The 41,221-nt window shown below is 62.1% G+C and carries 37 protein-coding genes, 2 tRNA genes, 2 rRNA genes and 6 pseudogenes (2 of these 47 only partly in view); 18 read left to right on the top strand and 29 right to left on the bottom strand.

Translation table 11 applies throughout. The features are described from left to right. From H2O14_RS12140 to H2O14_RS12170, 7 genes are all read right to left on the bottom strand, one after another. Window positions 1-1,290 carry the 5' portion of a type II and III secretion system protein family protein gene (locus tag H2O14_RS12140; protein ID WP_182829354.1) on the bottom strand. The gene continues 216 nt to the left of window position 1, outside the view, so only the first 1,290 of its 1,506 coding nucleotides appear in the window; it begins with the start codon at window positions 1,288-1,290; the stop codon falls past the left edge of the window. A gap of 47 nt (window positions 1,291-1,337) precedes the next feature. After that, complete coding sequence (gene cpaB, locus H2O14_RS12145; protein ID WP_182827856.1) at window positions 1,338-2,162, bottom strand: Flp pilus assembly protein CpaB; 825 nt, start codon at window positions 2,160-2,162, stop codon at window positions 1,338-1,340. Between the two features lie 202 nt (window positions 2,163-2,364). Beyond that, window positions 2,365-2,535 (bottom strand): Flp family type IVb pilin, encoded by a 171-nt coding sequence (locus tag H2O14_RS12150; protein ID WP_182827857.1) that lies wholly within the window; start codon window positions 2,533-2,535, stop codon window positions 2,365-2,367. Between the two features lie 587 nt (window positions 2,536-3,122). After that, a complete protein-coding gene (locus tag H2O14_RS12155; protein WP_182827858.1) occupies window positions 3,123-3,638 on the bottom strand; it encodes a prepilin peptidase in 516 nt (171 codons plus the stop codon). Between the two features lie 33 nt (window positions 3,639-3,671). Then, window positions 3,672-3,854, bottom strand: coding sequence for a Flp family type IVb pilin (locus tag H2O14_RS12160; protein WP_182827859.1), 183 nt, complete (start codon window positions 3,852-3,854; stop codon window positions 3,672-3,674). A gap of 142 nt (window positions 3,855-3,996) precedes the next feature. Then, window positions 3,997-4,167, bottom strand: coding sequence for a Flp family type IVb pilin (locus H2O14_RS12165; protein ID WP_182827860.1), 171 nt, complete (start codon window positions 4,165-4,167; stop codon window positions 3,997-3,999). 159 nt (window positions 4,168-4,326) lie between these two features. Then, entirely contained in the window at window positions 4,327-4,581 is a 255-nt protein-coding gene (locus tag H2O14_RS12170) for a hypothetical protein (protein ID WP_182829475.1), read from the bottom strand. On the opposite strand from H2O14_RS12170, the pseudogene H2O14_RS12175 reads away from it, so the two are divergent. The 6 genes and pseudogenes from H2O14_RS12175 (at window position 4,474) to H2O14_RS12200 (ending at window position 8,883) form a co-directional block, all read left to right on the top strand. Next, window positions 4,474-4,874 (top strand): annotated as a pseudogene (locus H2O14_RS12175) (pilus assembly protein N-terminal domain-containing protein). The gene H2O14_RS12170 and the pseudogene H2O14_RS12175 sit on opposite strands and share 108 nt — an antisense overlap. Window positions 4,875-4,986: 112 nt before the next feature. Beyond that, on the top strand, window positions 4,987-5,598 hold the full coding sequence (locus H2O14_RS12180) for a TadE/TadG family type IV pilus assembly protein (protein ID WP_182827861.1): 612 nt from the start codon (window positions 4,987-4,989) through the stop codon (window positions 5,596-5,598). A gap of 216 nt (window positions 5,599-5,814) precedes the next feature. After that, window positions 5,815-6,186, top strand: a complete 372-nt coding sequence (locus tag H2O14_RS12185; RefSeq protein WP_182827862.1) for a hypothetical protein — start codon at window positions 5,815-5,817, stop codon at window positions 6,184-6,186. A gap of 74 nt (window positions 6,187-6,260) precedes the next feature. Beyond that, complete coding sequence (locus H2O14_RS12190) at window positions 6,261-7,493, top strand: phosphopentomutase (protein WP_182827863.1); 1,233 nt, start codon at window positions 6,261-6,263, stop codon at window positions 7,491-7,493. Between the two features lie 125 nt (window positions 7,494-7,618). Further along, the gene (upp, locus tag H2O14_RS12195) at window positions 7,619-8,248 is read left to right on the top strand and encodes a uracil phosphoribosyltransferase (RefSeq protein WP_137155219.1); all 630 of its coding nucleotides are present in this window, start codon (window positions 7,619-7,621) and stop codon (window positions 8,246-8,248) included. Between the two features lie 131 nt (window positions 8,249-8,379). Next, window positions 8,380-8,883 carry a TIGR02281 family clan AA aspartic protease gene (locus H2O14_RS12200; RefSeq protein WP_182827864.1) on the top strand — a complete coding sequence of 168 codons (504 nt, stop codon included), beginning with the start codon at window positions 8,380-8,382 and terminating at the stop codon, window positions 8,881-8,883. Here H2O14_RS12200 and deoA read toward each other — a convergent pair. The 5 genes and pseudogenes from deoA to H2O14_RS12225 form a co-directional block, all read right to left on the bottom strand. Further along, window positions 8,876-10,186, bottom strand: a pseudogene (deoA, locus tag H2O14_RS12205) (thymidine phosphorylase). The gene H2O14_RS12200 and the pseudogene deoA overlap by 8 nt on opposite strands. Window positions 10,187-10,200: 14 nt before the next feature. Then, window positions 10,201-10,596: a cytidine deaminase gene (locus tag H2O14_RS12210; protein ID WP_182827865.1), complete on the bottom strand. Its 396-nt coding sequence runs from the start codon at window positions 10,594-10,596 to the stop codon at window positions 10,201-10,203. 1 nt (window position 10,597) lies between these two features. Continuing rightward, window positions 10,598-11,570 (bottom strand): annotated as a pseudogene (locus H2O14_RS12215) (ABC transporter permease). Window positions 11,571-11,572: 2 nt separating this feature from the next. Further along, complete coding sequence (locus tag H2O14_RS12220) at window positions 11,573-12,706, bottom strand: ABC transporter permease (RefSeq protein WP_182827866.1); 1,134 nt, start codon at window positions 12,704-12,706, stop codon at window positions 11,573-11,575. Then, a pseudogene (locus tag H2O14_RS12225) lies at window positions 12,703-14,240 on the bottom strand (ABC transporter ATP-binding protein). The gene H2O14_RS12220 and the pseudogene H2O14_RS12225 overlap by 4 nt, the downstream one beginning before the upstream one ends. A gap of 113 nt (window positions 14,241-14,353) precedes the next feature. Between H2O14_RS12225 and H2O14_RS12230 the strand changes: the two are divergent. Continuing rightward, window positions 14,354-14,569: a SlyX family protein gene (locus H2O14_RS12230; RefSeq protein ID WP_182827867.1), complete on the top strand. Its 216-nt coding sequence runs from the start codon at window positions 14,354-14,356 to the stop codon at window positions 14,567-14,569. Between the two features lie 89 nt (window positions 14,570-14,658). On the opposite strand, the gene H2O14_RS12235 is transcribed toward H2O14_RS12230, so the two are convergent. The 3 genes from H2O14_RS12235 to H2O14_RS12245 form a co-directional block, all read right to left on the bottom strand. Continuing rightward, window positions 14,659-15,615, bottom strand: a complete 957-nt coding sequence (locus H2O14_RS12235) for a BMP family ABC transporter substrate-binding protein (RefSeq protein WP_312858596.1) — start codon at window positions 15,613-15,615, stop codon at window positions 14,659-14,661. 263 nt (window positions 15,616-15,878) lie between these two features. Continuing rightward, entirely contained in the window at window positions 15,879-16,526 is a 648-nt protein-coding gene (msrA, locus tag H2O14_RS12240) for a peptide-methionine (S)-S-oxide reductase MsrA (protein WP_182827868.1), read from the bottom strand. Between the two features lie 73 nt (window positions 16,527-16,599). Beyond that, a complete protein-coding gene (locus H2O14_RS12245; protein ID WP_182827869.1) occupies window positions 16,600-16,980 on the bottom strand; it encodes a hypothetical protein in 381 nt (126 codons plus the stop codon). Between the two features lie 209 nt (window positions 16,981-17,189). On the opposite strand from H2O14_RS12245, the gene H2O14_RS12250 reads away from it, so the two are divergent. The 3 genes from H2O14_RS12250 (at window position 17,190) to H2O14_RS12260 (ending at window position 19,130) form a co-directional block, all read left to right on the top strand. Next, a tRNA-Ser gene (locus tag H2O14_RS12250) sits at window positions 17,190-17,279 on the top strand. Between the two features lie 111 nt (window positions 17,280-17,390). Then, window positions 17,391-17,981, top strand: coding sequence for an IMPACT family protein (locus tag H2O14_RS12255; protein ID WP_182827870.1), 591 nt, complete (start codon window positions 17,391-17,393; stop codon window positions 17,979-17,981). Between the two features lie 72 nt (window positions 17,982-18,053). Next, window positions 18,054-19,130, top strand: a complete 1,077-nt coding sequence (locus tag H2O14_RS12260; protein ID WP_182827871.1) for an AbrB family transcriptional regulator — start codon at window positions 18,054-18,056, stop codon at window positions 19,128-19,130. A gap of 29 nt (window positions 19,131-19,159) precedes the next feature. On the opposite strand, the gene H2O14_RS12265 is transcribed toward H2O14_RS12260, so the two are convergent. The 7 genes from H2O14_RS12265 to H2O14_RS12295 form a co-directional block, all read right to left on the bottom strand. After that, window positions 19,160-21,163, bottom strand: a complete 2,004-nt coding sequence (locus H2O14_RS12265; protein WP_182827872.1) for an aldo/keto reductase — start codon at window positions 21,161-21,163, stop codon at window positions 19,160-19,162. An 80-nt stretch (window positions 21,164-21,243) separates the two neighbouring features. Further along, window positions 21,244-22,332: an ABC transporter ATP-binding protein gene (locus H2O14_RS12270; protein WP_182827873.1), complete on the bottom strand. Its 1,089-nt coding sequence runs from the start codon at window positions 22,330-22,332 to the stop codon at window positions 21,244-21,246. Between the two features lie 10 nt (window positions 22,333-22,342). Continuing rightward, the gene (locus tag H2O14_RS12275; protein ID WP_182827874.1) at window positions 22,343-24,589 is read right to left on the bottom strand and encodes a glycoside hydrolase family 2 protein; all 2,247 of its coding nucleotides are present in this window, start codon (window positions 24,587-24,589) and stop codon (window positions 22,343-22,345) included. A gap of 9 nt (window positions 24,590-24,598) precedes the next feature. Then, a complete protein-coding gene (locus tag H2O14_RS12280) occupies window positions 24,599-25,423 on the bottom strand; it encodes a carbohydrate ABC transporter permease (RefSeq protein WP_182827875.1) in 825 nt (274 codons plus the stop codon). Next, window positions 25,420-26,319: a carbohydrate ABC transporter permease gene (locus tag H2O14_RS12285; protein ID WP_182827876.1), complete on the bottom strand. Its 900-nt coding sequence runs from the start codon at window positions 26,317-26,319 to the stop codon at window positions 25,420-25,422. The genes H2O14_RS12280 and H2O14_RS12285 overlap by 4 nt, the downstream gene beginning before the upstream one ends. Before the next feature lie 122 nt (window positions 26,320-26,441). Continuing rightward, entirely contained in the window at window positions 26,442-27,710 is a 1,269-nt protein-coding gene (locus H2O14_RS12290) for an ABC transporter substrate-binding protein (protein ID WP_210275443.1), read from the bottom strand. A gap of 123 nt (window positions 27,711-27,833) precedes the next feature. Continuing rightward, window positions 27,834-28,916: a LacI family DNA-binding transcriptional regulator gene (locus H2O14_RS12295; RefSeq protein ID WP_182827877.1), complete on the bottom strand. Its 1,083-nt coding sequence runs from the start codon at window positions 28,914-28,916 to the stop codon at window positions 27,834-27,836. A gap of 310 nt (window positions 28,917-29,226) precedes the next feature. Between H2O14_RS12295 and H2O14_RS12300 the strand changes: the two genes are divergently transcribed. Next, entirely contained in the window at window positions 29,227-30,462 is a 1,236-nt protein-coding gene (locus H2O14_RS12300; protein WP_312858597.1) for an MFS transporter, read from the top strand. 92 nt (window positions 30,463-30,554) lie between these two features. On the opposite strand, the gene H2O14_RS12305 is transcribed toward H2O14_RS12300, so the two are convergent. From H2O14_RS12305 to H2O14_RS12315, 3 genes and pseudogenes are all read right to left on the bottom strand, one after another. Then, on the bottom strand, window positions 30,555-30,989 hold the full coding sequence (locus H2O14_RS12305) for a GNAT family N-acetyltransferase (RefSeq protein ID WP_182827878.1): 435 nt from the start codon (window positions 30,987-30,989) through the stop codon (window positions 30,555-30,557). A gap of 9 nt (window positions 30,990-30,998) precedes the next feature. Next, window positions 30,999-31,354: pseudogene (locus H2O14_RS12310) on the bottom strand (hypothetical protein). 147 nt (window positions 31,355-31,501) lie between these two features. Next, window positions 31,502-32,283, bottom strand: a pseudogene (locus H2O14_RS12315) (helix-turn-helix transcriptional regulator). Window positions 32,284-32,401: 118 nt separating this feature from the next. Between H2O14_RS12315 and H2O14_RS12320 the strand changes: the two are divergent. The 7 genes from H2O14_RS12320 to H2O14_RS12350 all read left to right on the top strand — a co-directional run bounded on the left by H2O14_RS12320 (window position 32,402) and on the right by H2O14_RS12350 (window position 38,779). Next, window positions 32,402-33,541 (top strand): ABC transporter ATP-binding protein, encoded by a 1,140-nt coding sequence (locus H2O14_RS12320; protein ID WP_182827880.1) that lies wholly within the window; start codon window positions 32,402-32,404, stop codon window positions 33,539-33,541. Window positions 33,542-33,564: 23 nt separating this feature from the next. Next, on the top strand, window positions 33,565-34,719 hold the full coding sequence (locus tag H2O14_RS12325; RefSeq protein WP_182827881.1) for a PotD/PotF family extracellular solute-binding protein: 1,155 nt from the start codon (window positions 33,565-33,567) through the stop codon (window positions 34,717-34,719). 15 nt (window positions 34,720-34,734) lie between these two features. Continuing rightward, on the top strand, window positions 34,735-35,601 hold the full coding sequence (locus tag H2O14_RS12330; RefSeq protein WP_182827882.1) for an ABC transporter permease: 867 nt from the start codon (window positions 34,735-34,737) through the stop codon (window positions 35,599-35,601). Next, on the top strand, window positions 35,601-36,425 hold the full coding sequence (locus H2O14_RS12335) for an ABC transporter permease (RefSeq protein ID WP_182827883.1): 825 nt from the start codon (window positions 35,601-35,603) through the stop codon (window positions 36,423-36,425). The genes H2O14_RS12330 and H2O14_RS12335 overlap by 1 nt, the downstream gene beginning before the upstream one ends. Before the next feature lies 1 nt (window position 36,426). After that, window positions 36,427-37,188, top strand: coding sequence for an SDR family NAD(P)-dependent oxidoreductase (locus H2O14_RS12340; protein ID WP_182827884.1), 762 nt, complete (start codon window positions 36,427-36,429; stop codon window positions 37,186-37,188). A 62-nt stretch (window positions 37,189-37,250) separates the two neighbouring features. Further along, window positions 37,251-37,532, top strand: a complete 282-nt coding sequence (locus H2O14_RS12345; RefSeq protein ID WP_182827885.1) for a hypothetical protein — start codon at window positions 37,251-37,253, stop codon at window positions 37,530-37,532. 38 nt (window positions 37,533-37,570) lie between these two features. Then, on the top strand, window positions 37,571-38,779 hold the full coding sequence (locus tag H2O14_RS12350) for a TIGR03862 family flavoprotein (RefSeq protein ID WP_182827886.1): 1,209 nt from the start codon (window positions 37,571-37,573) through the stop codon (window positions 38,777-38,779). Here H2O14_RS12350 and H2O14_RS12355 read toward each other — a convergent pair. The 4 genes from H2O14_RS12355 to H2O14_RS12370 all read right to left on the bottom strand — a co-directional run. Further along, window positions 38,773-38,955 (bottom strand): hypothetical protein, encoded by a 183-nt coding sequence (locus tag H2O14_RS12355; protein WP_182827887.1) that lies wholly within the window; start codon window positions 38,953-38,955, stop codon window positions 38,773-38,775. The two genes, H2O14_RS12350 and H2O14_RS12355, sit on opposite strands and share 7 nt — an antisense overlap. 189 nt (window positions 38,956-39,144) lie before the next feature. Next, a tRNA-Met gene (locus H2O14_RS12360) sits at window positions 39,145-39,221 on the bottom strand. A gap of 160 nt (window positions 39,222-39,381) precedes the next feature. Next, window positions 39,382-39,496, bottom strand: a 5S ribosomal RNA gene (gene rrf, locus H2O14_RS12365). 234 nt (window positions 39,497-39,730) lie between these two features. Continuing rightward, window positions 39,731-41,221, bottom strand: a 23S ribosomal RNA gene (locus H2O14_RS12370) (it continues 1,306 nt past the right edge of the window).

Consider the following 41,221-nt stretch of genomic DNA (forward strand, 5'->3'; position numbering starts at 1 on the left):
ATCGCGCGAGCGGAACAGCGTGCCCAGGATCGGGATCTGCGCGAGGGCCGGGTTGCCGGACATGGCCTGGCGGACTTCGTCGCGCACGAGGCCGCCGATGACGATGGAGCCGCCGGACGGAAGTTCCACGGTGGTCGACGCCTCGCGCTTGCGAATGCCGAGATAGGTCAAGCCGGGAACGTTCTCGCGCGTCGCCATGGAGGCCGCCCCCTCGAAAGTCGGTTCGGACACTTCGGTTTCGACCTTGAGCGAAATGCGGCCGGGCGACAAAACGACCGGCTTGAAGTTCAGGCGGATGCCGTATTCGACGGACGAATATTCGCGCGACACGCCGCCGTCTTCGTCGATGTCCTGGCTGGAGGCGATGCGGAAGTCGCCGCCGACATAGAATCTCGCCGCTTCGCCCGAGATCGCGGTCAGGCTCGGCTCGGCGAGCGTGCGCATGACGCCGGCCTGCTCCATGGCGTTGACATAGGTCGAAAGATCCAGGGCGCCGATGGAGCCCGTGGCGCTCGCGGCCGCGCGCCAGTTGATGGAGCCGCCGAGATTGGTCGGGTTCTGGAAGCTGATGCCGCCATTGTCGCCGGAGATCGAGGTGTTGAAGCCCAACTGCTTGACGACGCTGCGGCTGACCTCGGCCACCGTGACCTTCAACGTCACCTGGTCCTCGGCCTCAATGGTCAACATGTTGACGATCTGCGATTTCTGGCGCGATTCGTTGAACAGGGCGACGGAGGAATCGCCGGTCGCCGAGGTCGAACTGGCGGAAATGTTGCGCGTGGTCGCTTCACCGCCCGTCACGAAGATCTGCGCGAGCCGTTCCGCCTGGGCGGCGTCCTGAGGCGTGCGCACGGTGCCGGAGAGAACGATGTTGTCGGAGATGATTTCGACCTGGATGTCGGAATCGGGCAGGAAGCGCTTGAGCTGCGTCTGCAATGTGGAGATGTCGCGTTCGATCTCGAGATCGATCGTCACCAGTTCCTCGCCGCCTGCGCCGAAAATGAAGACATTGGTCTGGCCGACGGTCTTACCGAACATATAGAGGCGCGTGGACGTGCGGGTGACGGCGTCCGCGATGGAGGGATCGGCCACGAGAATGTCGTGTGCGTCGACGGGCAAATCGATGACGATCGCCTTGTTGAGGCCGAGCTTCAGGCTTTTGGTCACCCCGGGACCGACCTGAGAGATCTTGTAGATCGATTGCGTCGCGGCGAGCGCGTCCGGCATCGACAGGTAAGGGGCGCCGGGAATGCCTGCGAAGCCGAGCGAGAAGCTCAGCATGGCGGTCATCGGCAGAAGGATTTTCTTGTTTGTGACGCTCACGGTTCCGCTCCCGATCAATGGCTGTCGTTTTCAGGGACTTGGCTGGTGCTGAGCTTCTGGATCACACCCGACTTGATCACCTGGACGGAGCCCTCGCCCGCCTCGCCCGAAAGAAGATGTTTTGCGACGACGGAATCGGGCTCCTGCGCATCGGCGACGGAGCGGAGAGCGAGCGTCAGTCGATCGGCCATCTGCTGGGCCACGGCGATGACCTTGGCCTGATCCGGGGTCAGCTCGAGGGTGGCGGTGGTGCCGACCACCGTCTTCTGGCCCTCTTCCTTTTCCTGGATTTCCTGGTCGATGGCCAGGACGCGGATGTTGCTGAGGATGGTCTCGGTGTCATAGGCGCCCTCGTCGGACTTCTTGACCATGATCACGTCGACGCGGTCGTTTGGCAGAATGAAACCGCCGGCGCTGGTCGACACCGAGATTTCCGTGCCGACGGCGCGTTTGCCCGAGGGCAGCAGCGACGACATGACGGCGCCCGCGGGATCTGCGATCTTTTCCGGCCTGATCGGTTCACCCTCGAAGATCGGCATGCGGACGATGGCGCCGTTGAGCTCCTTCAGCGCATCCGGCCGCTTTTCGACGGTGATGAAGCCTTCGACGACGCCGTTTTGCGGCCAGCCGACCCATTTCATCGATTCTTCGTTGAGCCGCGCGCCGATCGGCAGATTGGCCGAGGCGACCAACACGTCGACGACCGGCTCCTTCTGGATCACGGTTTCGGACTGCATCTGGACGACAGTCTCACCGCGCCTCAAATTCATGGCCATGAAAGCGGCCGCGCCGGCCGCGACGACGGCGACAGTGAGAATGATCAAACGGGCGGGTTTCATTCCGAGGTCCCTGCGAATGGATGAATTTCCAACCGCAGAATGATCAGGAATTGGTGTAATTATAGTTAACGAAAAGGTTACGAAGACGGTAAACGAAAGGTTTCCGCTGAGGAGCCGTCAAAAAGACGGCGGAATAATCCCCATGGAAAAGCCCGCCTGAGGGGGCGGGCTCTTCGGATCGCGATCGACGTGATCGGAAGGATCAGGTCACGTTCAGCTTGGTCGACAGCGTGTTGAACTGGGTGTTCAGCTTGTTGCCGAGCGTGGTCGCGCCGGTGATGAGGGCGACGGAGATCAGCGCGGCGATCAGGCCGTATTCGATTGCGGTGGCGCCAGACTCGTCATTCATGAAGCGAGAAAAAATCGAGGACATCATTGTCTCCTGTGGGGTGAACTTCAGCACTTCCGTCAACTGTTTCCGTCGATCGGATGAGCACACCCTAGCCGTCAGCTGATTGCGACCGCCTTAACAGACTAGGTTAAAATATACTTTCGTGAGCCATGCTATTTCTTGTGGTGAATCATTTGAAAAAAGCCCCGGTAAAATTCGAGCTTTCTGTTTTTCGCAAACACCATAGTTCGACCCACTGGATTTCACGGCTTTGCAATCGGCTTCTCTTGGCGGGAAGCGCTGTGCTGGAACGCCACCGGCGCCGAGCGGTACGACGGAGGACCGCCCTGTGTCCGAATGCGAAACAGTCTGGACGTTTACAAATGGGACTCGGCGCGCGAATTTAACACATTGCAACAGAGAGAGAGAGAGAGAGAGAGAGAGAGCCGGCGGATCGAGCCGGTCATGGAGACCACGTCATGCGCCGAAATCCGTGGCTCAACCACGGCGGTCGCGACCCGCCTGAAGAACGAGGAACCACGCATGTCTCGCCGAACACTAGAAGCGGAAACGGCGACAGAACAGCCTGAAAGTAAGGAAGGGCCTCGTGATCGAGCCAGCCCCGGCGATCAACCCGGAAAAATGCCAACAATGCTCTGGAACATCGGCGACTGCGGGAACGTCGCGAAGGCTGCAGCGCCGATCGCGATGCCGTAGGGGACCTTGTTGGCCTGCATCATCGTGGCGGGCACCGGCAGACCCGAGGCGATAATCAAATTCGAGTTGGCGCGCAGCAGCAGGACGACGACCGATAAAACACCGCCAAACAGACCGACATAGGCGAAGTAATTTACGGCGGCGGCAGTCCAGCCATACCAGATCGCGCTGGCGGCAAGGATTTTTGCATCGCCCCCGCCCATGACACGGAGTGCGAACAGCGCAAACCCGGCCACAAACACGGTGAGGCCCGTCAGCAGATGCCATCCGAAATCGACGACCGACAGCCCTGAAAACGGCGCGATGAGAAGAAAGGATGCGACCAGAATAACCGAGAGACGGTTGGGAATGGTCATCGACAGAAAGTCGTTCGTCGCGGCCATCGCCATGCAGAGCGGAAATATTACTAGGACCGCAGCTGTCAGCATGGCGTCTTTCCTTTTCCGTGTGAAAGAAGAGCGTTATTGACCCGCCCAGGCATTTTCAATCGTGTTGCTGATGCCGTAGAACTGGCCGTTCAGCCGATTGCTGAAGGCGCCGAAACCACCCAGAAGCGCAACGCTGATGATGGCGGCGATCAAGCCATATTCCACCGCGGTCGCGCCGGACCTATCGGTAAGGAAACTCTCGATCAGCTTTGTCATGCGCTTCCCTTCCCGACGTCCAACGAACTGTCGCGACCCTAGAGCAGCTTGATTACGTTTTCTTTAATCCGGCCGCCGCGCACAGTTTGCGCGGACGACACAAAGAACCGACAGCTACATGCCTTGGCCGGCACAACTGCCGTTAGGTCACGTTCAACTTGGTCGACAGCGTGTTGAACTGGGTGTTCAGCGAGTTTCCGAGTGCAGTGGCGCCGGTGATGAGTGCGACGGAAATGAGCGCGGCGATGAGGCCATATTCAATAGCGGTGGCGCCGGAATCATCCGCCATGAACTTGTTGAGCAGACGGGACATAGTAACCCTCCATAACTGTGCCAGAAATCCGTCGCCCCTTTGGCGACGGAGGCGCAAGATAAGCCTATATTCTTGATTTCTGCTTTAGATGTTTGGTTAACACTACGCCGGAGATCGTAGCAATTACGTATAAAGACACGGTTGCCCGCATGATCATCTTCAGGATCGATCATTTCCGGCATAATTGCGCATCGCTGTGTGAATTGGGCCGGGCTGCTTTTGTTGAGACCCGCCGCCGTCCGTTAAGCGGCCATTTACCCTTTCGCCGCATAATTTCTGAAAATCGCTCCTTGATCGGATCTGCCCATGCGTCTGCCGACCTTCTTCGTCTTGCTCGGATCTTGCCTCGCCGCGGGCTTCGGCGCGTCGGTTGCGCATGCCGATGACGCTTTCATGCAGGTCTTCCTCAATCATGCGAAGGTCCTGAAGCTGGATCGCCCGGTCGCCAAGGTCATCGTCGGCAATGCGGCGGTCGCCGATGCGACGGTGGCGGACGCCAAGACGATCGTGCTCACCGGAAAGGCATTCGGCACCACCAACCTCGTGTGCTCGATGCGGCGGGCGACGCCATGCTCGACGAGAGGATTCTGGTGTCGATCGATGAGGACAATACGCTCAGGCTGTTCCGGCAGACCGAGCGCACCGTTTATTCCTGCACGCCGGCCTGCGAGCAGCATCAGGCTTTGAACGGGGCCGGGATCAACTGATCCTTTCGAATCTCTCAAACAGATCGCTAAAATTTGGCGAGGCCGGAAAACCCGGATTTAAGTCGGAACGCCTATCGTGACACGACGTTCATGACGACGATAAAGGGCTCCGATGCTGGGAGACAGGTTTCTGAAGAAGGCGCGGCGCGTCTTTGGCGGATTTCGACGCGCCTCGGACGGCGCCGCGGCGATCGAATTCGCCATTCTCATCCTGCCGTTCGCCATTCTGGTGTTTGCGATCTTCGAGACGTTCACCGCCTTTGCGGGTGAAACGCTCGTCAACAACGCCGTCGACACGATGGCGCGCAGGATCCGCACCGGCGAGATCACATTCGGCCAGGGCAAATCGACCGACATGACCGAAGCGGAATTCCGCCAGGCGTTCTGCGATGAAATCGCCGTCTTTCATATGTGCGACGACGCCGAAGCCGCCACCCCCGCGAAGCTCTATATCGATGTTCGGCAATTTGCGTCTTACTCCGCCATGCCGCTCGACGTGCCCAAAATTTCGAGCGCGGCCTATTCGGATCTCGACACCAGCGACTTCGCCTTCTCTCCCGGCGGGGCCGACAGCAAGAACATGTTGCGCGCCTATTATCGCTGGAGCGTGATGACCGATCTCGTCCGCCCCTATGTCGCCAATCTCAAGCCATCGGGCGAGGCCAGGCCCACCCAGTTCCTCATCGTCGCCACGTCGGTTTTCGAGAACGAAGATTATGAATGAGCGCTTGCGAAACCTCCTGCGTCATCGTTTCCTGAACCTTCGCCGCATGGTCGGCGACCGGTCCGGCGCCAGCGCCATCGAATTCGCCTTCCTGATGCCGGTGCTGATCGCCCTTTATCTCTCTCCTCCTACGAAATCACGACGGCCTACACCGCCTCTACCAAGGCGCTGAAGGCGGCAAGCACGGTGGCCGATGCGGTGGCGCGGCAAAACACGGTGAGTAAATCTTCGCTCGCAGACATGATGGATGCCGTCCGGGCGACGCTGGCGCCGGACAGCGCCGAGGGTGTGGGGCTCAAGATCAGCGGCGTCTCGGTCGACAGCGCCGGCAACGCGCGCGTTCTGTGGTCGTGGAGCCAGGACGGCGATGCGCCTTATGTGAAAGGCAGCGAGGTGGATGCGCCGGACGATCTCAAGACGCCATCGAGCTTTTTGATCCGGGCCGAAGTGTCTGCCCCGCACGAGATCCTGCTTTACATGACCAGCGCGGGTTCCTTCGACCGATCGACGAGGAGCATCACCCTGCATCGCGAATTCTACTTCAAGCAGCGCCTGGGCGACGAAATTCCCTGCAGCGACTGCTCCTGACAAGCGGTCGACTTGCCAAGGGCGGCTGCGCCGCTTAACTGTCGCGTGACTATTCTCATCCGCACAGGATCCGCATGGCCCGCGTCTTTCTCTTCGTGCTCGACTCCTTCGGCATCGGAAACGCGCCGGACGCAGAACGATATGGCGATCTCGGGGCGGATACGCTCGGCCATATCGCCGAATTCTGCGCGGCGGGGGCAGCCGATCGCGCGGGACTTCGCGAAGGCCCGTTGATGCTTCCGCATATGACCAGCCTCGGCCTCCTGCACGCCTATGTCGCCGCCAATGGCGTGTTGCCGGCCGGCATGCGCCATGCGCCGCGGCTGCTCGGCGCCTTCGCCGCCGCCCAGGAAACGTCGAAGGGCAAGGATACGCCCTCGGGCCATTGGGAGATCGCCGGCGCGCCCGTCATGTTCGACTGGGGTTATTTCCCGAGCCAGGGCGACGCCTTTTCGCCCGATCTCGTCGCGCAGATCTGCCAGGCGGCGGACCTGCCCGGCATTCTCGGCAATTGCCACGCTTCGGGCACCGACATCATCGCGCGTCTCGGCGAGGAGCATATGCGGACGGGAAAGCCGATCTGCTACACCTCTTCGGATTCGGTGTTTCAGATCGCCGCCCATGAACAGACATTCGGGCTCGACCGTCTGCTGGCGTTGTCGGAAATCGTGCGCGGCATTCTCGATCCGCTCAATATCGGCCGCGTCATCGCCCGGCCCTTCCTCGGCGACAGCGCCGAGACCTTCGAGCGGACCGGCAATCGACGCGATTTCTCCGTCCTGCCGCCGGAAGCGACGTTGCTCGATCGACTGACCGCGGCCGGCCGCTCGGTTCACGCGGTTGGCAAGATCGGCGACATCTTCGCCCATCAGGGCGTGTCGACCCTGACCAAGGCGAACGGTAACATGGCGCTCTTCGACGCTTCGCTGGACGTGATGGACAAAGCCGAAGACGGCGATCTCGTCTTCACCAATTTCGTCGATTTCGACATGCTCTACGGCCATCGCCGCGATGTCGCCGGCTATGCGGCGGCGCTCGAGGCCTTCGACGACAGGCTGCCGGATTTCGCCGCGCGCATGAAGCAGGGCGACGTCGCCATCCTCACTGCCGATCACGGCTGCGATCCGACCTGGCGCGGCGCGGATCATACGCGCGAGCAGGTCCCGGCGCTGATGTTCGGCCCCTCGGTGCGGCCCGTCTCGCACGGCGTGCGCAGAAGCTTCGCCGATATCGGCGAGACGGTGGCGCAGATTCTCGGCGTCGAGGCCGGCCCGCATGGGGCGGGATTCTGGTCCCCTGCGGGCTGAAACGCCTGATTTCCGCCTCTTTGATGGGGATGACAGGGCAAAGGCGAAATGGGCGCTTGCGGGGCCGCCGCCATCGTGGAAAAACTCGGTCGACAGCAGACAAGAACAAGAAAAGGCATCCCGACATGGACGGCGTGACAGTCATCAATCATCCGCTCGTGCAGCACAAGCTCACGATCATGCGCAAGAAGGAAACCTCGACCGCCGGCTTCCGCCGCCTGCTGCGCGAGATCTCCACCCTGCTCTGCTATGAAGTCACCCGCGACCTCGAGATCACCTATGAAGAGATCGAAACGCCGCTCGTGCCGATGACCGCGCCGATCCTCGAAGGCAAGAAGCTGGTTTTCGCCTCGATCCTGCGCGCCGGCAACGGCCTGCTCGAAGGCATGCTGGACCTCGTGCCCTCGGCCCGCGTGTCGCATATTGGCGTCTATCGCGACCATGAAACGCTGAAACCGGTCGAATATTACTTCAAGGCGCCGGAAGACATCAACGAGCGGCTGGTGATCGTGGTCGACCCGATGCTCGCCACCGGCAATTCGTCGATCGCCGCGATCGACAAGCTCAAGGAGCGCGGCGCGACCAATATCCGTTTCCTGTGTCTGCTGGCGGCGCCGGAAGGCATCAAGAACTTCCACGCCTTCCATCCGGATGTGCCGGTCTACACCGCCTCGATCGACAGTCATCTCAACGAGAAGGGCTATATCGTTCCCGGTCTCGGCGACGCCGGCGACCGCATGTACGGAACGAAGTGACCGGGTTTCTTAAATCGGATTTAACGCTTTTCTCGAAAAAGCCTGGAAGGCGCCGTTCGGCGCCTTTGTTTTTACATATCTCTTAGCAAATCCGCACTAGCGTCATTCTCCTGTATGCATGGGAGAATTCTATGATCGGGCGCGCGCTCCTCATCTGGTCCTCGGTGATCGTGGTGGCCGTCAACGTGCCGGCGATGGTCGATCCGGCCAAGAAACACGCCTCGGACGGCGAGACCGCGCCGATCGGCGCGTCCGCCGCTCCGTCGCGCAGCTATGTGCTGAAATCCAACGACTCCGGTCATTTCGAGGGTCGATTTCGGCTGAACGGCAAGCCGCTGGACGCAATGATCGACACCGGCGCGACCTTCGTCACCATCAACGAGGCAGACGCCCGCAATCTCGGTTATGGCGGCAACGAACTGAATTTCCGCTATCAGGTCGACACCGCCAACGGTCCCGCCAAGGCGGCGCGCATCCAGTTGCGCTCGGTTGAAATCGGCACGGTGCAGGTGCGCAATGTCGATGCGCTGGTGCTGAGGGGCCGCAAGCTCGCCTCGCCGCTGATCGGCATGAGCTTCATGCGCAAGCTCGATTCCTACTCCGCCGACAATAGCGAAATGCGACTGGTCAACTGATCCGCTTGATCAGGACGGTCCGAGCCGGAGCCGGCTCGTCGGCGATCGTCACGCAATCGAGAAATGCGGAAGCCCCCTCGCCGCCGCCGCGTCGTCGGCGGCATGAACAACAGCGAGCGGCTCGCCGGCGACGATCTTTCTTCCAATCGGCGCGATATCCGTAAAGCCGGTGCGGTGGTCGACGGCGTCTTCCGGCCGCAGACGCCCGCCGCCGAGTCCGATCACCGCCAGGCCGACCTCTCGGGTGCGATAGAAGGCGACGAAGCCGGAATTCGGGGCTGGGATCGGGCGGACAACCGGCGCTTTCGGCAGACGGGCGCGCCAGGACGTGGTGAAATCGACCGGCCCGCCCTGGGCATGCGCCATGCGGCCAAAGACCTCCATCGCCCGACCGGAGGACAGGGCCGCTTCCGCCGTCCGTTCGGCCTCGACGAGACCTTCCACAAGGCCGGCATTGACCAGCATTTCCGCCGCAAACGCCATGACGACCTGATGGATGCGCGTCCCTGACTTGCCGCCTTCGAGAAACTCCATGGCATGGGCGACTTCGACGGCGTTGCCGGCGCAATCGGCGAGCGGCTCGTTCATGTCGGTGATCAGCGCAGAGGTCTTAACGCCCGCGCCATTGGCGACATCGACGATCGAGCGCGCCAACGTTTCGGCTTCTTCCATGCTCTGCATGAAGGCGCCGTTGCCGGTCTTCACGTCCATGACCAGGGATTGCAGGCCGGCCGCCAGCTTCTTTGATAGGATGGAGCCGGTGATCAGCGGCACGGAATCCACCGTGGCGGTGACGTCGCGGATGGCGTAGAGGCGTTTGTCGGCGGGCGCGCATCTGACCGGTCTGGCCGACGATGGCGCAGCCCACATTCCGCACGATCGCGGAAAAGCGCTCCTTGTCGGGAAAGATGTCGTAGCCCGGAATCGATTCCAGCTTGTCGAGCGTGCCGCCGGTATGGCCGAGGCCGCGCCCGGAGATCATCGGCACGGCGAGCCCGCAGGCAGCCACGATCGGCGCCAGCATCAGCGAGACATTGTCGCCGACGCCGCCGGTCGAATGCTTGTCGCCGATCGGCCGGTCGAGATCCGGCCAGGTCATGACGTCGCCGGAATCCCGCATCGCCAGCGTCAGCGCCACGGTCTCCTCGGCGCTCATGCCGGAGAACCATACGGCCATGGCGAAGGCCGCCACCTGTCCCTCCGAGATCTCGTTGCGCGAAAGCGCGCTGACGAAATCGTAGATGACGGCGGGCGGCAAAGTCTCGCCATTCCGCTTGGCGCGGATCACTTCCTGCGGGATCATGCGGGCGTTCTCCTTCAGCCGATGACGTCGGTGTCGAAGCTGAACGGGAGAAGCTCGTCCATCGTCATCGTCTTCTTCACGCCAGTCTCGTCACAGAGATAGATGCGCGTGTCGCGATCGGCGAATTCGGCGATTTTCTGGCGACAACCGCCGCAGGGCGGGCACAGCGCCATCTTCTCGGCGATCACGGCGATCTCGACGATCTTCTTGGCGCCGCCCATCACCATGGCGCCGATCGCCGTGCATTCGGCGCACCAGCCCTGCGGAAAGGCGAGGTTCTCTATATTGGCGCCCTTGTAGATGACGCCGTCCTCGGCGCGGATCGCCGCGCCGACGGGGAATTTGGAATAGGGCGCATAGCATTTGCCCATGGCGTCTTTCGCCGCTTCGAAAAGCTGGTCCAGCGACATCTCAGCGCTCCTTCACATAGGGGACGCCGGCCGCCTTGGGCGGCATGGCCTTGCCGATGAAGCCCGCGAGCAGCACGACGGTGAGGATATAGGGCAGCGCCGTCCAGAGCTGCACGGGGATCTCTCCGATCAACGGCACCGGCTGGCCCTGCATGGCGATGGACAGCGACTCCAGGAATCCGAACAGCAGGCAGGTGAGCAGGATGTTCTTCGGCTTCCAGTTGGCGAAGACCAGCGCCGCGAGCGCGATGAAGCCCTTGCCGGCCGACATGCCTTTGGTGAAACCGCCGCTGACGGCCATCGACAGAAACGCGCCGGCGAGGCCGACGAAGACGCCGCCCAGCAGCACCGCCATGTAGCGCAGTCGCGCCACGGAGATGCCGGCCGTATCCACCGCGCCCGGATTTTCGCCCACGGCGCGCAGGCGCAGGCCGAAGCGGGTCCGATAGAGGATCCACCAGGTCAACGGGATCATCGCGAAGGCGAAATAAGTGAGCAGGTGGTGGCCCGACAGGATGCGCTCGTAGAAGACGCCGATGACCGGAATCTGACCGATCTCGGCGGCGAGCGGCAATTGCACCGTCTGCAGTTTTGCGTCGCCCGAGAGCGAGGGGCGTGCGGCCTGCCATGTTGAACCAGGCCTGGCCGATGATCACCGTCGCGCCCATGGCGACAAAGTTGATCGCCGTTCCCGAGACGACCTGATTGCCGCGCTGGGAGATCGAGGCGTAGCCATGCACGGCCGAAAACGCCACCGCGCAGAGGATGGCCGAGGCGATGCCGAGCACGGCCGAGCCGGTGACCGCGGCGCCGGATGCGCCGGCGAAGGCGGCCGCCAGCAGCTTACCTTCGAGGCCGATATCGACGACGCCGGAGCGTTCGGCATAGAGGCCGGCCAGCGCGGTCAGGATCAACGGCACGGACATGCGGATCGTGCCCTGGAGAACAGAGACCCACCAATCGATATTTTCCATGATCAGCCTCCAGCAACTTCAGTGGTGGGCGCGCCGCCGCGGCGCATACGGGCGAAGGTCATCGTCACGGCGGGGCGGAACAGATGCTCCAGCGCGCCGGCGAACAGGATGACCAGACCCTGGATGATGACGATCATGTCGCGCGAGATGTTGGGCATTTCGAAGGCGATCTCGGCGCCGCCCTGATAGAGCATGCCGAACAGGATCGAGGCGAGAATGATGCCGACCGGATGCGACCGGCCCATCAGCGCCACGGCGATGCCGACGAAGCCGGCGCCGGCGACGAATTCCTGCTGGATGCGGAACTGGTCGCCCATGATCGAATTGATCGCGAGCAATCCGGCCAGCGCGCCCGAAATCAGCATGGTGACGATGATGATCTTCTTCTCGGAGATGCCGGCGTAACGCGCCGCGCCGGCGCTGTGGCCGAGCGTGCGCATTTCATAGCCGAGTCGCGTGCGCCAGATCAGCAGCCAGACCAGGTAACAGGCGAGAAGCGCCAGCAGGAAGCTGAGGTTGAACGGCGAATTGCGATTGTCGAGGCCGAATATCGCCAGCAGCCAATCGAGCTTCGGCAATTGCCCGCCGGCCTCGAAGGTGCGCGACTGGATCGCCATAGAGCCGAAGGGCTTGAAGACGTTGATCAGCATCCACAGCATCAGGCTGTTGGCCATATAGTTGAACATGATCGTGGTGATGACGATGTGGCTGCCGCGATAGGCCTGCAGCCAGGCCGGCACCAACGACCAGAGCGCGCCGGTAGCGATGCTGCCGACGATGGCGAGCGGGAACACTACATACCAGGGAAGCGTGGAATCGAACATCAGGCAGGCGGCAGCCACGCCGATGCCGCCGATATAGGCCTGGCCCTCGACGCCGATATTGAACAGGCCGGCATGGGCCGCGACCGCCACGGCGAGACCCGCAAAGATGAAGTTGGTGGCGTAGAACAGCGTGTAGCCGACACCTTCGCCGGAGCCGAAGGCGCCGGTGATCATCAGTTCGGCGGCGCGCAGCGGATTTTCGCCGACGAACAGCACGACGAGGCCCGAAATCAGGAAGGCCGCGATGAGATTGAGCAGCGGGATCAGGCCATATTCGGCCCAATTCGGCAGCTTGGCAAAGGGCGCGCTCATTCGGCTGCCTCCTTCTCTTGTCTTCCACGCCCGCCATCAGCAGGCCGATTTCCCCTTCCGGCGCATCCGGGCTGCGTTCGCCCACGACGCGGCCGGCGAACATCACCAGGATGCGGTCCGACAGCGAGCGGATCTCGTCGAGTTCGACCGAGACCAGCAGGATGGCCTTGCCGGCGTCGCGCATTTCGATGATGCGGCGATGGATGAATTCGATCGCGCCGACATCGACGCCGCGCGTCGGCTGGCCGATGACCAGCACGTCGGGATTCTGCTCCATCTCGCGCGCCAGCACGATCTTCTGCTGGTTGCCGCCCGAGAAATTGGCGGTCTTGAGACGTGGATTGGGCGGACGGATGTCGTATTGGGCAATCTTGGCCTCGGCGTCCTTGCGGATCGCATCGACATCGAGCAGCCAGCCCTTGGTGTATTGCGGCGCGTTGTGATAGCCGAGAATGGCGTTTTCCGCCTCCTCGAACTTCAGCACCAGACCGGTGTGATGGCGGTCTTCCGACACATGCGCGAGACCGCGGCGACGCAGGTCGGCCGGGTCGCCATGGCCCGTCACGTCGACCGGCTTGCCGTTGAGTTCGACCCTGCCGGTCAGCGCGCGGCGCATGCCGGCGATAGCTTCCATGAGCTCCGACTGGCCGTTGCCGGCGACCCCGGCGATGCCGACGATTTCGCCGGCGCGCACATCGAAGGAGACGTCGTCGACCATGGTCACGCCGCGGCTGTCCCTGACGGTGAGATTGCGCACCGACAGCTTGACGCCCGAGGGATTGGCCTCGCCTTTTTCCACGCGCAGCAGAACCCGGCGGCCGACCATCAGTTCTGCGAGTTCCTCCACCGTCGTCTCTGCGGTCGTGCGGGTCGCGACGATCTCGCCGCGCCGCATCACCGACACTTCGTCGGTGATCGCCATGATCTCGCGCAGCTTGTGGGTGATCAGCAGGATCGTCTTTCCCTGTTCCTTGAGCTGGGCGAGGATCCGGAACAGGTGATCGGCCTCGGCCGGCGTCAACACGCCCGTCGGTTCGTCGAGAATGAGGATTTCGGCGCCGCGGAACAGGGCTTTGAGGATCTCGACGCGCTGCTGGATGCCGACCGGCAATTCCTCGATCGTGGCGTCGGGGTCGACCTCCATCTCATATTCCTGCTCGAGCCGCTTCAGCTCGGCGCGCGCCTTGGCGATGCCCTTGTTGAGAATAGGCGAATCCTCGGCGCCGAGCATGATGTTCTCGAGCACGGTGAAATTTTCCACCAGCATGAAATGCTGGTGGACCATGCCGATGCCGGCGGAAATCGCCGCGTTCGGATCCTTGATATGGGCCTTCTGGCCGTTGATGTGGATTTCGCCCCTGTCGGCCTGGTAGAAGCCGTAGAGGATCGACATCAATGTGGATTTGCCGGCGCCGTTTTCCCCGATGATGCCGTGGATGGCGCCCTTGCGGACCTTGAGGTCGATGTTCTTGTTGGCGTGGACGGGGCCGAAACTCTTGTCGATGCCCTTGAGTTCAATTGCAAGTTCGCTCATGACAGCCCATATCGGAACGGCCGGCCAACAGGGCGCGGCTTTCTGGACGGATAGTGTTGAGGTTTGGGACGCCTGTCCAGCGGCTTTCGCCAGCCAGCGACGGAGAAAACGCCATGAGCGACGAAGACCTTTCGGCCCGCGTGACGCTGCTCGAGGAAACAATCGCGCATCAGAGCCGCATGATCGAGGATCTGTCCGGACAGATCGCCGGGCAGTGGAAAATCATCGACCAGCTTCAATTCCGCGTGGAACGGCTCACCGAGCAGTTCCGCGCGCTCGAGGACGCCGCGCTCGAAGCGCCGGGCATCGCCAAGCCACCCCATTATTGATTGTTCGCCCCGTTCATCCGCAGGGTTTTCTTCCCAAAAAAGAACCGCCCTGGCTTACGCCAGGACGGGTCTCTCATGCGTTCAGCCGATCAATAGGGGCACTTCTCGTCGGACATGTAATCGTGCACCTGAACGGCGCCCGAGATGATGTCCGCCTTGGCCTTGTCGAGGGCGGCGGTCATTTCGGCGGTGATGAGCGGCTTGTTGTTGTCGTCCATCGCGGCGCCGACGCCGTCTTCCTTGAGGCCGAGGTTCTGAATGTCGGCGACGAACTTGTCGGTCTTCACATCGTTGAACGAATTGTAGACGGCGACGTCGACGCGCTTCAGCATCGAGGTGAGAACCTTGCCCGGCTGCATGCCGTTCTGGTTGGAGTCGACGCCGATGCCGAGCTTGCCGGCTTCCGCGGCGGCCTGGAGAACGCCGACGCCGGTTCCGCCGGCGGCGTGGTAGACCACGTCCGCGCCCTGGGCGATCTGCGACTTGGCGATTTCGCCGCCCTTGACCGGGTCGTTCCAGGCGCTCGGATCAGAGCCGGTATAGGCCTGGAACACTTCGGCGTCCTTGTTGACCGACTTAACGCCGCCGACATAGCCGCAGGCGAATTTGTGGATCAGCGGAATGTCCATGCCGCCGACGAAGCCGACCTTGCCGGACTTCGCGGCCATGCCGGCGAGCACGCCGACGAGGTAGGAGCCTTCCTGTTCCTTGAAGACGATCGACTTCACGTTCGGCTTGCCGGTCACGACCATGTCGATGATGGCGAATTTGGTGTCGGGATATTCGCCCGCGACCTTTTCGAGGGCTGCGGCCCAGGAGAAACCGGCCACGACGATCGGGTTGTTGCCGTCGCCGGCGAACTTGCGCAGCGCCTGTTCGCGCTGGGCGTCGTTGGCGATTTCGAATTCGCGATAGGCGATGCCGGTGTCGGCCTTGAACTTTTCTGCGCCGTTATAGGCGGCTTCGTTGAACGACTTGTCGAACTTGCCGCCCAGATCGTAGATGATCGCCGGCTTCACATCGGCGGCAAAAGCGGATGCGGCCATCGACGCCGTCGCCATCAGTGTCAAAAGGATTTTTTCATTGTTCTTTCCCTGTTGCCTCACAGTTTTGCGGAATTAGCCGGAGACCCCTCTAACGGCTCTCAACTAACGGCCCTGCCTCTTTCCCTCTCGAGGACGAGCGCGGGGCATCCTTGCATGGCTAGGGGAAAAATTCACCAAAAATTTTTCAGTTGGTAAAAATCGGGCCACCCCACCGTTTTCATAAACGAAAACAGTGGGGTGGCCCCTTTAGGAACGGATCTATGCTAGGCGATGCAGGCGACGCCCGTGCCCTTCAATCCACAATAACCGCCGGGATTCTTGGCGAGATATTGCTGGTGATAGTCTTCGGCGAAATAGAAGGGGCCGGCGTCCATGATCTCGGTGGTGATGCGCGTCTTGCGGCCGGCGCGGTCGAGCGAGGCCTGATAGGCGTCGCGCATCGCCTCGGCGACCCGCTTCTGTTCGTCGGTATAGACATAGATCGCCGAGCGATAGGTCGTGCCGATGTCGTTGCCCTGACGCATGCCCTGGGTCGGGTCATGCTCCTCGAAGAACAGTTTCAACAGGCTTTCGAGCGTCACGATCCTGGGATCATAGACGACCAGCACCACTTCCGTATGACCGGTCAGCCCGGTCGTGGTTTCCTGATAAGTCGGATTGCGGGTGAAGCCGCCGGAATAGCCGACCGCGGTCACATGAACGCCCGGCGTCTTCCAGAACAGGCGTTCGGCGCCCCAGAAGCAGCCGAGGCCCAGCAGGATCTGTTCGGTCCCTTCCGGATAGGGGCCTTTGAGCGGCCGCCCATTGACGAAATGCGTCTCGGCCGTCGGCAACTCCGTTTCGCGCCCCGGCAGGGCGTGTGCTGGATCGGGCATCACGGTCTTCTTGTTGAACATGTCGATCAGGAACATGATCTATCCTTTCCTTGTTCGAAACATCGAAAGCGGCGCCAGCGCCGGCAGTCGCCACGTCTCGGCGCGCCGATCAGCCGAACCGGCGGCGGGCCGGCAGTTTCGCAGCCGCGACGGGGCTGCGATAGGCGGCGAGATAGAGAATCAGCGACATGCAGAGGAACACCGCGAAGGCGGGCTGGGTCAAAATCCAGGCGATCACGTCGTCCCAGATGAAATCGGACAGATGCGACTGCACATAAAGCTCGGCTTCCAGCACCACATCGGGATAAAGCCCGAACAGGGCGTTGCCGAGCGATGTGATCACCACGCCATTGGCCGCGACCGACTGGATGGCGTCGACGACGCCCGCGAACACCGCGCAGGCGAGCAACACCATACTGACGAATCGCAACACCAGCAGCATGCCGCCACCCGGTCCTTTCTGCACGAGGCCGCGGCGCGCCCGGGCCATCTCTCTGGAGACGCTATACGCGTCAAGCCCAAGAAAGTAGCGGTGCGCCCCCGACTTTCAATGCCGCCGGGCCATTGCCTTCATTTTCCGCATCAAAATTCTGTCATGAAGGGTTGATTATCGCCACAGCATCGGTATAGATCGCGCCCGAACGACGCGCCGGACAAAACCGGTCCATATCAAGCGCTTCGCGACGCCCCCGGGGTGAAGGACAGGTGGCCGAGCGGTTGAAGGCGCACGCCTGGAACGCGTGTGTACGTGAAAGCGTACCGAGGGTTCGAATCCCTCTCTGTCCGCCATTTCCTACTCTGCTTCCCCTCATGCACCCGACCGCAGCGCAATGCGCTTTTTCCTTTGGCGGCGGCGGCGGTTGTTTCTATGACGGGGCGAGACTGACTTCGGGATCCGCCATGCAGACCATCACGGCCGTTGCGCGCCATGCCATCGAGATTAAGAAGAGCCGATTTCTCGTCGCAGCCGCGCCCGTTTCGGATGAGGCCGTGGCCCGGGCGTTCATCGCATCCGAGAGCGATGCATCGGCCAACCACAATTGCTGGGCTTATCGAATCGGCCAGATCTACCGGTTCAGCGACGACGGCGAACCTTCGGGCACGGCGGGAAAACCGATCCTTCAGGCGATCGACGGGCAGGACTTGGATGGCGTGGCGGTGGTGGTGACGCGCTTCTTCGGCGGCGTGCTGCTCGGCTCAGGCGGATTGATGCGGGCCTATGGCGGCTCGGCGGCGGAGTGCCTGCGAACGGTGGAGAAAATCCGGCTCACGCCGCAGGTGGAAACCGGGCTGCGTCTCGTCTTTTCAGATCACGGATTGATAAAATCGCGGCTGGAGCGCATAGAGGGCGCAACCGTCCTGTCGGAGGAATTCGGCGCTGAGGGCGTGTTTGTTCGGTGCCTATTGCCCGCCGATCAGGCGGACGCGCTCATCCGAATGCTCGTGGATCTCACCAGCGGACGGCTGTCTTTGGACAAGGCGGACGACTGAGCCAGGCGCATAGCGCAGAAATTAGCCGACGAATTACTATCCGTGATCCGTCGTCCTATAGAAGGAATCGACATGCCGCCTTTGTCCAAACCGAACGTGATGCGGGGCTGGCTGCTTCTCTTTCTGATTTCTTCGGCGCTGGTGGTCGGGCTTGAAATCTTCCATCTGCCGGCGGCGTTGCTGTTGGGCCCGATGATCGCCGCAATCATTCTGGCCGCAGCCGGACGCGCTGTGTCCGTGCCGAACCAGGCGACGTTTTTCGCGCAGGGCGTGATCGGCTGCCTGATGGCTAAGGCCATCCCTCTGGAACTGCTGATCGAGATCGGCCGCGCCTGGCCGATCTTCCTGTGCGGCGTCGTGTCGGTGATCGCCGTTTCCGTCGGCTTCGGCTGGCTGCTGGCCCGCATGCAGGTGCTGCCGGGCTCCACCGCGATCTGGGGTTCGGTGCCCGGCGCGGCTTCGGCCATGACCATCATGTCGGAAAGCTTCGGCGCCGACATGCGGCTCGTCGCCATCATGCAATATATGCGCGTTCTCTGCGTGGCGCTGGCCGCGGCATTGGTGTCCAGGATGTTCATCGGCGAAACGGGGACGGCGCAATCGGTCGTCTGGTTTCCGCCGATCGACTGGCTGCCGCTCGGCCAGACCGCGGTGCTGATCGCGGTCTCCGCCGTCATCGTCGCCATCACGAAGATCCCGGCCGGGATGATGCTGGTTCCGATGGCCCTCGGCGCGCTTCTGCAGGATCTCGGGCTGATGCGGATCGAATTGCCGCCGTGGCTGCTGGCGGGAAGCTATGCGGTCGTGGGCTGGGGCATCGGCGGGCGCTTCACGCGCGCAATTCTCGTCTATGCGCTGAAGGCGCTGCCGCGCGTCATCGCCGCGATCCTGGCGCTGATCCTGATCTGCGGCGGTTTCGCTTATGTGCTGGTGCAGGTCGCAGGCGTCGATCCTCTGACGGCCTATCTCGCCACCAGCCCCGGCGGCGCCGACACCGTGGCGATCATCTCCGCTTCGAGCGATGTCGACGTGTCCTTCGTCATGGCCATGCAACTCGCCCGCTTCCTGTTCATTCTGGTCACCGGGCCGGCGTTGGCGCGGCTGGTGGTGAAATGGTCGGGTCTGGACAGGCCGGCTGGGCCGGCCTGAGACGGCTGGGCCGGCCTGATCCTGCCCGCTTACGCTTCCAGCCAGCGCACCTCGTCCGGCGTCAGCGCGATGTCCAGCGCCGAAAGACTGTCTTCCAACTCACTGAGCGTGCGCGGCCCGATCAGCGGAATGACCGGGAAAGGCTGAGCCAGGACATAGGCGAGCGCGATGTGGATCGGGCTGCGGCCCTTTTTCGCGGCGAGTTCATAGGCGCGGTCGCGACGAATGAAATTCTGCTCCGAATACCAGCAGCGGACGATTTCCTCGTCGTCGAACCGGTCGCGGCCGGCGCGATCGGTGAAGAAACCGCGGCCCTGGCTCGACCAGGCGAAATTCGGCGTCTGCGTCTTCACGAGCCAGTCTTTCCACTCGTCATTCGAGGCGGCGACGCAGCCTGCCCAGATCGGATCGATCATTTCGGCCAGCGAAAAGTTGTTCGACAGTGCGGCAGGCGCGCGCTTGCCGGACTTTTTGGCGTAGGCGATCGCCGCATCCATGCGCTCGCGCGTCCAGTTGGAGCCGCCGAAAATGCCGCGGATCCGGCCTGCGCTGGCTTCCGCATCCATGGCGTCGACGAATTCATCCACCGGCACATCCGGATTGTCGCGATGCATGAAATAGACGTCGACATAGTCCGTCTTGAGTCGATCGAGCGACGCGGTCAGTTGCTTGCCGATCTGGTCGGGATAGCAGAGCGGCGAATGCACGCCCTTGCCGATCAGCACGATCTCCTCGCGGTCGACGTCCCGGCTCGTATGCCAGTCGCCGAAAACCGCTTCGGTCGCGCCATTGCCATAGATATAGGCGGTGTCGAAGAGATTGCCGCCCGCCTCATAGAAGCCGTCGAGCGTCAGCGAGGCCGAAGCGAAATCCGGAAAGAATTCGAAGCCCAGCGCCACCGTCGACGCCTGTTTGGCGAGGCCGGGAATGGCGCGCCAGGGTACCTTATGGCCCGCCTTCACGACATCGCCCGCGATGTTCCTGGTCCTGAGCGCCGGCGTCTCCAGCTCGTATTTGAGCCCCACCGAGGCGCGCCAGGCGTCCATGGCGCGGAGATTGCCGAGCGAATCGGCCCAGCCCATGCCCGGCGCCGGGAATTCGCGTTCGCCGGCGCGGATCGCGTCTGCGGCCGCATCGGCCTCGAAGGAATAGAGCCAACGTTCTTCGGCGCATTCGATGGTCTCATGCGACCCGTCCTTGCGGAAGAGTTCTATTTTGCCGACGCCGCCCTTGTGGCCGGCGGCGAACCAGAAATCGGCGACCTCCAGCCGGCCCTCCGAGCCGATCACGCGCAGGACATTGTCCTGAGTGGCCATGATCGAGCAGGAAACTTCGGCGACGAGGTCGTTGGGGAATTTCAAGACGGCCGAGGCCCATTCGTCGACGCCGGTTTCGCCGAGACGGGCGGCGCCCGTGACCTTGACCGGATCGAGGAAGGGTCTGCCCTCCACTGCGCCGGCGATCAGTCGCGCCATCGAGACGGGATAACCGCCGACATCGAGAATGCCGCCGCCGGCCGAGGCCTGCGAGAACAGCCGATGGTCTGGCCGAACGCCGCCCATGTCGAAGCCGAAGCTCGACTTGATCAGCCTGACCTGACCGATCACCCCGGAGCGGATGAGGTCGATCAGCTTGGCCGTCTGCGGATGCAGCCGATACATATAGGCTTCGCCGGCGAAGACGCCGGCCTTTCGCGCCTCGTGATAGACGGCGTCGGCGTCGAAGGCGGTCAGCGCCAAGGGTTTCTCGACCAGCACATGCTTGCCGGCGCGGATCGCCTTGATCGCCCATTCGGGATGGGAGGGATGCGGCGTGGCGATATAGACGGCCTCGACCTCGGGATCGTCGATCAGCGCCTGGTAACCCGAGACGATGCGCGCGCCGGGGAATCCCTCGCTGAGGCCCGGTTTGTCGGGATTGCGCGTGCCGATGGCCGCGATGCGGCCGGTGCGCGAATGGGCGACGCCTTCGGCGAAGGTGCGCGCTATCGTGCCGGGGCCGATGATGCCCCAGCTCAGTCTGTCTTCCGTCATGATCGTGCTCCTCCCGATCGAGACCCGCCGGCGTGCAATCGCCGTCAAAGGTCCAGCCCAGTCGGGGAGACCGGGCAAGATTAACGCAGCCGTTGGCCCGCGCTGTCGAATAGAAACGCTTGCCTTGCCGATACGCCGACCGTCATCGTGTCCGCCGCCCGGCTGTCACGGCTCTCTTCATGCTCAATGATGATCTGCTCGCCCGGCTTGAGATGGGCGTAAATATAACTTGTGTGTCCGAGATGTTCGGTGACGTCGACGGTGACGGTCAGTTGCGCATCGCCGTCGCCCGCCTTCAGGAAATGTTCGGGACGCAGGCCGAGCGTGACCTTGTCGCCCTGCTTGAGCGCGGCGGCGATCGGCAGGGTCACCTGCGTCTCCGGCTGGTCGTCGAGCCCCACCGTGATCCGGCCGCCGTCAGCCGAGATCACATGGGCCGCCAGGAAATTCATCTTCGGCGAGCCGATGAAACCGGCGACGAAGACATTGTCGGGATCGTCATAGAGCGCGAGCGGCGCTCCCACCTGCTCCACCTTGCCCGCGCGCAGCACGACGATCTTGTCGGCCAGCGTCATCGCCTCGACCTGGTCATGCGTGACATAGATGATGGTGGCGTTGAGCTCCTTGTGCAGGCGTGCGATCTCGACGCGCATATGCACGCGCAGTTCCGCGTCCAGGTTGGACAGCGGCTCGTCGAACAGGAAGACGTCCGGATTGCGCACGATGGCGCGGCCGATCGCCACGCGTTGGCGCTGGCCGCCCGAGAGCGCCTTGGGCTTGCGGTCCATCAGGGCGTCGAGTTCGAGGATCTTGGCGGCTGCAGCGACCCGACGATCGATCTCGTCCTTGGCCATGCCGGCGAAACGGAGCGCGAAACCCATGTTCTCGCGCACCGTCATATGCGGATAGAGCGCATAGGTCTGAAACACCATGGCGATGCCGCGCTTGGAAGGATCGACGTCGTTCATTTCGACGCCGCCGATCTTCAAGCTGCCCGAGGTGATGTCCTCGAGGCCAGCGATCATGCGCAGAAGCGTGGACTTGCCGCAGCCCGACGGGCCGACGACGAAGACCACGAATTCCCCGGACCTGATGTCCAGATCCACGCCCTTGATCACATCAAGCGATCCGAAGGTCTTGCGGATCTGGGTGAGCGACACATCTGCCATGGTTTCAGCCTCAGCTTACGGTGAAGGTGACCGTCTGCTCGCCGAACGGACGGCAGCGGGCGGTCAGGGTGATGGTTCCGGCATCGTCTCCGGCTTCGATGTAGAGGCCGGTGGCGCCGCCCTTGAAGCTCGCGAGCGTCGGGCCGACGAGACGGCCGGCGCCTTCGACCGACAGTTCGACCGGATCGTCGAAGAAGGGCAGGATATTGCCGTTCTGATCGAGCGCGCGCAGGATCACGCGGACGGTGTCCTTTTCGCCGGCGCGAAGGTCGGTGTCGTCGGGGGCGATTTCGAACCTGGCCGGCATCGGATCGGCCGGCAACGTCACGGTCTTAACCGCCTTGCCGTCGACATAACCGGTGATCACGCCTTCGCGCCAGATGCGGCCCCAGGTGCCGAATTCCTCAGGGGTCACCGAGCGCAGGTCGACCACGACGGGCGGATGCGGCAGATGCGGATAGGTGTCGCGATCGGGAAAGATGCGCTTGGGCGCGAATTCGCCGAACTGGATTTCCACATAATCGCAATTGGTCAGGATGATCAGCGGCAGCACGCCGCCGATATTGCGCTCGCCGCGCGCCCAATAGGTGACCGGCATCAGCACCGCGCCGGTTTCGGGGCCGCCCTGCGAGGCATAGGCATAGGCCGCGAATTTCGGTTCGCGATACATGTCCATCACGCCGTGATAGCAGATGCGGTCGCCGGCGCCGAAGTCCTTGTGGGTGTTGTAGTCATACATGCACCAGCCGGTGCAGCCGGAAATGGACGGGTCGCCGGCGGCGGCGTCGAGCACCAGAAGATGGCGGGTGACATGCTCGGCCTGACGCTGCTCCTGGTCGAAACGCTTGGTCGGATACATGTGACCGTTATATTCGGTGATCATATAGGGCACTTTATGGGTGATGCCCGTGGTTTCCGACTGATCGCGCAGCACGACGCGGCCGCGATTGTTGCCCGGCATTTCTTCCTGGCCGAGGATGAAGTCGTTCAGCGTATAGACGTCTTCGAGCAGTTCGGAATTGGTGATGAAGCGCACGCCGCCGGTCTGTCGGGTCGTGTCGAGTTCATGGGCGAGGCGGTTGGTCTCGAGATAGAAGTCGTGATTGTCCTGGGATTCGTTGATGCGCACGCCCCAGATGATGATCGACGGGTGGTTCCAGTCGCGTTCGATCATGCGGCGGACGTTTTCGATCGATTCCTGCTGCCAGGCCTTGCCGCCGATATGCTGCCAGCCCGGGATTTCCTCGAACACCAGCAGGCCGATCTCGTCGCAGCGGTCGAGGAACCACTTGGATTGCGGATAATGCGAGGTGCGCACGACATTGCAGCGCAGCTCGAATTTCATGATGTCGGCGTCTTTTTCCTGACCGCGGCGGCCCATGGCGTAGCCGAGATGCGGCCAGGCCTGGTGGCGGTTCAGACCGCGGAGCTTGACGTTGCGGCCGTTGAGGAAGAAGCCGTCGACGCGATATTCGGCGGTGCGGAAGCCGAAGCGGCTGGAATAGGCGTCCTTGCCCGAGGCGGTCTCGATGTCCACCGTCAGCGTGTAGAGGACGGGCGTGTCGAGGTCCCAGATTTCGGCGCCTGTGACGCCCGAGAGTTCGACCAGGGTTTCAGCGCCTGCAAGCGCAGCCTTGGCGGTCGCGATCGTCGCGCCGGCCTTGTCGGAAATCGTCACGGTGGCGGAACCTGCCGCATCGAGACCCTGATGGTTGGCGAGCTGGATTTTCGCGGTCACCGTCTTGGTCTCGGCCAGCGCGTCCGGGGTCTCGATCTTGACGTTCTTGATCGCGACCGGGCTCGTCACCTTCAGCCAGACGTCGCGATAGATGCCGGCATAGCAGAGATAATCGATCATGCCGCCGAAAGGAGGAATCTCCGGGTTTTCGGACCCGTCGATCTTGACCGTCAACAGGTTGTCGCCCTGCTTGAGATAGGGCGTCAGCCGCGCTTCGAACGGCGTGTAGCCGTCCTTGTGCGCAATGATTTCCTGGCCGTTCAGATAGACGACGGAATCGGCCATGGCGGCGTCGAACACCAGCGAGACTTCGCGGCCTTCGAATGCAGGCTCCCAGGCGATGACCTTCTGATAGGTGAAGGCCTTCTGATAGCTGGTTTCGTCGAAATAGTTGTAGGGCAGCTCGACGGCGGTGTGCGGCAGACGAACCGTCTCGCCCGCCTGCGCGGTGTTCACCCAACCCGGCTCGAAGCCGGCGGTGAAGGTCCAGCCGCCGTTGAAAGTCTCGTATCTACGCATGGTTTTATCCTATTTCACCGAGCCAAGCATGCCCTGGACGAACTGGCGCTGCATGGCGAAAAACACGAAGATGGTCGGGATCGTGGCGATGATCGTGCCGATCATCACCGTTCCGAATTGCGGGGTGTAGCTGGAGGCGAGCGAGGACACGACCAGCGTGATGGTCTTGGTGTCGTTCGACTGCAGCACGATCAGCGGCCAGAGGTAGTTGTTCCAGTTGGCCATGAAGACGATGACGAAGGCGGCGGCGTAAGTGGAGCGCATCACCGGCATGTAGATATAGAGGAAGATCTGCCATTCCTTGAGGCCGTCGACCTTGGCGGCGTCGCGCAACTCGGTCGGAAAGGCCTTGGTCGCCTGGCGGAAGTAGAAGATGATGAAGGCCGAGGCGATGGTGGGCAGGATGATGGCGATATGGGTGTCGATCAGCTTGGCCTTGGCCATCATCATGAACAACGGGATCATGATCGCGGCGAAGGGCACCATCAGCGTCAGCAGCATCAGCGCATAGATGCGCTCGCGCCATTTCGACTTGAACATTTCGAAGCCGTAGCCCGCCAGCGACGAGATCAGCATGGTCACCGCCGTGCCGATGATGGCGATCTTGGCGGAATTCCACAGCACCAGCGGCAGGTCGACGGCGGCCATGAAGGCGTTGACATTGTCGAAGAAGGCGCTGCCGAAACTCATCTTGCCTTCGAGGATATGCGCATTGGTGTTGGTGGCGCTGATCCCCATCCAGATGAACGGGAACACCGACAGGAACGCCGCGATGCTCAAAAACAGATATTGCAGGATCGACGGCAGCAGGCGGACAAGGCGTTGCGCGTTCATTTGCGTTCCCTCGCGGCGTAGAATTGCAGGAAGGACAGGACCGCCACCATGATCACGATGACATAGGACACGGTCGCCGCATAGCCGTAGCTCGGCATGTAGCGGAAGGTGAGGTTGTAGATGTAGAGCGACAGCGTCAGCGTCGAATCCGCCGGTCCGCCCTTGCCTTCCGCGCTCAGGCTGTAGACTTCGTCGAACAGTTGCAGCGTCCCGATCGTGGAGGTGACGGTGGTGAACAGGATCACCGGCTTCAGCATCGGCACGGTCAGATAGACGAAGCGGGCCCAGGCCGGCACGCCGTCGATACGGGCGGCCTCGTAGATCGACTTGTCGATGTTCTGCAGCGCCGCGAGATAGAAGATCATGTTGTAGCCGGTCCAGCGCCAGGTGATGGCGAGAATGACCAGTGTCTTTGCCCAGAAAGGTTCGGTGAACCAGGAAATCGGCGTATCGACGACGCCGATGGCGATCAGCGCCGAATTCACCACACCGTCGAGCGCGAACATGCTCTTGAACAGGATGGAATAAGCGATCAGCGAGGAGACGCAGGGCAGGAAGATGGCGGTGCGGAAGAAGCCGGAGAATTTCAGCTTGGGATCATTGAGCGCGGCGGCCAGGATCAGCGCCAGCGTGATCATGATCGGCACCTGGATCACGAAATAGGTCACCGTATTGGTGAGCGCCTTCAGGAAGACGGGATCGTTGGCGAGCCGCATGATGTTGCCGAAGCCGGCGAACTTCATCATCATGCCCTTGCCCGCATAGAGCGAGAGCCAGAGCGACCGGAAGATCGGGAAGATCATGAAGGTCCCGATCAACAGAAGGGCGGGGGCCACGAACAGCCAGCCGTTCACGTCGAAATATCGCTTCAATCCGCCGGGTTTTGCAGTGGCCATGATCGTCCATCACTGTCTGGTGTGAAGTGTCGACAGATGTCGAGATGCCCGCCAAGGCCGCGGCGTCGCCGCCGCCGCCCCGGGGAGGAACGGACGGCGCTGCCGCCGTCCGCTTTCGATGATTACTGGATCTGGCCTTCGGCCTGGCTCTGGATGGCCTTCAGCACATCCTCGACCTTGGCGCCCTTGCCCATCGAGCCGAGATTGGCGGTGACGGCCGTATCGACTTCGTTGGTGAAGATGCCGTAATTGACGGCCGGGATCTGGGCGAGCCAATCGGAGAACTTCTGCCAGACCTTTTCGCCGCCGAAGAACGGATCTTCAGCTCCATAGGCCGCGCCTTCACGCGCCGCCATCAGCGAGCCGACCGCGCCGCGCTCGGTGAGGATCTTCTGGTAGAACTCGGTGTCCTTGGCGTAGACTTCGTTGAGGAAGTCGATGGCCTCGTCCTTTTCCTTGGACGCTTCCAACACGTACCAGCTGGAGCCGCCGAGGTTGGAGGCGGAGGTTGCGCCTTCGACCGACAGCTTCGGCGTCGCCGCGACGCCCCACTTGCCGGACTGGTCGGCCTGGGCCTTGACGGTGCCGGTTATCCAGACGCCGGTCACGACGGCGGCGACATCGCCGGAGGTGAAGGAGGCGAGCCACTCGTTCCAGCCGGCGGTCGGCTTGAAGATGCCGGCCTGCATGATCTTGCCCTGGGTTTCCAAGGCGGCCTTCAGCGCGGCGTTGTTTTCGATGTTTAGATTGCCGTCATTGTCGAAATACCATTCGCCGGCGGACTGCATCATGATGCGGGTCAGGCCTGCGTCGTTCGGATCGAAGCCCATCATCTTGTGGCCGGTCTTGGCCTCGACTTCCTTGCCGATTTCGATGAAGCGGTCCCAGGTGATGTTCTGCATGTCCTCGGGCTTGAAACCGGCCTGTTCGAGGTAATCCTTGCGGTAGTACATGCCGGTCACGCCGGAATCGAAGGGCATGCCGTAGACCTTGTCGTCCACGGTCATCAGCTGCACCTTGTAAGGCGCGAAGCCGGAATAGTCGATCTTGTCGGACAGAGCGGCGAAGGAGCCCGGGAAGGACTGCAGATACTTCTGCGCGCCGTAATCTTCGATCAGCACGATGTCGGGCAGCGTGTCGGTCGCGCCCGACGACAGCGAGGTCTGCAGCTTCTGCTCGACGTCGGCCTTGGCGAAGTCGACGATGTTGAAGGTGGTTTCCGGATGCTTGGCGGTGTAGCGCGCGCCGGCCTCCTTCATGATCGCCACGTTGAAATTCGGATCCCAGCACCAGACGGTGATTTCGCCGGCGAAGGCGGCGGTCGCGGTCAGCACGCTGACGCTCGCCAATGCAGCGGTCGCAATACGTTTCATAATCGGTGAAATAGCCATTAAATCCTCCCTGGAAATGGCGTTACGCCGGCAGGCCCCTCCTGCCTGTCGCGAAGTATCGTCAAAAAAACAGGGAACGCAAGAAAATTTTTAGTAAATATTTATTGCGGTTGCGAAAGGATTTTACGCAGGTGCGGAATGATCCGGCTTCCGACAGCTGTCGCGCCAAATCATTTCGGTGGCGATGGTCACGGTCTTGGCGTAGTCGCGACCGTTGAGCCGCTCGATCAGGAGGTCCACGGCGGTCTCGCCGATATGCTCGCCATGAATCTTCATGGTCGACAGCGGCGGGTTCAGGAATTGCGCCACGGGTATGTCGTTGAAGGAGACGACGGCGATGTCGTCGGGGATGCGCAGGCCCGCCTCCTGGATGGCGCGATAGGCGCCGATCGCCATATTGTCGTTGGCCGCGAGGATGACGTCGGGCTTATCGGACAGGCTCAGAATGGTCTGCGCCAGCATGTAGCCGGTTTCGAGCCGCAGATTCTGGCCGAAATTGCAGTTCTGGCCGAGCGCCAGAAGTTCGGGATCGAAGCCGCCGCGCTCCTTCTGCCAGTCGATATAGGCGCGACACCGGCGCTCGCCGAAAGGCTGGGTCTGGCCGTCCAGATGCTCGTAGCTGCCGATGAAGGCGATCCGCTTGTAACCCATCGACACGAGCTCGTTCAGGACCGTTTCGGTCGCCAGTCCGACATCGCTGAACACGCTGTCGATGCGGCTGCTGCGCGGATCGAAATCGGCGAAGACCAGATGCCTGCAATGGCTCGACAGCCAGTCGATCTCGTTCTTGGAATGCTTGCCGATGACGATGACGCCCGCCACGCTTTGCAGGAGCGCCGGATCGGGCAGGGCGTCGGAATGGAAGACCTTGACGATCTCCGTCTTGAACTCCCGACATTTGTTTTCGATGCCGAGGCGGACGCCGATGTAATATGGATCGCCCAACTCGTCCGACGGCTCGAGGAAATGCACGATGGCCAGGCGCGACAGCGCCGCCGAGGGGACGGCGTGATTGACGAATGCGCCGGGAAGCGCCGTCGGACGGTTGCGATTGCGCGGCGTGGCGTAGTTTAGCGCCTCGGCCGTTTCGATGATCGCCTGACGCTTGGCGGCCGAGATCGACAGGGCTGGATCGTAATTGAGCACCCTCGACACGGTCGCCGAGGACACGCCGACGGCCTTTGCGATTTCCTTGATAGTCACCATGAGCGTAAGTCCGATATTCCCCCGATGCTAGGCGCTGAAACCTGCCAAGGCAAACGATTTTTAGTAAATGTTTACTTGGCGGCAGCCCCCTGCCTCCCCGACACTCTATGGCAGCGAAACGGAACCAAGTCGAGCTTTTGTGACGAAACCGTTGACAATACCCCGTCAAACCGAACGCTTTCAGCCATTTCCGACTTTTTATCGCAGTCTCATTCGTGTAGGCCAACCGCAAAACAAGAAGAACCGGAGTAGTAAAACATGTCCTCTCTCGACTCCGCCGCGGCGGGCGCCCCGGCCAACAGCCGCGCGCGTGATCCTGGCGAGCCTGATCGGCACCACGATCGAATTCTATGATTTCTATGTCTACGCCACCGCCGCCGTGCTGGTGTTTCCGCATCTTTTCTTTCCGAAGGGCGATCCGACAACGGCGCTTCTCGCCTCCTTCGCCGTGTTCGGCGCGGCCATGGTGGCCCGACCGCTCGGCGCGATCTTCTTCGGCCATCTCGGCGACAGGCGCGGCCGCAAGGCGACGCTGGTCGGGGCGCTCCTGACCATGGGGGTCGCGACCTTCCTGATCGGCGCGCTGCCGACCTATCCGTCGGTCGGCTGGCTCGCGACATTGTTGCTCGTGGTGCTGCGCATGGCGCAGGGCTTCGCGCTCGGCGGCGAGTGGTCGGGCGCAGCCCTGGTCGCCACGGAAAATGCGCCCAAGGGCAAGCGCGCCGTCTTCGGCACCTTCCCGCAGCTCGGCGCGCCGATCGGCTTCATTCTCGCAAACGGCTTGTTCCTGCTCATTGCCGCGCTTCTGCCGTCGGCCGATCCGTCCATGCCGTCCGAGGCCTTCTTGAGCTGGGGCTGGCGCATTCCCTTCCTCGCCTCGGCGGTGATGGTGATCGTCGGTCTCTGGGTTCGCCTCAACCTCGTCGAAAGCAGCGCCTTCGCCAAGACGGTCAAGACCGGCCAGGTGCGCAAGCTGCCGCTCGCCGCCGCCTTCCAGACGCATGGAAAGCAGATCGTGCTCGGCACCTTCTATATGCTGGCGACCTATGTGCTGTTCTACCTGATGACGGCCTTCTCGCTGAGCTTCGGCAGCAAGCCCGTCGACGCCGCGGTGCCCGGCCTCGGCTACGACTATCGCAGCTTCGTGATGATGCTGATCTTCGGCGTGGTGTTCTTTGGCATCTTCACCTTCCTGTCCGGTCCCTGGGCGGAAAGGTTCGGACGCCGCAAGATGCTGATCGCGGTGACGCTGGGCATCGCCGTGTTCGGCCTGAGCTGGGTTCCGCTGTTGGCGCTCGGCAATGTCGGCGTTCTCGCCTGGCTGGTGATCGGCTTCAGCCTGATGGGCATGACCTTCGGCCCGATGGGCGCGCTGCTGCCGGAGCTCTTCCCGGCCAATGTGCGCTATACCGGTTCGGGCATCGCCTACAACGTCTCCTCGATCCTCGGCGCGGCCGTCGCCCCTTCATTGCAGTGGCGCTCTGGAGCTACGGCCAGGGCAGCCCGTTCTGGGTGGGCGTCTACCTCACCGTCATGGCGGGGCTGACGCTGATCGCGCTTCTGATGGGCGAGGAAACCCAGCACGTCGACATCGAAAATTAATGGTTCGGAAGCCGCCCGCCCGTCGGGCGGCTTTCCTCAATAGGTTTTCATGGCGAGATGCGGAATGCCCGCATCGATGAATTCCTGCCCGAACACCTTGAAGCCGAAGCGTTCGTAGAGCCCGACCTTGTCGGTCTGGGCGGTCAGGAAGAACCGTCCGCCGGCTTCGTCGGCATAATCTCCCAGCACCCGCTTCATCATCGCTCCGGCTATGCCGCGGCCGCGGAATGCCGTGTCCACGGCCACGCGACCAATTTTCAGATGCTCCGGACGACGCACGATCCGAAGCACGCCGGCGACTTCGCCCTCCAGCAGCGCCACCATATGGATGGCGGTGAGATCGTCGGCGTCGACTTCTTCCTCCGCCGGCACTTTCTGCTCGAGCACGAAGACGGTCCGGCGCAGCTGGAAGCCCAGATTGGCGAGCGTCGAAAAGACCGGCGCGACGAGAATAACCGGATGAGCCGCCATGAATAATCCTCAGGCCCGGAGATCGAGCAGTTTGTTGCGATGTTTGGGATGCGTGCTGTAGACGAAGATGCGGTCGATATCCTTTGGCGGCATCATCGACAGGAAACGCACCTGCACGGTGTCGTTGGCGTAAATGCGCATCGTCAGGCAGCCGACCCGGGCGATCTTGGCGTCGGGAACATCCAGATAGAATTGGTCGGGAAGGCTGAAACGCGTGTTCAACGCCAGCACGGCGCCGCGCTCGGCCCGATCATGATCAGATCGCAGCGCCGCGCCGCCATGTGCATGACGCCCTTCTCGGTATATTCGAGCCGGGCGGCGTTCATCGTTTCTTCCATCGGGAACCGGTGTTCCCGATCATACATGAAAGACTCTTCCTTGTTCAGGAAATGCGCCTTGGTGGCGGTCATCACGGCTGCCTGCAAAGTATTATTTTTTCGCCAGACTAGACCCGAGGCCTTAACAGAGATTTTCTCCGAGACGGAGAAATCGACGAAAGGCCGTTTCAGATTTCACCCTTTGGTTTTCAGATTTTCGAGATAGTGCGACATCAGCTGCGTCTGCGACGCGATGCCGAGCTTGCGGTAGATGTTGCGCCGGTGAACCTTGACGGTTCCGGTCGCGATGCCGAGCGTGAGGCCGATCGATTCCGACGAATGTCCCTGCAGCACCAGTTCGATGATCGCCTTTTCGCGCTCGGTCAGCGGCTGTCGCATCCCGGACGTCTCGGCCGGCTGCGGCGACGCCTTCGACTGTGCGAAACGTCGGGCAAGATCGCGAAAGGCGCTGCGGATCATCGCGGCGACCAGCGGCTCCGCCTTCCGGAGGAGATCGATGTCGGCGGCGCGAAACGGTCCGGTCGCCTGAGCCCGCATCAACGACAGCACCACTGTGACCCCTCCTTCCACCGGAATGAAGAAGCCGATTTCTTCGGCGAGGCGCGTCTCGACATAATAGGTGCGGTAATATTCGCTGGCGAAGAAACGATCCGGCGCGAGCTCGCGCATCCGCCAGACGCCCGGCCGCGGCAGCGTCGCGGCGCGGTAGAATGGATCAAGCAGATAGGGTCCTTGTTGATACAACGTCACGAAGACGTGGTAATCCTGCTTGGTGAAGCTCGAATAGAGATCGATGGGCCGGGCATCGCCGCGATAGGCGAAAACCACGCAGTGATCGTAAGGCGCGAGGGCTCCGAGCATCTCGGCGAGCCCGCGGCCGACGTCCCCGTCCTCGGCCTCCCGGCCTCCCATAGCGCCGACGCCGCCAGAAACAGCGACCCGAAATTGACGCTCATGCGTGACCTTTCCCCGTAACCATACTCCCCCGATTGATAAATTCTTAGAAAAATACCTCTTTCGGGGTATATACCCCAAAAGCGGTATCCGCATAGTCTTTCAGCATCAGGGGAATAGATGGCGAGGCAATCGCCGCGACCCCAGGGGAACAGAAAAGTGGACCAACCAGCCGAATTCGATGTGGAATTCCGCGGCGTCGCCAAGCGTTACGGCGAGGTGACGGCGGTTTCCGGCATAAATCTCCAGCTGAAGCGCGGCGCCTTCATCGCGCTGCTCGGCCCGTCCGGCTGCGGCAAGACCACCTGCCTGCGCATGATCGGCGGCTTCGAACAGCCGAGCGACGGCGATCTGCTGATCGCCGGCCAGTCGATGCGCGGCGTGCCGGCCTATCGCCGCCCCGTCAACATGGTGTTCCAGCATTACGCGCTGTTTCCGCATTTCGACGTCGAGACCAATGTCGCCTATGGCCTCAGGCAGATCCGCCCGCGCCTCGACGACCGGGAGATCCGCCGCCGCGCCGCCGAGGCGCTCGACATGGTCCATCTCGGCGCTTACGCCAAACGCCGCATTCACGAATTGTCGGGCGGCCAGCAGCAGCGCGTCGCGCTCGCCCGCGCCATCGTCAACCGTCCGCGCGTGCTGCTGCTCGACGAACCGCTCGCCGCCCTCGACAAGAAGCTGCGCATAGCCATGCAGCTGGAGCTCCAGAACCTGCATCGCGAGCTCGGCATCACCTTCCTGCTGGTGACCCATGACCAGGAAGAGGCGCTGTCGATGAGCGACCAGGTCTGCGTGATGAATGCCGGCCGCATCGTGCAACTGTCGAGCCCGCAGGATATCTACGACAATCCCGCCAGCCTGTTCGTGGCCGATTTCGTCGGCAAGACCAACCGGCTCGACGCCGTCATCGAAACCCGGGGCGGCGCAGCCGCCGCCCGCTTCGGCAACGGCCTCGTTCTGCCGCTCACCCGCCCCGGCCTCGGCTCCGGCAAGGCCGTCGTCGCGATACGACCCGAAGCCATCGCGCTTCAGCCGGCGACTTCGGCGTCGACAGGGCTGGTCGGCGAGGTGACGCACCGGATCTTTCTCGGCTCGTCGGTGGAGTATTCGGTGGCCGTCGCCGGCCTCGGCGATTTCCTGGTTTATGCCGATCGCGCTCTGCAGAGCGGCGCGGCCAGCCTCTTCGAGCCGGGCGCGCGGGTGGAGCTGACGATCTCGCCCGCCGCCCCGCATGTCTTTTCGCATGACGCAGCATAACCGACAACAAAGGGAACAGTGTGATGACGACCAATGACAAGCCTTTGACGCAGGACCGTTTCGCCGACGAACTGATGCGTTACAAGCGCGGCTCGGTAAGCCGCCGCCATTTCCTCCAGGTGACCGGCCTCGGCCTGGCCGCAGCCGTGCTGGGTCGCGAGACCGGTCTTTTCGGGTCGCCCGCCTACGCCGCCGGCGATCTCGGCACGCAAATGTCGATCGCGACCTGGCCGAATTACCACGACCCCGCCACGTTCGACGCCTTCACCGCCAAGACCGGCGTCGCCGTCGAGGTCAATGTCTTCGGTTCTAACGAAGAAATGCTCGCCAAGCTGCAGGCCGGCGCCTCGGGCTGGGATCTGTTCGTGCCGACCAACTACACCATCTCGACCTATCAGAAGCTCGGCCTCATCGACCAGCTCGACCTCGCCAAGCTGCCGAACTTCTCGCCCTCGACCGAAAACCAGCGTTTCACCCATGAGGGCGCGATCGACGGCAAGACCTATGCCGTGCCGAAGAACTGGGGCACGACCGGCATCGCCTTCAACTCCGCCAAGATCAAGAGCCCTGTCACCTCGTGGAAAGACTTCTTCGATCTCGCCCAAAGCGAGGCGGACGGCCGGGTGATGGTGCATGACTATCAGCTGACCACGATCGGCAGCGCGCTTGTGGCGCTCGGCTACGGCTTCAACTCGATCGCCGCCGATGAGCTCGCCAAGGCGGAAGAGTTGCTGATCAAGGTCAAGCCGCATCTCTTCGCGATCAATTCCGACTACCAGCCCTCGATGCGCGCCACAGACGCCTGGATGACCATGTGCTGGACCAATGACGGGGCTCAGCTCAACCGCGATGTGCCCGAGATCAAATTCGTGCTCGGCAAGGATGGCGGCGAGATCTGGTGCGACTTCTACGCCATCCCCAAGGATGCGCCGAACAAGCCGGCCGCCTATGCGCTGCTCGACTACCTGATGACGCCCGACGTGGCGGTGAAGGAGCACATCTTCAACGGCGCGCCGACCACCGATTCCCGCGTCATGGCGCTCCTGCCCAAGGACGTCACCTCCAACCTGATCGTCTATCCCGACGAAGCCTCGCTGACGCCGCTCGAATTTGGCGCCGCCGTGACGCTCACCGATCCGGGCCGCGCCGAAGTGATGGCGCGCTTCAAGTCGGCCTGATCAGGGATATCGGCGATGGCGATGACGGCGGAGAGAAAACAGGCATTGACGACGGCGGGGCTGATGGCCCCGGCGGCGATCTGGATGCTGGTGTTTCTCGTCCTGCCTTTTATCGCCATCATCGTCTTCGCCTTCGGCGAACGGGCGCCCGAAGGCGGTTATCAGGCCGCCTTCACCTTGGCTCAATTCGCCAATCTGCCGAGCCGAGCCACGGCCTTCTTCAACACGATGATGCTGGCGCCCGCCGGCGCCTTAGTCTGCCTGATCGTCGGCTATCCCGTCGCCTATTTCCTCGCGGTCAAGGCCGACCGGCGCTACCGGCTGCTGTTGGTGTCGCTGATCGTTGCGCCCTTCTGGACCAGCCTGCTCGTGCGCACCTATGCCTGGATGTATATTCTCGGCTCGCGCGGCATTCCCAATCTTCTCGGCATGATCGGCATCGAAGATCTCCGTTTGATCAACACGCCCTTCGCCGTGATCGTCGGCATCGTCTACGGCTATCTGCCGCTGATGATCATGCCGATTTATGTCAGCCTCGAAAAGCTCGACCGGCGTCTGCTCGAGGCTTCGTCCGATCTCGGCGCCAGGCCGATCGCGACCTTCTTTCAGGTGACGCTGCCGCTTTCCCTCCCCGGGGTCATGACCGGGGTCGCGCTCGTCACCATTCTTCTTCTCGGCGAATATCTGATCCCGCAGTTGCTCGGCGGCGGCAAGGTGTTCTTCATCGGCAATGCGCTGGTCGATCTCTTCCTGCAATCGCGCAACTGGCCGTTCGGCTCGGCAATCGCGCTGACGCTGGTGGCGGTGGTGGTGATCGTGCTGACCGTGTCGATGCGGCTCGCTTTCCGCATCGCCGGAACCAAACAGGTGGACCTGATCTGATGCGGGCGCTTGTCACAGCCGTCTATCTCTTTCTCTATGCGCCGATCGCGCTGGTGGTGCTGTTTTCCTTCAATGCCGGCCGCAGCGCCTCGGAATTCACCGGCTTTTCGCTGGCCTGGTACGGTAAGGCCTTTTCCAACCGCTTTCTGATCGAGGCGCTGCAGAATTCGCTGCTGATCGCCTTCGTCTCCGCCGGCCTCGCCGCCGTGTTCGGCACGATGGCGGCGCTCGGCATGGAGCGTTTGGGCAAACGCAGCCGGCTGGTGTTCGACGCGCTGTTCGCGGCCGCCATCGTCGTGCCGGGCGTGGTGATCGGCATCGCTACGCTCGTGGCGCTGGTGGCGGTGTTCGGCGCCGTCAATCCCGTTCTCGCCGGCCTCTGGCCCGGCGAGACGCCGCCAAAACTCGGCCTCGGCTACGGCTCGATCATCGCCGCGCATGGCCTGTTTTCGCTGGCGCTGGTGACGATGATCGTCAAGGCCCGCGTCGCCTCGCTCGGCCGCGACATCGTCGAAGCCTCGAGCGATCTCAACGCCACGCCGCTCACGACATTCCGGCTGATCGTGCTGCCGCAGATCATGCCGTCGATCGTTGCGGGCTTCTTGCTGGCCTTCACCTTTTCCTTCGACGATTTCATCATCGCCTTTTTCGTCGCGGGGTCGAAAACGACGCTGCCGATCTATGTCTTCGCCTCGATCCGCCGCGGCGTCACCCCTGAAATCAATGCGATCGCAACGTCCGTGCTGGTCGCTTCGCTCATGCTGATCGGCCTGGCCCGCGCGCTGATGCGCGACAAGAAGCCCCGGGCCGCCGAAGGAGACTGACATGATCCTCAGAGACCAGACGGCCATCGTCACCGGCGCGGGCTCCGGCATCGGCCGCGCGGGCGCGGAGATCATGGCCCGCGAAGGCGCCTATGTCGCCGTCTTCGACCGCGACAGGACAGGCGCCGAGGACACAGTGAGACTGATCAAGGATGCGGGCGGCGAGGCCGAAGCGGTCACTGTCGACGTCACCGACGATGCGGGCCTCGCCGCCGCGATCACCGATCTCCACGCCCGGCGCGGCCGCATCGATATCCTCCACAATCACGCCGGCGCGCAGGTCGAGGGCGATCTCGAACAAGTGAGCCTCGACGGATTCGACCGCTCCTGGGATCTCAATGTGCGAGCGCATTTCATCGCCGCGCGCGCCGTCATGCCGTTCATGAAGGCTGCAGGACGGGGCGTGATCCTCAACACCGCCTCGAGCTCGGGCATCCTCTATGATCGCGAAATGATCGCCTATTGCACCACAAAGCATGCGGTGATCGCCATGACCAAGCAGATGGCCGGCGATTACGCCAGACATGGCGTGCGGGTGAACGCGCTCTGCCCGGGCTGGGTCGACACGCCGTTCAACGAGCCCTTCATCCGCCAGGTCGGAGGCCGCGACGCGATCGAGGCCTATATCGCCCGCCGCGTGCCGATGGGCCGCTGGGCGTCGGTCGAGGAAATCGCCGAACCGATCCTGTTTCTCGTTTCGCATCGCTCGTCCTATGTGACCGGCCAGATCCTGGTCGCCGACGGCGGCGAAACGGTGGCCTGATACGGAACCCGACCGATGTTGAGACGTTGACGACACGCGCGATCCGCGCCGAAAGGACCACCATGTTCATTCCTCCCGTCGCGCTCGGCCTCAACATGATGCAACTGGCTTACGAATCGAACCTGGTGATCGGCCTCAGGCTGATGACGCTGGGCGCCGGCGGCCAGAAGGCCGCCGCCGAGGCGCAGTTGATGATCGCCGAGAAGATGAAGCTCGCATCGCTCCTGACCATCGAGAACGCCTTTGCGCTCGCCCAGGGTCAGTCCATCGAGAAGACCCAGGCCCGCTCGGTCTCGCGCTACCTGCGCGTCGTCCAGGCCAATCGCCGGCGCTTGTCGAAATAAGCTCTTGCCACACGATCCTCGCTTGGCCATGACAGGCCATGGACAAGACGATTGCGATCATCGGCGGCGGGCCGGCAGGGTTGATGGCGGCGGAAAAGCTGGCGGAACTGGGTCATGCCGTCACGGTATACGAGGCGATGCCAACGGTTGCCCGGAAATTCCTGCTCGCCGGTAAATCGGGCCTCAATCTCACCCATGCCGAGGCCTATGAACGTTTCGTCGACCGCTACGGCGCCGCGGCGAAACGCCTGCGCGCCGCGCTCGACGCCTTTCCGCCCGAAGCCTTGCGCCGCTGGGCCGATGCTCTGGGGGCGGAGACCTTCGTGGGAACATCGGGCCGGGTCTTCCCCAAGGCCATGAAAGCCTCCCCGCTTCTTCGCGCCTGGCTTGGGCGGCTTGCCGGTCTCGGCGTCGATATAAGAACCCGGCATCGCTGGGCAGGCTTCGACGGAGATCGGCTGCGCATCGCGTCGCCGAAGGGAGAAATATCCCTCTTGCCGGCCGCCACCCTGCTGGCGCTCGGCGGCGCAAGCTGGCCGCGGCTCGGATCCGACGCCGCCTGGGTGCCCTGGCTGGCGATGCGCGGCGTCGAAATCCGTCCCATCCGTCCGGCCAATTGCGGATTCGATGTGGACTGGAGCGCCTCCTTTCGCGCGCGATATGCCGGAGCCCCGCTCAAATCGGTCGAACTCTCTTCGGAGGGCGGAACAAGCCGCGGCGAATTCGTTGTTTCAACCCATGGCGTCGAGGGCAGCCTCGTCTACGGACACTCCGCCGCCGTCCGCGACGCGCTGGAGAACGGGAGCCCCGGCCCCCTGACGATAGATCTCCAACCGGACCGCACGCTCGACCGCCTTCAGAACGACCTCGCGCGCCAGCCGCCGAAGGCGAGCTTCAGCAACCGGTTGCGAAAGGGCGCGGCTCTGGACGGCGTGAAGGCGGCGCTGTTGCGCGAAGTCGCCGCGGACATCGCGCGTGAAACGCCGGAGGCGATCAGCCGCCTCATCAAGCGTCTCCCGCTGCCGGTTCTTCGGCCCCGTCCGCTCGCAGAGGCGATTTCGACGGCCGGCGGGGTCGCCTGGTCCGAACTCGACGAGAATTTCATGGTGAAGAGGGCGCCCGGCCTGTTCGTCGCGGGAGAAATGATCGATTGGGAAGCGCCGACCGGCGGCTATTTGCTGAGCGCCTGTTTCGCATCGGGCGCCCGCGCCGCAGCCGGGATAGACAGCTGGCTATCCACTCAATGAATCAGGCGATGTTCAACCGGCGTGGTGTCGACAAACAGCTTCAGGACCGGACAATCGGCGAGCGCCCACACGGCCCTGGTCATCGCCGCGTGATCCCACTCGCTCAACCCACTGCTGCGGATCTGGCGCGCAGTGGGGGCGGCGGGCTTCGAATCACTGTTGGATTTGTCATGCATCATATTGCCTCGGTACCCCCGGGGAACGCGCCGTGGAAGGGAGCGGTTCCCGCTATCCCTCGGGTATTTCAAGAGGCGATTCATAAACGTTAATTTTGTCTTAATAACGACGCAGCAGAGACGCGAGACTTCGAACGCAGAAAGCCCCTCGGCGATTGCCTTGGGGCTTGGTTGGTGGCTCTGTGATTTTGGTTGCGGGGGCAGGATTTGAACCTGCGGCCTTCAGGTTATGAGCCTGACGAGCTACCGGGCTGCTCCACCCCGCGTTACCAGGTTTTTGCCGGGAGGCAAAATACCGACCGACTTTCGCCGTAGGCAAAATATCGCTTAATCCGGAAGGCTGAACCGCGACAGGTTTTTGGCTATGCAAAAATACCGGAAGCGCCTGCGTGTTGTGAAGAGTTATGAGATGTTTGCATTTTGCAGACCTGGCGGCGACCTACTCTCCCGTGTCTTGAGACAAAGTACCATTGGCGCAGGGGCGTTTCACGGCCGTGTTCGGAATGGGAACGGGTGCGGCCGCCCCGCCATGACCACCAGGTCGGCGAAAGGCAAACAGAGAAGCTGGTTCTTTGCGAATAGCGAATAGGGATCAGCGAGTAGCATGTCCGTATTTGCTGGTTCGATCGAATGTTTGGGCGTTTTGCAGGCTTTGGGCCTGCCGCCTGACTTTTCAGGCGCGCCGTCCGCAGCGTAGCAGTCGTCAGACTGCGTCAGCGTGAGGACAAAAGATGTTCATGAGCTGAGCTCATGAAGATGATCATAGGCAATGGGAACGATCAAGTCTATCGAGCTATTAGTAACGGTAAGCTTCACAAGTTGCCTTGCTTCCACACCCGTCCTATCGACGTGGTCGTCTTCCACGGCTCTCAGGGAACACTCGTTTTCAGGTGGGTTTCCCGCTTAGATGCCTTCAGCGGTTATCCCTTCCGTATATAGCTACTCTGCTATGCCGCTGGCGCGACAACAGATCCACCAGAGATACGTCCATCCCGGTCCTCTCGTACTAGGGACAGATCCTGTCAATATTCCTACACCCACGGCAGATAGGGACCGAACTGTCTCACGACGTTCTGAACCCAACTCACGTACCGCTTTAAATGGCGAACAGCCATACCCTTGGGACCTGCTCCAGCCCCAGGATGCGATGAGTCGACATCGAGGTGCCAAACAACCCCGTCGATATGGACTCTTGGGGGTCATCAGCCTGTTATCCCCGGCGTACCTTTTATCCGTTGAGCGATGGCCCTTCCACGCGGGACCACCGGATCACTATGACCGACTTTCGTCTCTGCTCGACTTGTCAGTCTCGCAGTCAGGCGGGCTTATGCCATTGCACTCGACGACCGATTTCCGACCGGTCTGAGCCCACCATCGCGCGCCTCCGTTACTCTTTCGGAGGCGACCGCCCCAGTCAAACTACCCACCATACACTGTCCCGGACCCGGATGACGGATCGCGGTTAGACATCCACGAAGATAAGGGTGGTATTTCAAGGATGGCTCCACAAAGACTGGCGTCCCTGCTTCAAAGCCTACCACCTATCCTACACATGCCTTGGCGAATGCCAGTGTAAAGCTATAGTAAAGGTGCACGGGGTCTTTCCGTCTGACCGCAGGAACCCCGCATCTTCACGGGGAATTCAATTTCACTGAGTCTGCGTTGGAGACAGCGGGGAAGTCGTTACGCCATTCGTGCAGGTCGGAACTTACCCGACAAGGAATTTCGCTACCTTAGGACCGTTATAGTTACGGCCGCCGTTTACTGGGGCTTCGATTCAAAGCTTGCACCTCTCCTCTTAACCTTCCAGCACCGGGCAGGCGTCAGACCCTATACGTCGTCTTGCGACTTCGCAGAGCCCTGTGTTTTTGATAAACAGTCGCTACCCCCTGGTCTGTGCCACCCCTCAATACTTGCGTATAAAGGGGTCACGCTTCTTCCGAAGTTACGCGTGCAATTTGCCGAGTTCCTTCAACGCAGTTCTCTCAAGCGCCTTGGTATGCTCTACCTGACCACCTGTGTCGGTTTCGGGTACGGTCTATAATGGCGGAGCTATTTCCTGGAACCGCTTCCCTGCACAATCAATCCAGTAAGACTGTACAAGTTACGCGATCCGTCACTACCGCCAGGCCCACGATTATTAACGTGGTTCCCATCGACTACGCGTTTCCGCCTCGTCTTAGGGGCCGGCTAACCCTGCTCAGATTAACTTTAAGCAGGAACCCTTGGTCTTTCGGCGAGGGAGTCTCTCACTCCCTTTATCGTT

The organism is Rhizobium sp. G21 (assembly GCF_014158035.1).
Classification (GTDB): domain Bacteria; phylum Pseudomonadota; class Alphaproteobacteria; order Rhizobiales; family Rhizobiaceae; genus Rhizobium_E.

Coding starts and splice junctions, on each gene's coding strand:
- H2O14_RS12345 (WP_182827885.1), top strand. CDS start 37,251: ATGTTCATTCCTCCCGTCGCGCTCGGCCTCAACATGATGCAACTGGCT.
- H2O14_RS12335 (WP_182827883.1), top strand. CDS start 35,601: ATGCGGGCGCTTGTCACAGCCGTCTATCTCTTTCTCTATGCGCCGATC.
- H2O14_RS12285 (WP_182827876.1), bottom strand. CDS start 26,319: ATGGCCACTGCAAAACCCGGCGGATTGAAGCGATATTTCGACGTGAAC.
- H2O14_RS12160 (WP_182827859.1), bottom strand. CDS start 3,854: ATGACAAAGCTGATCGAGAGTTTCCTTACCGATAGGTCCGGCGCGACC.
- H2O14_RS12150 (WP_182827857.1), bottom strand. CDS start 2,535: ATGTCCTCGATTTTTTCTCGCTTCATGAATGACGAGTCTGGCGCCACC.
- H2O14_RS12260 (WP_182827871.1), top strand. CDS start 18,054: ATGCCGCCTTTGTCCAAACCGAACGTGATGCGGGGCTGGCTGCTTCTC.
- H2O14_RS12350 (WP_182827886.1), top strand. CDS start 37,571: ATGGACAAGACGATTGCGATCATCGGCGGCGGGCCGGCAGGGTTGATG.
- H2O14_RS12165 (WP_182827860.1), bottom strand. CDS start 4,167: ATGTCCCGTCTGCTCAACAAGTTCATGGCGGATGATTCCGGCGCCACC.
- H2O14_RS12280 (WP_182827875.1), bottom strand. CDS start 25,423: ATGAACGCGCAACGCCTTGTCCGCCTGCTGCCGTCGATCCTGCAATAT.
- H2O14_RS12325 (WP_182827881.1), top strand. CDS start 33,565: ATGACGACCAATGACAAGCCTTTGACGCAGGACCGTTTCGCCGACGAA.
- H2O14_RS12245 (WP_182827869.1), bottom strand. CDS start 16,980: ATGGCCCGGGCGCGCCGCGGCCTCGTGCAGAAAGGACCGGGTGGCGGC.
- H2O14_RS12220 (WP_182827866.1), bottom strand. CDS start 12,706: ATGAGCGCGCCCTTTGCCAAGCTGCCGAATTGGGCCGAATATGGCCTG.
- H2O14_RS12330 (WP_182827882.1), top strand. CDS start 34,735: ATGGCGATGACGGCGGAGAGAAAACAGGCATTGACGACGGCGGGGCTG.
- H2O14_RS12355 (WP_182827887.1), bottom strand. CDS start 38,955: ATGCATGACAAATCCAACAGTGATTCGAAGCCCGCCGCCCCCACTGCG.
- H2O14_RS12180 (WP_182827861.1), top strand. CDS start 4,987: ATGCTGGGAGACAGGTTTCTGAAGAAGGCGCGGCGCGTCTTTGGCGGA.
- cpaB (WP_182827856.1), bottom strand. CDS start 2,162: ATGAAACCCGCCCGTTTGATCATTCTCACTGTCGCCGTCGTCGCGGCC.
- upp (WP_137155219.1), top strand. CDS start 7,619: ATGGACGGCGTGACAGTCATCAATCATCCGCTCGTGCAGCACAAGCTC.
- H2O14_RS12230 (WP_182827867.1), top strand. CDS start 14,354: ATGAGCGACGAAGACCTTTCGGCCCGCGTGACGCTGCTCGAGGAAACA.
- H2O14_RS12200 (WP_182827864.1), top strand. CDS start 8,380: ATGATCGGGCGCGCGCTCCTCATCTGGTCCTCGGTGATCGTGGTGGCC.
- H2O14_RS12255 (WP_182827870.1), top strand. CDS start 17,391: ATGCAGACCATCACGGCCGTTGCGCGCCATGCCATCGAGATTAAGAAG.
- H2O14_RS12265 (WP_182827872.1), bottom strand. CDS start 21,163: ATGACGGAAGACAGACTGAGCTGGGGCATCATCGGCCCCGGCACGATA.
- H2O14_RS12320 (WP_182827880.1), top strand. CDS start 32,402: ATGGCGAGGCAATCGCCGCGACCCCAGGGGAACAGAAAAGTGGACCAA.
- H2O14_RS12235 (WP_312858596.1), bottom strand. CDS start 15,615: ATGGCCGCATCCGCTTTTGCCGCCGATGTGAAGCCGGCGATCATCTAC.
- H2O14_RS12190 (WP_182827863.1), top strand. CDS start 6,261: ATGGCCCGCGTCTTTCTCTTCGTGCTCGACTCCTTCGGCATCGGAAAC.
- H2O14_RS12275 (WP_182827874.1), bottom strand. CDS start 24,589: ATGCGTAGATACGAGACTTTCAACGGCGGCTGGACCTTCACCGCCGGC.
- H2O14_RS12155 (WP_182827858.1), bottom strand. CDS start 3,638: ATGCTGACAGCTGCGGTCCTAGTAATATTTCCGCTCTGCATGGCGATG.
- H2O14_RS12295 (WP_182827877.1), bottom strand. CDS start 28,916: ATGGTGACTATCAAGGAAATCGCAAAGGCCGTCGGCGTGTCCTCGGCG.
- H2O14_RS12290 (WP_210275443.1), bottom strand. CDS start 27,710: ATGGCTATTTCACCGATTATGAAACGTATTGCGACCGCTGCATTGGCG.
- H2O14_RS12305 (WP_182827878.1), bottom strand. CDS start 30,989: ATGGCGGCTCATCCGGTTATTCTCGTCGCGCCGGTCTTTTCGACGCTC.
- H2O14_RS12340 (WP_182827884.1), top strand. CDS start 36,427: ATGATCCTCAGAGACCAGACGGCCATCGTCACCGGCGCGGGCTCCGGC.
- H2O14_RS12170 (WP_182829475.1), bottom strand. CDS start 4,581: ATGATTGAGGAAGACCTGCATGAAAGCGTCATCGGCATGCGCAACCGA.
- H2O14_RS12210 (WP_182827865.1), bottom strand. CDS start 10,596: ATGTCGCTGGACCAGCTTTTCGAAGCGGCGAAAGACGCCATGGGCAAA.
- msrA (WP_182827868.1), bottom strand. CDS start 16,526: ATGTTCCTGATCGACATGTTCAACAAGAAGACCGTGATGCCCGATCCA.
- H2O14_RS12270 (WP_182827873.1), bottom strand. CDS start 22,332: ATGGCAGATGTGTCGCTCACCCAGATCCGCAAGACCTTCGGATCGCTT.